Origin of the sequence: Streptomyces sp. AK08-02 (assembly GCF_033795085.1) — a bacterium.
GTDB classification, from domain to species: domain Bacteria; phylum Actinomycetota; class Actinomycetes; order Streptomycetales; family Streptomycetaceae; genus Streptomyces; species Streptomyces echiniscabiei.
Genome location: NZ_JARAZV010000012.1, coordinates 287,695 through 345,365, shown reverse-complemented (window position 1 = coordinate 345,365; position 57,671 = coordinate 287,695). Strand labels below are relative to the sequence as shown.

The following is a 57,671-nucleotide window of genomic DNA, read 5'->3' as shown; positions in this document are numbered from 1 at the left end:
CGACCGCGGAGCGCAGCACACCCTTGGCGCTCTCCAGGCCGGCTGCTGCCGCCGCCCGTTCCTCCTCGCCCCCGTACACCGTGTAGAAGACGGTCGCCTCCCGGAGGTCCCCGGTGACCCGGGTGTCCGTGATGGTGACCTGGGAGCCGAGCCGCGGGTCCTTGATCCCGCGCAGCAGCTTCTTGGCCACCACCTCTCGGATGAGGTCAGCCAACCTCTTCGCCCGCGCGTTGTCGGCCACTGGTCCGTCTCCCGTTCTTTTTGTTCTGCGTTCTTGCAGGTCGTTCATCGTCGGCTAGTCGTCGCCGTGGAGGCGCCGCCGAACGGACAGCAGTTCCACTTCGGGGCGACCGGCGACCAGTCGCTCGCACTGGTCCAGCACATCAGTGATGTGCTGGACGTCCCCGGCCACCACCGCCAGGCCGATGCCGGCTCTGCGATGCAGGTCCAGGTGTTCGACCTCGGCCGCGCTCACCGTGTACTTGCGCTGGAGCTCGGCGACGATCGGCCGGACGACGGAACGCTTCTCCTTCAGCGAGCGTACGTCGCCGAGCAGGAGGTCGAAGGACAGAGTCCCCACGTACATGTGTGTATCCGGATGACCCGCCGGTGCGGGATCGATGGCCCCGCCGGCGGTGTGGGCAGGGACATCAAGAACGGTACAGCGTGGAGGCCGGTGACTCGACGGGATTGTTCTCGCCCCCGCCGCCCCTACCCGTCCCATCCTCGGGGGCGCAGCCCCCGGCAGACGACCAGCTGGCCGACGGGAACTTTCCCCGCCGGCCAGCTCAGACACGCACCGACTGCTCAGCCGCGCGGCTTCTCCCGCATCTCGTACGTCGCGATGACGTCGTCGACCTTGATGTCGTTGAAGTTTCCGAGGTTGATACCACCCTCGAAGCCTTCGCGGATCTCGGTGACGTCGTCCTTGAAGCGACGCAGACCGGAGATGGTGAGGCTCTCCGCGATGACCTTGCCATCGCGCAGCAACCGCGCCTTGGTGTTGCGCTTGACCTCGCCGGAGCGGACCAGCACACCGGCGATGTTGCCCAGCTTGGACGAGCGGAAGACCTCGCGGATCTCCGCCGTACCGAGCTCGACCTCTTCGTACTCCGGCTTGAGCATGCCCTTGAGGGCCGCTTCGATCTCCTCGATGGCCTGGTAGATCACCGAGTAGTACCGGACGTCGACGCCTTCGCGCTCCGCCATCTGCGCCGCGCGGCCCGCAGCGCGGACGTTGAAGCCGATGACGATGGCGTCGGAGCCGGTCGCCAGGTCGATGTCCGACTCGGTGACCGCACCCACACCGCGGTGCAGGACGCGGATGTCGACCTCTTCGCCGACGTCGAGCTGGAGCAGCGAGGACTCGAGAGCCTCCACCGAACCGGACGCGTCGCCCTTGATGATGAGGTTGAGTTCCTGCACCAGACCGGCCTTGAGGGCCTCGTCCAGGTTCTCCAGGGAGAACCGGACACCCCGGCGGGCGAAGTTGGCGTTGCGCTCGCGCGCCGCCCGCTTCTCGGCGATCTGACGCGCCGTACGGTCCTCGTCGACGACCAGGAAGTTGTCGCCGGCGCCCGGGACGTTGGTGAGACCGAGGACGAGGACCGGGGTCGAGGGACCCGCCTCTTCCACGTTGTCGCCCTTGTCGTCGAGCATCGCGCGGACACGGCCGTACGCGTCGCCGACCACCATGGTGTCGCCGACCCGCAGGGTGCCTCGCTGGACCAGAACGGTCGCGACGGCGCCGCGGCCCTTGTCCAGGTGGGACTCGATCGCAATACCCTGCGCGTCCTGCTCCGGGTTGGCCCGCAGGTCGAGCGAGGCGTCCGCGGTGAGGACCACGGCCTCCAGCAGGCTCTCGATGTTGAGGCCCTGCTTGGCGGAGATGTCGACGAACATCGTGTCGCCGCCGTACTCCTCGGCCACCAGACCGAACTCGGTGAGCTGACCGCGCACCTTGGTCGGGTCGGCGCCCTCGACGTCGATCTTGTTGACCGCGACCACGATCGGCACACCGGCCGCCTTGGCGTGGTTCAACGCCTCGATCGTCTGGGGCATCACACCGTCGTTGGCCGCCACCACGAGGATCGCGATGTCGGTCGACTTGGCACCACGGGCACGCATGGCGGTGAACGCCTCGTGACCCGGGGTGTCGATGAAGGTGATGCGACGCTCTTCTTCGTTGACGACGGTCGCGACCTGGTAGGCACCGATGTGCTGGGTGATGCCACCGGCCTCGCCCGCGACGACGTTCGTCTTGCGGATGGTGTCGAGGAGGCGGGTCTTACCGTGGTCGACGTGACCCATGACGGTCACGACCGGCGGACGCGCGACGAGGAACTCCTCGCCACCCTCGTCCTCACCGAACTCGATGTCGAAGGACTCGAGCAGCTCGCGGTCCTCCTCCTCGGGGCTGACGATCTCGAGGACGAAGTTCATCTCGTCCGCGAGGAGCCGCAGCGTCTCGTCGGAGACGGACTGCGTGGCGGTGACCATCTCGCCGAGGTTCATCATCACGCCGACGAGCGACGCCGGGTTGGCACCGATCTTCTCGGCGAAGTCGGTCAGGGAAGCACCACGCGACAGGCGGACGGACTGTCCGTTGCCGCGAGGGAGCATGACGCCGCCGACCGACGGGGCCTGCATGGCCTCGTACTCCTGGCGCCTCTGCCGCTTCGACTTGCGACCACGACGCGCGGGACCACCGGGACGGCCGAAGGCGCCCTGCGTGCCACCACGGCCACCCGGACCACCGGGACGACCGCCGAAGCCGGGACGGCCACCGCCGCCACCACCGGGACCGCCCGGACGGCCGGCGAAACCGCCGCCACCGCCACCGGGACCACCGGGACGGCCGGCGAAACCGCCGCCGCCACCACCGGGACCGGCCGGACGGCCGGCGAAGCCGCCGCCACCACCGGGACGACCGCCACCGGCACCGGGACCGCCGGGACGACCGCCGCCGCCACCGGGACCGCGGCCACCGGGGCCACCACCGGGACGGGGGCTGCCCGCAGCGGGACGCTGCGGCATCATGCCGGGGTTGGGACGGTTACCTGCGGGGCCGCCGCCGGGACGCGGAGCGCCACCGGGACCACCCTGCGGACGGGGCATGCCGCCCGGGGACGGACGGCCGCCGCCCGCGCCCTGCGGACGCGGAGCACCCTGACCGCCACCGGCGCCCTGCGGACGCGGAGCGCCGCCGGGGGCACCAGGACCGCCCTGGCCACCGGGGCGCGGGGCGCCCTGCGGACGGGGCGACTGGGGACGCGCCATGCCGGTGGAACCACCGGACGTGAAGGGGTTGTTGCCCGGACGGGGACCGGCCGGACGGGCACCGCCGGGACGCGGAGCGCCCTGGCCGGCCGGACGCGGGGCGCCCGGACGCTCGCTACGGCCCTGACCACGGTCCTGACCGCGGTCCTGACCCTGGCCACGGTCCTGACCGGGACCGGCCGGACGGGCACCACTGGGACGCGGGGCACCGGGACGGGCACCGCTGGGACGCGGGGCCTGCGCGGCGGCCGGAGCGGCCGGGGCCGACGGCGGAGCGGTGAACTCCGGCGTGGTCGGCGCCGGGGTGACCGGCTTCGGCGCGGGCTTGGGACCCGGCGTCGGACGTGAGCCCTGGGGGGCCGGCGTGACCGGAGTGACCGGCGCGCTCGGCGCGGCGGGCGCCGCGGGGGCCTCGGCCACAGCGGGCTTGGGAGCCGGCGGCCGCGGGGCAGCCGGACGGGCCGACTGCGCCGGGGAGGGCGCGCCGGGCTTGGGGGCCGCCTTGCGCGGGGCGCCGGGCTTGGCGCTGCTCCCGCCCTGGAAGGCGTCTGTCAACTTGCGTACTACCGGCGCCTCGATCGTCGAGGACGCCGATCGGACGAATTCACCGAGTTCCTGGAGCTTGGCCATGACAGCCTTGCTCTCCACCCCGAACTCCTTGGCGAGTTCGTATACCCGGACCTTAGCCACTTCGCTCCTTTTAGGTCCGGGTTGCGGCCGGACCGTCGCTACTTCATGGGCGTACTCATCGCGTGCTCATCGAGTGCTCATCGCAATCTCGACCTACTTCCAACTCGCGGGGGTACCAGAGCCGCACGGGGTTCCGCGCGACGCGTCCTACGGTGTTGCCTCTTCGACGTACCGGCGCAACGCCACCACGTCGAGAGTTCCCGGGGCACGCAGTGCCCGTGGGAACGCCCGGCGGCGGACCGCCAGGTCGAGGCAGATCAGGGCGGGGTGCACGTACGCACCCCGGCCGGGCAGCGTACCGCGATGATCGGGGACGCATTCACCCTCGACCGCCACGATGCGCAGCAGATCCTTCTTGGCCGCTCGCTCCCGACACCCCACACAGGTGCGTTCAGGGCATACGCGGGCACGCGTCCGGCCAGACACTCCTAAGTCTACCTCCCCGAAACGACCTCACCCCTTTGGGGCAACAATCGAACGGTTGTTGTCGTGATCTCAGCCACCTGCGGCTTGGATCTATTCCCCTAGCGGTCGCGGGGCTGCTCAGCGGGCCGCTCGGACGGCTGCTCGATGTCCGGGCGGATGTCGATCCGCCAGCCGGTCAGCCGGGCCGCGAGCCGGGCGTTCTGGCCTTCCTTGCCGATCGCCAGCGACAGCTGGTAGTCGGGGACAGTCACGCGCGCGGAACGGGCGGCGAGGTCGACGACCTCGACCTTGTTGACCCGAGCGGGGGACAGCGCGTTCGCCACCATGTCGGCCGGGTCGTCCGACCAGTCGACGATGTCGATCTTCTCGCCGTTCAGCTCGGCCATGACGCTGCGCACCCGGGCGCCCATGGGACCGATGCAGGCTCCCTTGGCGTTCAGTCCGCTGCGCGTGGACCGGACGGCGATCTTCGTACGGTGACCGGCCTCGCGCGCGATGGCGGTGATCTCCACCGAACCGTCGGCGATCTCCGGGACCTCCAGCGCGAAGAGCTTCTTCACCAGGTTGGGGTGCGTGCGCGAGAGGGTGACGGACGGACCGCGCACGCCCTTCGCCACTCGCACGACGTACGACCGCAGCCGCAGCCCGTGCTGGTAGTCCTCCCCGGGAACCTGTTCCTGCACCGGCAGGATGGCCTCCAGCTTGCCGATGTCCACCAGCACGTTCTTCGGGTCGCGGCCCTGCTGGACGACACCGGTGACGATGTCGCCCTCACGGCCCGCGTACTCGCCGAGCGTCGCGTCGTCCTCGGCGTCCCGCAGGCGCTGCAGGATGACCTGCTTGGCGGTGGTGGCGGCGATCCGGCCGAAGTCCGACGGAGTGTCGTCGAACTCGCGTGCCTCCTGCCCCTCCTCCAGCTCCTGGGGGTCCTCCTTCGCCCACACGGTCACATGACCGGTCTCCCGGTCGAGCTTCACGCGCGCGTGGCGGCGGCTTCCGTCGGTGCGGTGGTAGGCGATGAGGAGGGCCGACTCGATCGCCTCGACCAGCAGGTCGAAGGAGATCTCCTTCTCCCGCACCAAGCCCCGCAGGGCACTCATGTCGATGTCCACGGCTACGCCTCCTCTTCTTCCGTCATGTCCTGCTCGTCCTGCATATCGTTCTTGCCGCTCTTGTCCTTGCGGTTGAACTCGACCTGGACGCGGGCCTTGTCGATGTCACCGAAGGCGAGCCTGCGGGCGGTGGCCTTTCGGCCCTTCACGCCCGGCACTTCGAGGTCCATGCCCTCGTCGTCCACGGTCAGGATCCTGGCGACCAGTTCCCCGCCCTCGGTGAGCTGGAAGCGCACCAGGCGTTCGACGGCACGTACGTAGTGCCGGTGTTCGGTGAGCTCGCGCTCGGCGCCGGGGGTACCGACCTCCAGGGTGTACTCCCCCGCACCCATCGCGTCGGTCTCGTCGAGCTTCGCCGAGAGCGCGCGGCTCACATCGGCGATCGCGTCCAGATCGGCGCCGTCGTCGGAATCGACGACGACCCGCAGCACTCTCTTGCGCCCGATTGACTCCACTGCGATCTCTTCGAGATCGAGACCCTGCGAGCTGACGAGCGGCTCCAGGAGCTCTCGAAGCCTCTCGCTCTGGGTGGTGCTCATCCGGGTGACTCCTCGGCCGCGTGTGCTGTTGTGGGTAGGTCGCGTGTCAGGTCAAAGGGTATCCGGTCCCAGGGGGTGTTGCCGTCCACCGGGACGCCGTCCGTCGCCCGGCTGCGCCGGTGGCGGCTGCCGGGCCGGGGCGCGGGTACGGTGATCACGGGCGCGCTGCCCTCCGTGACATTCCGCGGTCTCCCGTTCGTACGAGCCCTCCGAGGACGTCTGCCGTGCCGTTCCCCCCACTGTCGCGCACCCCGCTGGGAACCTCTCCGGGTCCGCGCCGAAGGACCCTGCTCGCCTCGGCCGCGGGCGCCGCCCTCCTCGTGGGCTGTACCGCCGAGCCCGACTCGACGGTCACGAGCGCCGGCAGTCCGTCGGTCGCCGAGCGCACGCGCGCGCGTGCCGCCCGCGACAGCACGGACCTCGTACAGCAGTACGACGCTGCGATCGCCGCGTTCCCGGTGCTGGCGGAGCGGCTGGCGGAGCTGCGGGCGGAGGCCGAACGGCACGCGAAGGCGTTCGGGGGCGGCGAACCGACCCCCACGCCCACGCCGACCCCTGCACCCACATCGACGCCCACATCGACATCGACGTCCGCGTCACCTTCGGCTCCCACGGGGCCGGCCGACGAGCAGGACGCCCTCGCCGGACTCGTCGCCGCCGAACGGACCCTCGTGGACCGGCGTACGAAGGCGCTGCTCGACGTGCCGGGTGAGCTGGCGCGGGTGCTGGCCTCGGTCGCGGCGGCCGGGGCCGCGCATGTGTATCTGCTGACGGAGGGCATGAAGTGAGCGGGGCGACTCCGATGAAGACGGAGAAGGCGGAGAAGGCCGACAAGGACTCCGCGGAGGTGACCGCGCTCCAGGCCGCCCTGGCCGCCGAGCACGCGGCGGTGTACGGGTACGGGGTGGTCGGCGGGCTGATCGGCGAGGCCCGCCGGACCGAGGCGAGGGCCGCGTACGACGCCCATCGGGCCCGGCGCGACGCGCTGGCGCGCATGGTGCGGGCTCTCGGGAGCAAGCCGGTGGCGGCGGCGGCCGGGTACGCCCTGCCGTTCCCCGTGCCGGACTCGGACGCCGCCGTCCGTCTCGCGGCGGAGCTGGAGGAGCGGGTCGCCGGGGTGTACTCCGACCTCGTCCGGGCGGCCGAGGGCGAGCGGCGCCGCACGGGGGCCGACGCGTTGCGGGAGGCCGCGGTGCGGGCGGTGCGCTGGCGGGGCGGGAGCGTACCCTTCCCAGGGCTCGCCGAGCGGGCCGGCTCCGCGTCGGCACCGGCCACGGCGCCGGTGACACCCTCGGCGTAGCCCGAACCGCATACCGCGTACCGCGCACCGGAAGGAACGACTCGCGCATGGCTTTCGAACCGCCGCCCCGTCTGGTGAGGGCGCTCGGCGAGACGGTACCGGACGGTGACGACTGGCTGGCGCGGCTGCCCGCGGCTGCTCAACAGGCCCTGGATCTACGCGTGTTGACCATGGAACGGGTGCAGGTTCCAGGCGGTCGGAGCAGTCTGGTGGTGCTGGTGCGGCGGGCTGACGATATGCCCGCCGTCCTGAAGCTCGCACCGCGCCGGGCCCGGCCGGAGAGCGAGCGGGCGGCGCTGGCCCATTGGGGCGGGGCGGGCGCGGTGCAGTTGCTGGAGCCGTCCGCCGACGCCGTTGGCTCCACCGGTGAGGGTGTGCTGTTGCTGGAGCGGCTGCATCCGGACGTGTCGGTGCGGTCGCTGCCCGAGGCGAAGGCCCTGCTGGAGGCGGCGGGGACGCTGCGGCGGCTGTGGGTCGAGCCGCCCGCCGGGTCGGACGCGACGTTCGAGACGGTGGCCACGCGGACCGGTCGCCAGGCGGAGGCGATGGCGGCGAGCGCCGGCGCGGACGCGCAGGTGGCGCCACTGGTCGAGACGGCTCTCGCCGCACGTACGGAGTTGCTGGTCGCGCCGCCGGAGGCGCGCTTGCTGCACGGGACGTTCCGGCAGAGCAAGGTGCTGGCCGCGGAGCGGGCGCCATGGCTGGCGGTGGGGCCGGATCCGGTGGTCGGTGAGTGCGCGTTCGATTTGGCGCGGCTGGTCCGGGACCGGGTGGAGGATCTCATCGCGTCCCCCTCGGGAGCGGCGATCACTCGGCGTCGGGTGAAGCGGCTCGCCGAGTCGTTGGATGTGGATCAGGAGCGGTTGCGGGGGTGGACGTTGTTCAGGGCGGTGGAGTCCGGTGTGCGGGCTCTGCGTGTGGGGCGGCCCAAGGATGCGGAGTTGCTGTTGGAGTTTGCCGGGTGGCTTTGAGGTACTCGGTCTCGTTGTCGGGCGTGGGTTCGTCGTGGCTTGTCGCGCGGTTCCCCGCGCCCCTGGGTGGATCACCCAACCGCGAGTTTGAGGGCCAGGACAGGGCAGTCGGTCGCCGCCCTGCGGGCTCGTTTCACTGTGCGGGCGGGGATCGGGGTGCCGCTTACGAGTGGGTAGCCCCATTCGTCCAACGTGATGTGTTCCGGGAGGAGTTCCGCGCACAGGCCGTGGCCCTTGCAGGACGTCCAGTCGATGTCGATCGTCGTCGTTTCCTGGCTCTGGGGCATGTCAGCTCCTCTCGTTGGGGACGGGCAGCAGCGGGGTCGCGTCCGTCGCCGTGCAGTGGCCGGTCGCGTGGGCGTCGAGTTCGGTGGCGAAGGTGGTCAGGGCCGAGCGGACCAGGCGGACCGTGCCGTCGGGGTGGTGGCAGGCGCCGCGCCCCTCGACGAGGCCGGCCCAGCGGGCGATGTCGGCGCGAACCGTGCCCTGGGGGCCGGGGGCGGCCAGGGTCTGGAAGGCGGTGGCGATCCGGGGCAGGCCGTTGAGGCAGGGGCCGCACTGGCCTGCCGACTCCAGGGCCAGGTACCTGAGGACGCGGGCGGTTTCGGCGAGGCCGCAGTGGTCGGCGGGCAGGGCGGCGAGCACACCTGCCCCCAAGTGGATGGTGTTGAGCGGGAGTTGGGCCGCCTCGGCAGCCGGGATCCAGCTGCCGTGGTAGCCGCCGACGAGGACCGCTCCGGTGGGACCCAGGGGCAGCAGTCTGCCGATCGGCATCCCGAACGGGGCCTCGACGACCCGTACTTCACGCCCGGGCACATGCACCGTGCACAACGCGCTACCGGGTTCCGACGGCGTCCCGGCGGCCCGGAACCAGTCGGCGCCGTAGCGGGCGATCAGCGCGAGGTGGGCCAGGGTCTCGACGTTCTGGACGAGGGTCGGGGCCCGGTGCACTCCGCGCTCCCGCACCGGTGGGCGCTGGTATCGCGGGAGGGCGGTGCCACCGGAGACGTACGAGGCGAGGGCGGAGGACTGGCCGGACAGGAACCGCCTGGGGACGCGGACGACCTGAACGGACAGCGGGTCGTGGCGGCGCTCGGCAAGGGCCGCCTCCAGGTGGCTCGCGCCCGCCTCCACCGCGAGGTACGCCTCGCCGGCGCCGACCGCCGCCGCCGCCAACTGCAGCCCGTCCAGGACGAGATGGGGCGAGAGGCGCAGCAGCGTCTTGTCCTTGTGGCTCGCGGGCTCCCCCTCGGCACCGTTGGCGACGACCACCGGGACTCGGCCGGTCCGGCGTCCGGCGTCGGCCACGGAGACGAGTTTGCGGTAGGTGGCGAAGGCGGCGCCGCCCCGGCCCGTGAGTCCCGACTCGCCGACTGCCCGCAGGAGTTGGGCCGGATCGCCGTAGGAGACGGGACCGTACCGCTGCTCGTGCGTGGTGAGGTCGGCCGGGGCGCCGCCAGGGGCCAGGAGGCGGGGTGGCATGAGGATGTCGGCGTACGTGGTGGTCATGAGCGGGCCCCTTCGAGCGGGCGTTCCGGTGTGTGGAGCAGGGCGGCCGGGGTCCGGCGGGAGGCTCGTACGGCGCGGGCCGTGCGGATGCCGAAGGCGGCGAGGACGGCGGCGACGCAGGACACGGTCAGCCAGGTCATCCAGTCGGCACCGGTGTCCGTGCCGATGCCGATGCCGTGGACGAGGGCGATCGGCCAGGAGACGTACGCCAGCCAGTGCACGGCACGCCAGGTGCGGTGGCCGAGGCGGGTGCGCAGCAGGCTGGTGATCAGCACTGCGAGCATCAGGTCCAGGGCGACCGTGCCGAGGCCGAGCCAGAGGGGCTGGTAGTCGGAGACGAACGGGACGAGGGCGTCGAGGGGGGTGATGTCGACGTAGCCGTCGACCACCGCGGCGGCTACGTGGAGGGCGAGGAAGGCCGTGGCGGAGAGGGAGAGGGTGCGGTGCAGGGCCACGGTGCCGAATCCGGGCAGACCGGGGAGTCTGGTGCGTAGTCTCACGGCGATGCCGAGCAGGACGACGACGGTGAAGAGGACCAGGCATACGGCGCCCGTCGCCCGGTTGGCGTACCAGAGGGTTTCGGAGGTCATGCGGCTGCCTCCGGGTCCGTGGGAGCGCGGGTGTAGCTGGGAAGTGCCGAAGTCCCCTCCGCGAAAGGTGAACTGGGCCAGCCCGGCGTCGTCACGACCGTTCCGTCGTGCGCCACGAGTCTCGCCGGGAGGCCGAGGGCCGTCAGCCAGCGTTCCGCGCCCGCGCCTTTGACCAGGGCCGCCGTGGTAGCCGCGTTGGCGTCGGCGCAGTCGGCCGCCGCCACGGAGACCGTCCGCCAGGGGGTCCGGGCGGGCAGGCCGGTGCTCGGGTCGATGATGTGGTGGAGGGTGTGCTCACCCCGGCGCCAGTGGCGGGCGGCCGTGCCGGAGGTGGCGAGGCCGCCGCTGTGGAGGCCGATCGTGGTGTACGGGCCCTGTGCGGGCGGCTCCTCCGCCGGGCCGGTGACGTCCTGGACGCGGATGCGCCAGCCGCCCGTCGGAGGCTCGCCCGCGACAGCCGTGTCACCGCCGAGGCTCACGAGGACTCCGCACCCGGCGGCCCGGGCGAGCGTGCGCGCGGCCCGGTCGGCGGCCCAGGCCTTGGCTGTGGCGCCCAGGTCCAGGCGGATGCCGGCCGGGACGGTGACGGTGCCGGTCGCGCGGTCCAGCTGTATCCGGCGCCAGCCGGGGACTCGCCGCACGGTGAGCCGTACCGGACGGTCGTCCTCCTGGACGAGGGAGAAGTCGCGGTCGTAGCCGAGGGCGTCCATCGCCGAGCCGACCGTCGGATCCACGGCTCCGTCGGTCGCCTCTGCCGCGCGGAGGGCCACTGCAAGGGCCTCGGCGAGCAGGGGACTGACCCGGGTCGGGCGGCCGTCGGTGCCGTCCAGCGCGAAGAGTTCGGAGTCTTCGCGGAAGCGGCTGCAGGTGGCGTCGACCTCTGCCAGATGACGGGCCAGCAGGAGGTTGCAGGAGTCCAGCAGGGCCGGGTCGGTGGTGACGAGCCGGACGCTGGTGCCGAGGGCACGCCAGTCGGCGGCGGCCGTGGGGCGGACGGCGGTGGTCGTCACGACGCCCCCGAGGTGGAGTCGGCGGAGCCGCCGGAGTCCGAGGAGGAGGTCAGGCCGTCCGAGGAGGACTGGAGGCCGCTGGAGTCCGAGGACGCTGTGTCCGTGCTGGTGCCGGTACTCGTATCGGCACTCGTGCCGCTGTCCGCACTACTCGAACTGGAGGTCGAGTCCGAGGGGCTGCTCGCGGTCGTCGCCGCGTCCGACTCCATCGTGCCGACGAGGGCGAACACCCCGGCCGCCGCCGCCAGTGAGACCGCCGCCGCCACGGCCGCCGTCCGCCGCATCCCTCTGCGCACCGCCGCGGCGGCTCCCCGCTCCCGCTCCCTGACCGTCATGGCCGTTCCCCTCCGTAGGACGTGACTCTGTGTCACGTCCTACGTTCGGGGACCGGCCTGAGAGAAATCTGTGAGGCGCCCATACGCCTCCCGAGAACTCTCTGAGAGGCGGCTTTAAATCATGGCCGCCATCAGACGGTGGCGGTCAGGCGGGCGATCGCTTCCTCGACCGTCAGTTCCTCGCGCTCGCCCGTCCGGCGGTCCTTCAGTTCGAGGACGCCCTCGGCGGAACGGCGGCCCGCCACCAGGATCTTCGGTACGCCGATCAGCTCGGCGTCCGTGAACTTGACGCCCGGGGAGACGCCGGCGCGGTCGTCGACCAGGACACGGGCGCCGGCCGCGGCCAGCTTGTCGGAGACGTCGAGGGCCAGTTCGGTCTGGAGTGCCTTGCCGGCGGCGACCACGTGGACGTCGGCCGGGGCGATCTCCTTGGGCCAGCACAGGCCCTGCTCGTCGGCGTGCTGCTCGGCGAGGGCCGCGACCGCGCGGGAGACACCGATGCCGTACGAGCCCATGGTCACGCGGACCGGCTTGCCCTGCCGGCCGAGGACGTCGAGGCTGAGGGCGTCGGCGTACTTGCGGCCGAGCTGGAAGATGTGGCCGATCTCGATGGCTCGGTCCAGCTTGAGGCCGGTACCGCAGAGCGGGCAGGGGTCGCCTTCCTGGACGACCACGGAGTCGATGTACTCGTCGACCTCGAAGTCACGGCCGGCGACGACGTTCTTCGCGTGCAGACCGTCCTTGTTGGCGCCGGTGATCCAGGCGGTGCCGGGGGCGATGCGCGGGTCGGCGAAGTATCGGACCTTCTCCAGGCCCTGCGGGCCGACGTAGCCGCGTACGAGGTCGTCGCGGCCCGTGAAGTCCTCGGCGGTGACGAGTTCGACGGCGGCGGGCGCGAAGTGCGCCTCGACCTTGCCCAGGTCGACCTCACGGTCACCGGGGACACCGATCGCGACGATCTCGCCGTCCACCTTGATCAGGAGGTTCTTGAGGGTGGCCGACGCCGCCACGTTCAGGTACGCGGCGAGCGTCTCGATGGTCGGGGTCTCGGGGGTGGGGATCTCCTCCAGGGCGGGGACGGCCGACCCGTCCACCGGCTGGAGCGCGTACGTGATCGCCTCGGTGTTGGCGGCGTAGTCGCAGTTGGGGCAGTCGGCGAAGGTGTCCTCGCCGGCGGCGGCCGGGGCGAGGAACTCCTCGGACTTGGAACCGCCCATGGCGCCCGCGGTGGCGGCGCAGATGCGGTAGTCGAGGCCGAGGCGCGCGAAGATCTTCTGGTACGCCTCGCGGTGCAGGGCGTACGACTGGGCGAGGCCCTCGTCCTCCGTGTCGAAGGAGTAGGAGTCCTTCATCAGGAACTCGCGGCCCCGCAGGATGCCGGCGCGCGGACGAGCCTCGTCGCGGTACTTGTTCTGGATCTGGTAGAGGATCACGGGCAGGTCTTTGTAGGACGAGCACTGGTCCTTGACCAGGAGGGTGAAGATCTCCTCGTGGGTCGGGCCGAGGAGGTAGTCGCCGCCCTTGCGGTCGTTGAGACGGAACAGCTCGGGGCCGTACTCGTCCCAGCGGCCGGTCGCCTCGTACGGCTCCCTCGGCAGCAGGGCGGGGAGGGTGACCTCCTGGGCGCCGATGGCGTCCATCTCCTCGCGGACGACCCGCTCCACGTTGGCGAGAACCTTCTTGCCGAGCGGCAGCCAGGACCACAGACCAGCGGCGGTGCGACGTACATAACCGGCCCTGACCAGCAGCTTGTGGCTGAGCACCTCGGCGTCGGCCGGGTCGTCACGCAGTGTCTTGACCATCAAACGGGACATGCGCTGGACCTGGGCCTGGGCCATGATTCTCGACTCCTGCTGCGTAAGGGTGATGGCAGGAGGTTAGCCGGGGGGTGCGGCACGGTGGAAATCGGTAAACCGCCGGGGGGGGGACGCCCTAGCGGCGGCGCAGCGGCAGTGGGGCGCCCATCACGGCGTACGGCTTCGGGGCGCTGGGGAAGAGGACCTGGCGGGCCAGGTCCTCGTACCCGAGGGAGTGGTAGAGGCCGCGGGCCGGGCTGTCGGTGTCGATCGCGGAGAGGATCGAGCGGGGTTCGGCGGCGCCGTCGGTGATGGCGGTGATGAGGGCACGGCCGACGCCGATGTTCTGGAAGGTCGGGTGGACGTGCAGTTCGGTGATCACGAAGGAGTCGTCGAGCCAGGCGTCGTGGCCCTGCCTGCGCAGATACGGCTCGACGACGGTGGACCACCAGTGCGTACGGTCGTTCGGCATGCCGTACACGAACCCGGCGAGCCGGCCCTCGGGAGTGGTCGCGCCGAGCGCGCGGGCGCCGGGGTAGCTCAGGTGCCGTAGGACGATCTGCCTGCGTACGGCGACCTCGTCGGCGCCGAGTCCGAACGCCACGGCCTGGACGGCAAGCGCCTCGTCGACCCGGGCGGCCAGGTCGAGGGAGCCTACGACCACGTCGTGGGGGCGGGGGTGGCGGTGGCCCTGACCGGGGAAGCGCGGCATGTCGGGAGACTACAGGGGGTGCGGGCGCCCTTCGGTGGGAGCGGGGCGGATGTGGCCGAGCCTCGTCCCCCGGGATCGGACGACGGCGGTCGGAACGACGGCGGTCGTTTCAGAACAGGACACTCATGAACGCTCCGACCTCCTGGAAGCCCACCCGCAGATAGGTCCGGCGGGCGGGGGTGTTGAAGTCGTTCACATACAGGCTGACCACGGGGGCCACGTCCGCGAGGGCGTAGCGCAGTACGGCCGCCATGCCGGGGGCCGCGAGGCCGTGACCCCGGTATTCGGGGGCCACCCACACGCCCTGGATCTGGCAGGCCTGCGAGGTCGCGGCGCCGATCTCGGCCTTGAAGGCGACCCTGCCGTGCTCGTCGAGGCGGGCGAAGGAACGGCCGGAGCCGACCAGTTCGGCGACCCGGGCCTGGTAGAGGAGGCCGCCGTCGCCCGCGAGTGGCGAGATGCCGACCTCCTCGGTGAACATCGCCACGCACGCCGGCATGATCGTCTCCATCTCGTCCTTGCGGATGCGGCGGACGTACGGATCCGGGGCGACGAGAGAGGGGTCCGGCAGCCGGTCGGTGACCATGAGGGGCTGGTGGCGGCGGACCTCACGGGCGGGGCCCCAGCTCGGTTCGAGCAGCCGCCACAGCTGGGTGGTGGCCTCGGCGGGGCCGACGATGGAGGAGCAGCGGCGGCCAGCTCGCCTGGCCCGGTCGGCGAAGGCGCGTACCGCGCGGGGGGTGGCGCAGATCGGGACGAGGTTGGCGCCCGCATAGCAGAGGCTGGTGAGCATGCCGTCCTCGTACCAGCCCCACATCTCGCCGCCGAGGCGCCAGGGGTCGAGGCCGGCGACCTGGACGCGGGAGGTCACGAAGGCGTTGGCGACCGGCTCGCGGCCGAGGACGGCGAGCGCGGCGTCCAGGTCGCCCGGGTCGAGCACCCGGGAGGTGGTCTGCGTCAACACGTACGGGGCCTCACCAATGCGGTCTGCTGATCCCCGCACTGTACCTGCGGAAGCTGGGCGGCGTCGTCCTGTGTTTGGGTACCGTTCGCCAGTTGGTGACCGTGGACTCCGGTTGCCGCACCTGGGGGCTGCGCCCCCAGACCCCCCCCTTTCGCGCTGAACGCGCTCGTCCTCAAACGCCGGACGGGCTGGGTATTCAGCCCGTCCGGCGTTTGAGGACGAGGCCCGTTCAGGGCCGTGGCAGGGGTTCGGGGGCGGCAGCCCCCGAGGATGGGACGGGTAGGGGCGGCGGGGGCGAGTATCAGCCCGCCACGGACACCGACGGCTCACCGGAGGCGATACCGTCCGCCTCCATCTGTTCGGCGATCTTCAGCGCCTCCTCGATCAGGGTCTCCACGATCTTCGACTCGGGGACCGTCTTGATGACCTCGCCCTTCACGAAGATCTGCCCCTTGCCGTTGCCGGAGGCGACGCCGAGGTCGGCCTCGCGGGCCTCGCCGGGGCCGTTCACCACGCAGCCCATGACCGCGACGCGCAGCGGGACCTCCATGCCCTCCAGGCCGGCGGTGACCTCTTCGGCCAGCTTGTAGACGTCGACCTGGGCGCGCCCGCACGACGGGCACGAGACGATCTCCAGGCCTCGCTGGCGGAGGTTGAGGGACTCCAGGATCTGGTTGCCGACCTTGATCTCCTCGACCGGCGGCGCCGACAGCGAGACGCGGATCGTGTCGCCGATGCCCTCGCTGAGCAGCGCGCCGAAGGCGACGGCCGACTTGATCGTGCCCTGGAAGGCGGGACCGGCCTCGGTGACACCCAGGTGGAGCGGGTAGTCGCAGGCCGCCGCCAGCTGGCGGTAGGCGTTGACCATGATCACCGGGTCGTTGTGCTTGACGGAGATCTTGATGTCCCGGAAGTCGTGCTCCTCGAAGAGCGACGCCTCCCACAACGCCGACTCGACGAGCGCCTCGGGGGTGGCCCTGCCGTACTTCTTCAGGAGCCGCTGGTCGAGGGAACCGGCGTTCACGCCGATGCGGATCGGCGTGCCGTGGTCCTTGGCGGCGCGCGCGATCTCCTTGACCTGGTCGTCGAACTGCTTGATGTTGCCCGGGTTGACCCGGACCGCCGCGCAGCCGGCCTCGATCGCGGCGAACACGTACTTCGGCTGGAAGTGGATGTCGGCGATCACCGGGATCTGCGACTTGCGCGCGATGGTCGCCAGCGCGTCCGCGTCGTCCTGCGTGGGGCACGCCACCCGCACGATCTGGCAGCCGGACGCCGTCAGCTCGGCGATCTGCTGGAGTGTGGCCCCGATGTCCGACGTACGCGTCGTCGTCATCGACTGCACCGACACCGGCGCGTCTCCGCCCACGGCCACCGAACCGACCTGGATCTGTCGGCTCTTCCGGCGTTCGGCGAGCTTGGTCGGAACGGTCGGCATGCCGAGAGAAATCGCAGTCATCTGCTGTGCAACCCCAAGTTGTGGTTCAAGGTCCGGTCCCGTGAAACAGCGGGCTCCAGGCTTCGAGATTACGGCACGCGCCCAGGCCCGAGCACTCCCCCGCCTCGAATGCACTCGGCGGGGGGACCCCACCGCGCCCAAACCCGCTCGGTGAGGAACGGCCGGGCACAGGAGGTTGTCCCCACTGTGCCCGGCCGCCACTGACGCCGAGGTGAACCCCGTGCGGCTAGGAGATGCGCACCGGGTTGACCACGTCCGCCACCAGGACCAGGAGCGTGAAGCAGATGAAGAGTCCCGCCACCACATAGGCGACCGGCATCAGCTTCGCCACGTCGAACGGACCCGGGTCCGGGCGCTTGAGCAGCTTCGCCGTGTTCCGTCGCAGCGACTCCCACACGGCGCCCGCGACATGGCCGCCGTCGAGCGGCAGCAGCGGGAGCATGTTGAAGAGGAACAGGGACAGGTTGAAGCCCGCCACCAGCATCAACGCCATCGCCAGCTGCTGGGTGGGCGGGATGTCCAGGGTGAAGATCTCACCGCCCACGCGGGCCGCGCCGACGACGCCCATCGGGGAGTCCGCGGCGCGTTCGCCACCGTCGAAGGCCGCGTTCCACAGGGCGGGGATCTTGCCGGGCAGGCTCGCGATGGAGTCGACGGCCTCGCCCATCCGGTCACCCATCCAGGTCACCGAGTCGCCGAAGTCCTGGCGGACGATGCCGGTGGCCGCGCCGAAGCCGAGGAAGCCGGCCGTGACGTACTGGCCCTGGACGATCTGGCCGCTGGAGTCCTTCTTCGCCACCTGGTTCGAGGCGATCTTCGCGTGCAGGGTGACCTGCTCGCCCTTGCGGTCGACGACGATGGCCACCTCCTTGCCGGGGTTGGCGCGGATCTCGTCCGAGAGCTTGTTCCAGGCGTCGACCTGGACCCCGCCGAAGGAGAGGATCTTGTCGCCCGCCTTGAGGCCGGCCGCCGCGGCCGGGGAGGCCTCGTCGGTCTTGCGGCACTTGTCGCGGCCCTCGCTCTGGGCGATGACGCACTGGGAGACGGAAGCGACCGTGGTGGTCTGCTGCGAGACGCCGAAGCCCATCAGGACCGTCAGGAACAGGGCCACCGCGAGGATCAGGTTCATGAACGGACCCGCGAACATCACGATGACGCGCTTCCACGGCTTGCGCGTGTAGAACAGGCGCTTCTCGTCGCCCGGCAGCAACTCCTCGAAGGACTGGGCGCGGGCGTCCTCGATCATTCCGCGCCAGGGGGAGGTCGAGCGGGCCTCGATGCGGCCGTCCGGGCCCGGCGGGAACATCCCGATCATGCGGATGTAGCCGCCGAACGGGATCGCCTTGAAGCCGTACTCGGTCTCACCCTTCTTGCGCGACCAGATCGTGGGGCCGAAGCCGACCATGTACTGCGGTACGCGGATGCCGAAGAGCTTCGCCGTGGAGAGGTGTCCCAGCTCGTGCCAGGCGATCGACACCAGTAGGCCGATCACGAAGACGACTATGCCGAGGATCATCATCAGTGCCGTCATGCACGGGCCTCCGCCGCTTGCTGTGTCTTCGTCTGTTGTGTCAGTTCCCGGGCCCTCGCCCGCGCCCAGGACTCCGCTTCAAGGACGTCCGCGACGGTCAGGGAAGTTCCCGTACGAGGGGTGCCGTGCTCCTCTACCACCCGGGTCACGGTCTCCATGATTCCGTTGAACGGTAGCCCGCCGCCGCGGAACGCCTCCACGCACTCCTCGTTGGCCGCATTGAACACCGCCGGGGCCGTGCCCGCGAGCTGCCCCACATGCCGGGCGAGGCCGACCGAGGGGAAGGCGTCGGTGTCGAGCGGGAAGAACTCCCACGTCGACGCCTTGCTCCAGTCGAACGCGGGCGCCGCGTCCGGTACGCGCTCCGGCCAGCCGAGGCCGATCGCGATGGGGCCCCGCATGTCGGGGGGCGTGGCCTGGGCCAGTGTCGATCCGTCCGTGAACTCAACCATCGAGTGGACATACGACTGCGGGTGCACGACCACCTCAATGCGGTCGAAGGGAATGTCGTAGAGGAGGTGTGCCTCGATCACCTCCAGGCCCTTGTTGACGAGCGTCGCGGAGTTGATCGTGATCACCGGGCCCATCGCCCAGGTGGGGTGCGCCAGCGCGTCCTCGACCGTCACATCGGCCAGCTGTGCCTTCGTACGGCCGCGGAAGGGGCCGCCGGACGCCGTCACCACGAGCTTGCGCACATCGGAACGGGTACCGGCCGCCAGGGCCTGGAACAGGGCCGCGTGCTCGGAGTCGACCGGGATGATCTGGCCCGGCCGGGCGAGCGCCTTGACCAGCGGGCCGCCGACGATGAGCGACTCCTTGTTGGCGAGCGCGAGGGTGCGGCCGGCCTTCAGCGCGGCGAGGGTGGGGGCGAGGCCGATGGAGCCGGTGATGCCGTTCAGCACGGTGTGGCAGGCGTCGGCGGCGAGGTGAGTGGCCGCCTCCGGTCCGGCGAGGATCTCGGGCAGCGGCTCCCCGGCGCCGTATCTGGCACCCAGCGCCTCGCGCAGGGCCGGTACGGCGTCCTCGCGGGCCACCGCGACCGTGCGTACGCGCAGCTGGCGGGCCTGCTCGGCGAGGAGCTCCACCCGACCGCCGGCGGCGGAGAGCCCGGTGACCCGGAAGCGGTTCGGGTTGCGCAGCACGAGGTCGATGGCCTGGGTGCCGATCGACCCGGTGGAACCGAGGATCACCACGTCCCGCGGACCGCCTTCGGCGACGGGGTCGAAGACGACGTGCGGGTCTGCGAGTGGGGCTGGACTGTCGGTCATCCCTCCATTGTGGCCGCTGCCACCGACAGTGAGGACAGGGCGTCCCTCGGGTGAGCGTCCATAAGTGAAACCCACATACAGATCATGTGATAACACTTCTTCCCTGACCGGTGGACGACCGGTCAGTCGTGGACGAAATCCTGGGGGGATCTCGATGCACATCCGACGTACCGTCCTGCCCGCGCTCGCGGGCGCCGTGGCCCTGACCGGCGCGGTTCTCAGCACTCCGGCCGAAGCGGCCGGCGGTGTGGTCATCCGGCACGTGTGGTTCGACAGTCCGGGCTCGGACACCGGTTCCAACGGCTCCCTCAACGGGGAGTGGGTGGAGATCAAGAACACCAGTTCGGCGTCCATATCGCTCAGGGGCTGGATCCTGAAGGACGTCGCCAATCACAAGTACACCTTCGCCAATCTGAGGATCGGCGCGGGCAAGACCATGAAGATCCGCACCGGCAAGGGCACGGACACCGCTGCGACCAAGTTCCAGAAGCGTTCCTGGTACGTCTGGAACAACACCAGCGACACTGCGATCCTGACGAGATCGAACGGGTCGAAGGTCGACGACTGCAAGTGGACGACCAGCGACCCGAGCGACAAGTGGTGTTAGTTCCGCCGGCTGCGCGGTTCCTTTCCTGCGGGTAGGCGGAGGGGCTTCTCGCGCGGTTCCCCGCGCCCCTGGACGGCTGCCCCTTCGGGAGCCGTCCAGGGGCGCCGGGTCAGCGGATCGGGCGGTGAAGGTTCTCCTGGTCCGACGGGCCGGGGGTCGCGTCCGCGATCCAGGGGCCGTCTCCCGAGAGATCCACGACACCCTCCTCCAGCCAGGTGTACGTGCCGGCGAGGACGCCTCTGACCACCGCGCGGTCGATGTCGTCGGTGTTGGTCCACAGGCGGCCGAAGAGTTCCTCGACGCGGACCCGGGCCTGGCGGCAGAAGGCGTCCGCCAGTTGGTAGGCCTCGTGGCCGTTCCGGCCCTGGGCCCGCAGGAGTTCGGCGCGTACGCAGGCCGCGCTCATCGCGAACAGTTCGGCACCGATGTCGACGATCCGGCCGAGGAAGCCCTGCTTGGTCTCCATCCGGCCCTGCCAGCGGGACATGGCGTAGAAGGTGGAGCGGGCCAGCTTGCGGGCGCCGCGCTCGACGTAGCGCAGATGCGGCGAGAGGTCGACGCCCTCACCCTTGAACTCGGCGTACGAGCCCGGGAGTTGACCCGCGCCCGTGACGAGCTTCGGTAGCCACTTGGCGTAGAAGACCCCGGCGTTCGCGCCCGCCCTCGCCTTGTCCGGCAGCGACTTCTCCGGGTCGATGAGGTCACCCGCGACCGTCAGATGGGCGTCGACCGCCTCGCGGGCGATCAGCAGGTGCATGATCTCCGTCGAGCCCTCGAAGATGCGGTTGATACGCAGGTCGCGCAGTATCTGTTCGGCGGGGACCGCCCGTTCACCCCGCGCGGCGAGCGACTCGGCGGTCTCGAAGCCGCGTCCGCCGCGGATCTGGACGAGTTCGTCGGCCATCAGCCAGGCCATCTCGGAGCCGTACAGCTTGGCGAGGGCGGCCTCGATGCGGATGTCGTTGCGGTTCTCGTCGGCCATCTGGGAGGAGAGGTCGAGGACCGCTTCGAGAGCGAAGGTGGTGGCCGCGATGAAGCTGATCTTCGCGCCGACCGCCTCGTGCAGCGCGACCGGCCTGCCCCACTGCTCCCGTACTCCCGACCACTCCCGGGCGATCTTCAGGCACCACTTGCCGGCGCCCACGCACATCGCGGGCAGCGAAAGCCGGCCCGTGTTCAGGGTCGTCAGGGCGATCTTGAGGCCCGCGCCCTCGGGGCCGATGCGGTTGGCGGCCGGGACACGCACCCGGTGGAGGCGGGTGACGCCGTTCTCCAGGCCGCGCAGGCCCATGAAGGCGTTGCGGTGCTCGACGGTGACACCCTCGGAGGCGGTCTCGACGACGAACGCGGTGATGCCGCCCTTGTGGCCCTCGGACTTCGGCACCCGAGCCATGACCACGAGGAGGTCGGCGACGACTCCGTTGGTCGTCCAGAGCTTCACCCCGTCGAGGACGTAGTCGTCGCCGTCCGGTACCGCGCTGGTGGCGAGCCGTGCCGGGTCGGAGCCGACGTCCGGTTCCGTCAGCAGGAACGCGGAGATGTCGGTGCGGGCGCAGCGCGGCAGGAACTCGTCCTTCTGTTCCTGGGTGCCGAAGAGCTTCAGCGGCTGCGGTACGCCGATCGACTGATGGGCGGAGAGCAGCGCGCCGAGCGCCGGGTTCGCCGAGCCGACCAGGGCGAGCGCCTTGTTGTAGTACACCTGGGTGAGGCCGAGGCCGCCGTACTTGGTGTCGATCTTCATACCGAGGGCGCCGAGCTCCTTCAGCCCGTTGACCACCTCGTCCGGGATCCGGGCCTCGCGCTCGATGCGGGCCGCGTCGATCTTCGTCTCGCAGAAGTCGTGCAGCCTGGCGAGGAACTCCTCACCGCGCCGCGCGTCCTCGGCTGCCGGGAGCGGGTGCGGGTGGATGAGGTCGAGCCGGAAGCGGCCGAGGAACAGTTCCTTGGCGAAGCTGGGCTTCTGCCAGCCCTGTTCCCGGGCGGCCTCCGCCACCTGACGGGCCTCCCGCTCGGTGACGGTGGGTTTTGCCGTGGCTTCGGCGCCGGGTTCGGCGGTGGGTTTGGCTGGGCTTGCGGACATGAGGCACACCTCGCCGCGAATCGGGATCTTGAGGACCGTACGTTACTGATCGGTGCTACTCGATCGTTGGTACCCGATTACGGGCGACCCCACCAGTCCTCGCGCGACCGTGGTCCGCACCCGGAGCCGACGGCCTTCTTCTGGCTCCAGGGGCTGTCGCCCGCGCCGCACTGGGGACGTCGTTTCGCGTAGGCACTCCCCAGCGGCCACTGTCGGGTGCGAAAGTGGCCCTCCTGGCCGAAAAAGCTCCGCGAATCGTTGTCGAAGCGCTTCGACAACATATGGACACCCACCCGTGGTGGGGTTACTGTCGTTCCACCCCTCACTCGCTGTTATCCGTTGCCCATATCCGTCATGCGCACTGTCGAAGCGCTTCACACAATGCTTGGAGAGCTGGATGGTCACCCTCGCCGAGGTCGCCCAGCACGCCGGAGTCTCGGCGAGCACGGTGAGCTATGTCCTCAGCGGCAAGCGGTCCATCTCCGTGGGTACCCGGCAGCGGGTGGAGCAGAGCATCCAACAGCTCGGCTACCACCCGAACGCGGGCGCCCGGGCGCTGGCGAGCAGCCGTTCCAACATCATCGCCCTGATGGTCCCGTTGCGTACGGACATGTATGTGCCGGTGATGATGGAGATCGCCATCGCGGTGGCGACCAGCGCCCGCACCCACGGGTACGACGTGCTGCTGCTCACCGGCGAGGAGGGCCCCGACGCCGTGCGCCGGGTGACCGGCAGCGGGCTGGCCGACGCGATGATCCTGATGGACGTCGAACTCGACGACGAGCGGCTGCCGTTGCTGCGCGGGACGGACCAGCCGTCCGTGCTCATCGGACTGCCGGCCGCCACCGAGGGTCTGACCTGCGTCGACCTCGACTTCGGCGCCACGGGCGCGCTGTGCGCCGAGCACCTCGCACGGCTCGGGCACCGCGACATCGCTGTCATCGGCGAGGCGCCCGCAGTGTACGAACGGCACACCGGTTTCGCCGAGCGCACGCTCGACGGACTGCGGGTCCGGGCACGGGAGTTGGGGGTGCGGGTGCTGCATCGGCCGTGCGAGGGCGGGTACGACGCGATGACCGTGACGCTGGCCCGGATCTTCGACGAACGGCCGGGCACCACGGGCTTCGTCGTGCAGAACGAGTCGGCGGTCGAACCACTGCTCGCGCTGCTGCGCCAGCAGGGGCGGGCGGTGCCGGAGGACGTGTCGGTCATCGCCGTCTGTCCGGACCAGGTCGCCACCCAGGCCTCGGTGCGGCTGACGTCCGTCGCCATTCCCGCCCAGGAGATGGGGCGCCGCGCCGTGGAACTGCTGATCGCCAAGCTCGAAGGGCACGGGAGTGACGAAGTCGCTCTGATCGCGCCCGAGTTGACGGTGCGGGCCAGCACGGGGCCGGCCCCGGCCACTTCCTGAGCCGGTCGTCTCCCGCACCGGTCACCTGCCGGACCGGTGTCACCTGCCGCCTCCCGCACCGGTTGGCTTCCGAACCGACCATCAAACCGATCCGACCAGCCTCACCGACTCCGACTCCGACTCCGCCCCCGACTCTCCATGCGTGATGCCCAACGCCCGCACGTCCGGCGGGCGTTGGTGAGTGCTGCCTGTCCCGGTCCGGCGCAGCCGTGCCGGATTCCCCTCCCCCACTCCTTTTCTCCACTCCTTCCTTCAGGAGCCGCCACGTGAACCAGCCCGCCGAAACCCTGTCTCCGTCAGGCGCGGTCAGCCTCGCGCAGTCCTCCCCCACAGTCGGTACGTTCCGTGAGCGGGACGGTGCGCTGGAGTGGAGCGGCCGTCAGGAGACCGTGCGGATAGAACCCTGGGGTCCGGACGCCGTCCGGGTCCGCACCCGGCTCGGCGGGCCGGTCCTGGAAGGGCTGCCGGGCGCCCTTCTGGACGAGCCGGAGTCGACGCCGTACACCGTCAAGATCGAGGACGGGCAGGGGCGGTTGACCGTCGGCGCGCTGACCGTCGAGGTGAGCGCCGAGGGCCTGATCCGTTTCCTGCGCAGCGACGACGCCGCCGAGCTGCTCGCCGAGGAGCGGGCGCACTTCTGGTGGCCGGGCTCGCGTCTCTACACGGCTGTCGGCAACGGCTACCACCGGCTTGAGCAGCGGTTCGCCGCCTACGAGGACGAGAAGCTGTACGGGCTCGGCCAGCACCAGCACGGCCGGTTCGACCAGAAGGGTGTCGTGCTGGATCTGGTGCAGCGCAACGCCGAGGTGTCCGTGCCGGTCCTCACCTCCAGTCGCGGTTACACCCTGTTGTGGAACAGCCCGGCGATCGGGCGGGTGGAGCTGGCGGGCAACGGGACGCGCTGGGTGGCGGATTCGGCCCGGCAGATCGACTACTGGATCACGGCCGGACAGCCGGCCGAGGCCCAGCGGCGCTACAGCGCGGTGACGGGACGTACGCCGATGCTGCCGGAGTGGGCGGCGGGCTTCTGGCAGTGCAAGCTGCGCTACCGGACGCAGGACGAACTCCTCGACGTGGCACGGGAGTACAAGCGGCGCGGGCTGCCGCTGCGGGCCATCGTGTGCGACTTCTTCCACTGGACACACCTGGGCGACTGGAAGTTCGACCCGGCCGAGTGGCCCGACCCGGCCGCCATGGTGCGGGAGTTGACGGAGATGGGCGTCAAGCTCGTCGTGTCCGTCTGGCCTTCGGTTTCGCCGCTCTCCGAGAACCATCAACTGATGGAGCAGCGCGGTTACCTCATCGGCACGCAGTACGGCCCGATGGCGCACGCCGACTGGCCGGACAAGGGTGTCGCTTCCACCGTCCAGGTCGCGTTCTACGACGCCACGAACCCGGAGGCCCGCGAGTTCCTCTGGTCGAGGGTCCGCGACAACTACCTTGCCCCGTACGGCATCACGGCCTTCTGGCTGGACGCCTGCGAACCGGAGCTGAAGCCCGGCTTCCCGGAGAACCTGCGGTACTGGGCGGGCCCCGGCCTGGAGGTCGGCAACCTGTACCCGCTGGAGAACGCCCGCACGTTCTACGAGGGCCTCGTCGCGTCCGGCGAGGACGAGGTGATCAGCCTCAACCGCTCGGCGTGGGCGGGCAGTCAGCGCTACGGCGCCGCCCTGTGGTCCGGTGACATCGGGGTCGACTTCCCGACCCTGCGCCGACAGATCGCGGCCGGTCTCAACACCGCCCTCTCCGGCATCCCCTGGTGGAACACCGACATCGGCGGCTTCCACGGAGGGGACCCGGACGATCCGGCGTACCAGGAGGTGATGGTCCGCTGGTTCCAGTTCGGCGCGCTGTCCCCGCTGATGCGGCTGCACGGCTTCCGCGACCCGGGTATGCCGCTGGGCCCCGACATGACCGGCGGACCCAACGAGGTGTGGTCGTACGGCGAGACGGCCGGCCCGATCCTGGAGCGGTACGTCCGGCTGCGTGAGCGCCTGAAGCCGTATGTGCTGCGGGTCATGCGGGAGGCGCACGAGGAGGGGCTGCCGGTGATGCGCCCGCTGTTCCTGGAGTTCCCGGACGACCCGGCGGCCTGGTCCGTCGACGACGCCTATCTCTTCGGCCCCGATCTGCTGGTCGCTCCGGTGCTGACGGCGGGTGCGACGACCCGTACGGCGTACCTTCCGGCGGGGGCGACCTGGACGGACGCGTGGACCGGTGAGACGTACGAGGGCGGTGCGCCTGTGACGGTCGACGCACCCCTGGACCGCATCCCGCTGTTCCTGCGGGACGGGGCGCGACTGCCTGTGGCGGAGTAGCGGCGCCCCGACGCGGCGGCGGTCGGTCCTTCGAGCGGGGGGCCGGCCGCCTGTTAATGCTGGGTTTCCTGCGAACTCCGATGCAGGAAAGGGTAGTTGGTTGGGTAAGGACCCTCCGTTCAACTCCACTCCACTCCCCGCCGAAGGGTCCCCCCACCCGTGTCCTCACCTCCGCTCGCGCTCCAGCTGGCCGACCTCCTGCTCCGGCCGGCCCACCGCTCCCGCCGGACCCCCGGCCACGCCTTCGACCGGCTGGTCGCCGACGTCGGGCAGGCGCCCGGCGACGAGGACTTCGTCGCCGGCTTCCGTTCCCTGCTGGGCCACTGGGCCCGGGACGAGAACCTCACCCCGGTCGGCTGGATGTCCGCGCAGGGGCACGTCCGCAGGCATCTCACCAACAGGGCGCGGGTCCTGCGGCTGATCGCCGAGCGGCCCGCGATCACCGAGGAGCCCATCGACAGACCGGTGTTCGTGGTGGGCCTGCCGCGCACCGCCACCACGCTCACCCACGGGGTGCTGTCCCTCTCGGACGAGCACCGATGTCCCAGGTTGTGGGAGTTACTGACACCCGATCTCGACGGCACCCCCGAGCAGCGGCGGAAGGCGATCCGTGCCGCGCGCATGATGGTCGGCGGCATCAACCTGTTCGCCCCGCGCTACCGCGACATCCACCCGATGACCGCCGAGGGCCCGGACGAGTGCACCTTCGCCCTCCCGCACACGATCATGCCGTTGTCCCAGGCCCGTATCCCCGAGTACCAAGTGGCCCTGCAGGAACGGGACTTCGTCCCCGACTACGCGTATCTCAAGCAGATCTACCAGGTGCTCCAGCACGGTCGGCCGCGTCGCCGCTGGGTTCTCAAGTCCCCTCTGCACACCGGCAACCTGGACGCCCTGCTCCGGGTGTTCCCGGACGCCACGATCGTGTGGACGCACCGTGATCCGGCCGCCGTGGTGGCCTCGTTCTGCAGTCTCATCGAGCACGGCATGGCGATCACCCTCCGCCCCCTGGACCTGCCCGGCCTCGGCGCCACCTGGCTCGAACTGCTCAGCGACTCCGTGCGCCGAGGTCTCGCCGCCCGTGCCGCCGTCCCGCGCGAGTCCCTGGTCGACGTGCCGTACTCCTGGCTCGGCTCCAACCCGGCGACGGGCGCCCCGAAGCTCTACGCCGCCGTCGGCGCCCGCTGGACCGACGCCGACGCCGCCCGGCTCGCCGCGGTCGCCGCCCGCCCCAAGGGCGCCCGCCCCCACAGCTACGACCTGGCCCGGTACGGGCTGACCGGCGCCGACGTCGACGCGGCCTTCGCCGACTACAACGCGCTGCGGGCCGAGGTCGACCGCGCCTGAACGGCGCGGCCGGCCCCGGCCCTTGTCGCCGGCTTCCTGTTCTTCCTGTCTTCGGCCCTGCCGCGTCAGCTGCTGCTGACCGTCAGGCTGTTGGTGGTGAAGTTCAGGCCGCCGGAGGACGAGGTGATCTCGAACCCGAACTGCACGTCACCGATCGTCTCGTTGCCGAACCAGCCCTTGGTGTCCTTGATCCACTTGAGGATCGGCAGGATGTTGACCGAGCCGGACGTCGAGTTCGAGGTGCGGACGAACGAGAAGACCTCGTTCGAGCCGTTGTTGCCCTTGTAGACGGTCCAGGTGTGGCCGCCCAGCGACACGTTGCCCTGCGAGGAGCCGAGCGGACCGACCGCTCCGGTCTTGTTGACCCAGAGCATGATCTCGTAGTCGTAGTCGGTGTCCCAGATGTCGTACGACGTGTTGTATGCGCCGGACGACGGGACCGTGACGTTGTAGTTGCTGGTGAGCGAACCGAGCGAGGTGATCGACTTGTTGATCACCTTCTTGGAGTTGGGGTAGGACTTGATGCCGCCGGTGTTGGGGTGGTTGGCGTTGACGCCCCAGTTGGTACCGGAGTTGGCCCAGAAGCACTGGCTGCCGGCGCCGGATCCCCAGATGTTGTTGTAGAGGGTGTAGCCGTTCAGGCTCGTGTTGCCGTACTGGGCGCAGGAGCTCCAGACGGCCGCCGAGGCGGGGGCGGAGGCGAGACCGACGGTGACGCCGAGCGCGAGTGCGGGGGCCAGCATGGCCTTGGTGATCCGGCTCAGCATGCGGGTGCGTGTTGCCATGGGGGTTCCTTCCAAGGGTGGGGGGAAATGCGGTGTGGGGGTTGTGTGCCGTTGTTCTGCTGCGGTGTTGCGCTGTTGTTCTGTCGCGCTGTTCCTCGGGGCGGTTACCGCGGTCCCAGGTCGAGGACGCGGTCTTCTCCGGCGACGAGATCGAGCGTGTGTGCGCCGGAGGAAGTTCTGAGGTCGATACGGCGACTGCGGGTGGGGCGTACGACGGCCCGGCCCCGCCCCGGCTCCCAGTCGAGGTCCACCTCCGCGCCGAACCGAGTCCGTACGCCCCGGATCCGGCCGGTGGGGCAGGTCGCCGGGAGCGCGGGCAGGAGGACCAGCCGGTCGGGGGTGGACTGGACGAGCGCCTCGATCAGCACCGCCGGCAGGGCGTGGGCGGCGTCCGCGTTGTAGACGTCCCGCCCCGGGTAGTGGGCGCTCATCAGGGAGGCGTGGAAGAAGTCGCCGTCCAGCACCTGGCCGAGGGCGCGGGTGACGCGTTCGCCGTCGCGGAGGCGGGCGGCGATCAGCGCGTGGTGCAGGTGGCCGTGGGCCGAGTCGTTCTCGGCGCCCCGGAGTTGGAGGGCGCGGTGAGCGGCCGCAGCGAGGTCCGGGGTGTCGTACGGGTTGATCTCGTCGAGGGGCCAGACACCGTAGAGGTGGCTGAGGTGACGGTGGTCGTAGGTGTCGTCGAGGCTTGGCCACGCCCATTCGGCGAGGGCGCCGTCGGCGTTGACGCGGTGCGGTGGGAGCCGGTCGGCCAACGCCCGCCAGCGAGCCGCCCGTTCGGGGTCGTCGGGGTGGTCGTCGGCAGCGGTGAGCAGTGCGTGGCGGGCCGCCGAGAGGTCCATGGCGGCGTTGAGGGCGCCCCAGCTCGCGTTGGCCGGACGGTTCTCCGGGGAGTAGGAGGGGACGACGACGAGGTGTCCGTCGGCGTCGGTACGGGTGAGGAAGTCCTCGTAGAACTCGGCGACTTCGGCGAGCAGGGCGGACGTGCGCGGGTCTCGGACGCCCGTGGTGTCGTCGTGGTCGACGAGCGGCTTGAGCAGCCAGTCGGCGCCGGCCGTCCACAGGTGGAGCGGGTACTCCCGGGAGAAGTGGTACGTCAGCCCGGACTCGCCGTCGGTGTGCGAGGGCGCGACCACGCCCCGGGCGCCGAAGATCGTACGGGCGTTCTCCCGCCAGTCGTCGAGCTGACGATGGATCAGGGAGGCGTGCGCCTCGGTGACTTCGGGGAGGGCGCCGGCCGCCGCCGACGCGGTCTGGAGGTTGAGGTTGGCGTTGGTGGTGAACGCCCCGGACCATGCGGTGTTCCAGTCGCCGGTCCACAGGCCGACCAGCCGGGGCGGGAACATTCCGGCGGCCGACAGCAGGTGGTAGCGGCCGGCGGCGAAGAGCCGCTCCAGCAGGGCGGGGCTCTTCGTCCGGGTCAGCAACTCCGCGCCGGGCAGGGCACGTTCGGCTTCGTCGGCGGCGAGGTCGAGGGTGACGCGGTCGTAGGCGGTGCGGTGGAGCGAGATGTGCCGGGCGAGGAGACGCTCGTACGTCCGCTCCTGGGACCCCGACTCGCCGTCCTGGTCCGGCAGCAGGTCCCGCAGGGCCCGGGCCTGGTCCGCCGTGTCCAGTTCACCGACGTGCCGGACGACGCGGGTCAGCAGCAGCACGGACTCCGCGCCCTCGACGCGGACGCCGGGCGGGGTCAGGGTCGTCTCCCCGCCCGTGGGCACCACGAGGGTCACCCCGGTGTACGCGCGGTCGCTGCCGGGGTAGCGGGCCCGGAGCGTGAGCAGGGCGCCCTCGGAGGTCCGCACCACACTCTGGCCGACGCCCAACTCCGTGGGGGCGCCCGGGAGTCGGTGGTCGAGGTCGATGTCGAGGGCGAGAGCGGCTCCGCCGGTGGGACCGGGGCCACGCGTGCCGCCGGTGGGACCGGGGCTGCGGGTGACGCCGGTGGGACCGGGGCTGCGGGTGACGCCGGTGGTGCCGGCGCTGCGGGTGACGCCGGTACGGCCAGGGCCACGGGTACCGCCAGGGCTCCCGGTGTCACCCGGGACGCGGGAGCCCCAGGCCCCGCCGGTCACACCCGCCGCAGCGGAGACACCGGTACCGCCAGGACCACCGGTACCGCCGGGAGCCCCGGTGTCACCCAGGACGCGAGAGCCCCAGGCCCCGCCGGTCACACCCGCCGCAGCGGAGACACCGGTACCGCCAGGACCACCGGTACCGCCAGGAGCCCCGGTGTCACCCAGGACGCGAGAGCCCCAGGCCCCGCCGGTCACACCCGCCGCGGCGGAGACACCGGTACCGCCGGGAGCCCCGGTGTCACCCAGGACGCGGGAGCCCCAGGCCCCGCCCGTGACACCCGCCGCAGCGGAGACGCCGGCGCCGTCAGGACCGCCGGCGACACCGGTGCCGCAGGTGACGTACTGGACGATGACGTCGTCCGCGCGGGACACGAAGACCCGGCTGTGCCAGTCCTCGGAGCGGGCGTCAGTCACTCCGGTGGTGAAGTCCACGGAACGCCGGTAGTCGTGTCCCGGCCCCGCCGGTGGGCCGCCGCCGCGCAGCCGTACCTGGAACGCCGGGTGGAAAGGCTGTACCCAGCGCAGCTCCCGTCCGTCGGTGAAGCTCTCGGCGGCCGTGGTGTCGCCGGTCAGCAACCGGTCCTGGAGGTCGGCCAGTCGGTCCGCCAGTCGCGGCGGGCGGGCGTACTCGCTGCCGTTCGGGCGTACGAGGGTGTGGTGCGTGACGACGACCCGGTCGCTCTCCGGGTCGCCGAACACCAGCGCGCCGTGGCGGCCGTTGCCGCTCAGGTAGCCGTCCTCCCAGCGGGTCGCGGGGTGTGGCTCCCAGGTTCCGTGGACGGGCCCCTTGGTCATGGCTTCAGCACCGCCACTCCGTACCGGCCCAGCGACACCGAGTCCATGACGACGTCGCCGGTCAGCAGGTCCCGGTGGACACCCGGCACCTGGACGGTGACCGGGTCGCAGCCGTGGTTGAGCACGAAGAGCAGCTCACCGCGCCGGACCGCCTCGACCCCGGCGGGCAGCCCGTCCAGCACCGGCCGGACGCCCGCGTCGGCGCCGATCCGCGCGAGGAGGTCACGCAGCGCGTCGGGCTCGGGGAGCGTGGAGAGGTACCAGGCGGTCCCCTTGCGCAGCACCGCCGGCAGCCCGTCGAGTTCGCCGCCCTTGTACGGGGTGATCTCGTCGGCGCCGTCCGCCTCCAGTTCCTCGGACCACAGGTGGCCCCGGAATCCGTCCGCTTCGACGGTCTCGCCCGCGTCCAGCGGCCACCACTCGTGCAGGGTGCCCAGCCCGAACAGCTCGCGCAGCCGCGCGTCCATACCGCCGGGCCGTACCCGGTCGTCCTCGTCGGCGACTCCGGTCAGGAAACCGCAGACGAGGGTGCCGCCGCCTCGTACGTACGCCAGGAGGTTGTCGATCGCCGCGTCCGTGAGCAGGTACAGCTGCGGTACGACGACGAGCCGGTAGGCCGACAGGTCGTGCTCGGGATGGGCGAAGTCCGTCGCGAGGTGCGCCTCCCACAGGGCGCGGTGCCAGGCCCGTACGACCTGCGGGTAGTCCACCTCCGAGGAGAGCCGGCCGTCCTGGGCGCCGGCCCACCAGGCGTGCCAGTCATGGAGGACGGCGATGTCGTTGACAGTGTGACTGTCCGTCACCTCACCGCCGATGGCGGAGAGTTCGGCGCCGAGCCGCTTGATCTCCTGGTAGGTGCGGCCTTGTTCGCCGGCGTGGCTGACCATGCCGGAGTGGAACTTCTCGGCGCCCTGCCGGGACTGGCGCCACTGGAAGTAGCAGACGGCGTCGGCGCCGCGCGCCACCGCCTGGAGGGACCACAGGCGGTTGAGGCCGCGCGGCTTGGGGTGGTTGACGCCACGCCAGTTGACCGGACCGGCCGCCTGCTCCATCAGCATCCACGGGCCGCGCGCCTGCGAGCGGGTCATGTCCTGGACGAGCGCGCCCTGTTGGGCACCGAACGGGTCGCGCGGGTCGGGGTAGAGGTCGACGGAGACGACGTCCTCCTCCTGGACCCAGCGCCAGGCGTCCTGGCCCACCCACATCGGCATGAAGTTGGTGGTGACCGGGAGGTGCGGGGTGTGGCGGCGGACGATGTCACGTTCCGCGAGGTAGCACTCCAGGAGCGCGTCGGAGGTGAAGCGTTTGAAGTCGAGGACCTGGGTGGGGTTGCGCATGTAGTGCGGGAGGCGCGGCGGCAGGATCTCCTCCCAGTCGTCGTACCCCTGGCTCCAGAACGCGGTTCCCCAGGCTTCGTTGAGGGCGTCCAGCGTGCTGTACCGGTCCTGGAGCCAGCGGCGGAAGGCGGTGGCCGACTCGTCGCCCCAGTCGTAGGTGCAGTACTCGTTGTTGATGTGCCACATCGTGAGTGCGGGGTGGCCGCCGTAGCGGGCGGCCAGGTCCTCGGTGATGGCGGCGGCGTAGCGGCGGTACACGGCGCTGGAGTGCGCGAAGTGCTGGCGTCCGCCCCACCACTCGATGCGGCCGTCCTCGGCGACGGGCAGGCTCTCCGGGTGCAGCCGGCCCATCCAGGGCGGCGGCGAGGAGGTGGGCGTGGCGAGGACGACGCCGATGCCATTGTCGTGCATCAGGTCCATCAGCCGGTCCAGCCAGCCGAACTCCCTTGCCCCCGGGCGGGGTTCGAGCTTCGCCCAGGAGAAGACTCCGAGGGTGACGGAGTTGACGCCCGCGTCCTTCATCAGTCGGACGTCCTCGGACCAGGTCTCCTCGGGCCACTGCTCGGGGTTGTAGTCACCGCCGAAGAGGACGCGCCCCCGGGTGGCGTCGCCGAGCCCCGGCATCAGACGGGCTCCCCGTACTGGATGCCCCGTCCGTTGGTGGCGACGTAGACACGGCCGTGGATCCGCGGGTCGCCGGTGATCGTCGCGCCGGTCCACCCCCACTGATGGGCGTCGTCGTTGATCCGCGTCCAGGTCTTCGCCTCGTCGTCGGAGCGGTAGACGGCGGTGATGGTCTCGGTGGATCCGACCAGGTAGACCGCCGGGTAGTCGCCGCTCTTGGCCGCGCGGCCGAACCCGAGCGTGTACGACGCCCAGCAACTGGCCACCTTGACGAAGGTCCCGCCCCCGTCGGTGGACCGGTAGAGCCCGTTCCACTTGACGCTCAGCCACAGGTCACCGGATCTTCCCGGCGCCGCGACCAGGGCGAACTGGCTGTCACCGGAGGGCAGTCCGCCGGCCCGGGCGGTGAACGTGAGGCCGCTGTCGGTGCTGGCGTACAGCGTTCCGGTGTCGGTGTCGTAGGCGTAGAAGCGCGTCGGGTCGGCCGGGTCGGCGACCGGCGTGGCGCCCTTCGGGACGGTGGCGACCTCGGACCAGGTCGCGCCGTTGTCCGTGGAGCGCTGGGCCGGGTACTTCGTGCCGTCCCAGTGCACGAAGGTCCACAGCAGCACACTGCCGTCGGCGTTGGTGGCGATCGGGCCCGGTGCGTCCTTGGCGATGCCGGGCTGGGCGGCGAAGGGTGCCCAGGTCCGCCCGCCGTCGTTCGAGAAGGCCCCGTTGCCGTTGTCGCCCCACCCGGTCCGGACGACGTACGACGGTTTGGCGGCGGCCTGGGCGAGTCCCGTCGCCGTCCCGAACACGGGGTTCGACGCCATGCCGCGCGACGGGGACGCCGTGAGCCGCTCGTGGTACATCACGCCGATGTCCCCGAGCCCGCTGAGCAGGTGCGCCTCCCCGACCGGGGGCGAGATCAGCTGGCGTACGGACGTCTCCTCCAGGCCGCGGATCTGCGGGGCCCAGTGCTTGAGGTCGCGGGTGCCGTAGAGGGTCGCGCCGGTCCCGTACACGATGTGCCGGGAGTCGTGGGGGTCGAGGGCGAGCGCCTGGATCCACCAGCCGAACTTCGGCTTGTCCTTGCCGAACTTGAGGAAGGGCGTCTCGGACACGTCGAGTACGGCGCTGTCCTTGAGGGACGTCCAGGTACGGCCGCCGTTCGTGGAGCGGAACACCGTGTCGATGTCGGCCCAGCGGTTGTTGGTGGAGACGACGAGCGTGCCGGGCCGGCAGGCGTCGACGGCCACTCCGCCGTAGGCGAAGGTGTCGGCGGAACCGTCGGCGGTCGTCCCACCCGGCTCGACCGGGCTGACGTCCGTCCAACTCCCGGTGGTGGTACGCAGCTTGTGCACGCTGCCGTCCGACTGGCCGTTGGGGCCAGGTGCGTTGGCGTACGTCACGTACAGGTCGCGGGTGTGCCTGTCGTAGGCGGCGCGGATCGGCACCTTGGCCGAGGTGGCGCCGACGGGCTGCCCGGGAACGGCTTCCCAGGTCGTGCCGTCGGTGGTGCGGTACAGGTTGGCCGTACCGGCGGTGCCCCTGCCGTCGCCGTCGCCCCAGCCGGCGTAGACGGTACGGCCTGCCGCGACCAGGAGGGTGACGCCCTGGCCGCTCGCGCTCGGGGTGGCCGGGAAGGTGCTCGCGGGTTTCCAAGTGGCGCCCCGGTCGGTGGACTTGAGGAGTCCGTCGTGCCGGGTGCCCAGCCAGAGGGTGTCGCTGTCACGCGGGTCGACGAGCAGCCGCTCGCCGGTGCCGCGCCCGTCCTCGTTGGCCCCGAGCTTCACGGTCAGATCGGTGCGCTTCCAGGTGGCACCCCGGTCCTCGGACCGCAGGACGGCACCGTTGCCGGCCCACGACTGGGCGTAGGTGCCGAGGGAGAGGTAGACGCGGTCGGGGTGCGCGGGGTCGACGGCGATCGCCTCCACGCCGAGGAGGTTCCAGTCGTCCCAGCCGAGGTGATCGGTGAGCGCGGTCCAGCGGGCGGCCCGGTCGTCCCAGCGGTAGGCGCCGCCGATGTCGGTACGGGCGTAGGCGAGACCGCGGACGGCCGGGTGGAACAGCACTCCGGTGACGAACCCGGTGCCACCGATGACGGCGGTGCGCCAGCGGTAGGCGGGGGCCGCCGCTGCGGCGGAGGCCGCCTGGGCCGCCGTACCGGAGACGGAAACGGCGGAGACCGCGGCAACGGCGGCGGTCGCGGCAAGAACGGCACGTCTACTCGGACGGGACGCAGGCATGACTTACCTCGATCTGAAAAGAGAGGGGGGAGGAGAGGCGCCCCGACAGGGGCGCGGGGAACCGCGCGATCAACCACGACGCACCCGCAGCCACCACCGGACTGCAAGAGGCACCCCAGGCCGTGGAATGGGAGGAAACCGACCGTCAGCCCTTGACCGCGCCGGTCAGCATGCCCTTCTTGAAGTGCCGCTGCACGAACGGCGAAAGAACCGCGACCGGCACAAGTGCCAGGACCATCACCGCCATCTGAACGGCGAGCGGCGAGAGCTGACCCGTGTTGATCTGGGTGGCCAGACCGACCGGCCGTTCCTGCTTCTGGACGAGCTGGATCATGATGTTCTGCAGCGGCATCATGTCCTGGTCGGTCAGATAGATCGACGCGTTGAACCAGGCGCTCCAGTACCCGACCGCGTAGAAGAGCGCGATCACCGCGAGCACCGCCCGCGACAACGGCATCACGATCTTCCAGAGGATCCGCCAGTCCCCGGCCCCGTCGATGCGGGCGCTGTCGATGAGTTCCGGCGATATGCCCATGAAGAACGCGCGCAGGACCAGGATGTTGAAGACGCTCACCGCGCTGGGCAGGATCAGCGCGAGGTAGCTGTCGGTCAGCCCCAGGCCCTGCACCAGCAGGTACGTCGGGATGAGGCCGGCGCCGAAGAACATGGTGGCGAGCAGCAGCATCAGGAACCAGCGGTGCCCGAGGGACCCGGTGCGCGAGAGGCCGTACGCGGACAGGACCGACACCGTCATGCTGAACAGCGTGCCGATCAGGGTCACGCCCACACTTACCAGGGCGGCGCGCTGGACCTGTCCGCCGCTGAGGAGTTCCTGGTAGGCGACGAAGGTGATGTCCTTGGGGATCATCACCAGGCCGCCGGTCGCGTCGATGGTCTTCTTCGACGAGAGGCTGGTGACGATGACGATCCACAGCGGGAAGAGGATCGCGAAGCAGGCCAGGGTCAGGACGATTCCCTTGCCGGCGACGCCGGCCTTGGAGGGTTCCTCCTCCCAGGCCGGCCGCTCCGGGGCCGCCCACCGGCTCGGCCCGGACGCGGTCGGGCCGGTCGCCGCGGGGCTGTCGGTCCTGGAGGTCTGGTCGGTGAAGACGCTCATTTCTTGTACACCCCCTGCTCACCCATGAGATGGGCGACTTTGTTGGCGGTCAGCACGAGCGCCAGACCGACCACGCCCTTGATCAGACCGGCGGCCGCGGCGTAACTGAAGTCCTGGTTGCGGATGCCGTTCCACCAGACGTAGGTGTCGAGGACCTCGGAGGCGCCTGGACCGACCGAGTCGCGTTGGAGCAGGAGTTGCTCGAACCCGACGGTGAGGGCGTCGCCGACGCGCAGTACGAGCAGCAGGGCGATCACCGGACGCAGCGCGGGAAGCGTGATGTGCCACATGCGCCGCCAGCGTCCGGCGCCGTCCATCGCGGCGGCCTCGTACAGGTCGTTGGAGACGGCGGAGAGCGCGGCGAGGAAGACGATGATGCCCCAGCCCGCGTCCTTCCAGACGCCCTCGGCGGTGACCAGGAACTTGAAGATCCCCGGGTCGGTCATCAGGTCGAAGCCGTTGTGGCCGTGCTGGCGCAGGGTCTGCGCGATGATGCCGGCGCCGCCGAAGATCTGCTGGAAAACGGTGACGACCAGTACCCACGAGAAGAAGTGGGGCAGGTACATGATCGCCTGGGCGACGGCCCGGACCCGGGGCCTGATCACGCTGTTGATGACCAGCGCGAGCAGGATCGGGATCGGGAAGAACAGCACGAGCTGGAGGGAGAACAGCACGAACGTGTTCTGCAGCGCGTGCCAGAAACCGGAGTCCTGGAAGATCCGCTCGAACTGCTCGAAGCCGACCCAGGGACTCTGGAACATGGCGACGAAGCCGTTGTCGCTGAGATACGGGTCGTAGTCCTGGAACGCGACCACATTGCCGAAGATCGGTACGTAGTTGAAGACCAGGAGCAGCACGATCGCGGGCAGGCTCATCAGGATCAGCGTGCGGTCGCGTCTGAATCTGAGCCGGAGGCTCAGCTGTCCTGGACGCCGCTTGCCCCGGGGGCCGGCGGCGCCGGACGCCGAAGTCTTCCTGCCGGTCTCTTCGTCGGTCTTTTCGTCGGTCTTCGCCTCGGCCCTGCTCCGAGGCACCGTGCTGTGGGACACGGCGTTCTCCTTGCCTCGACCCTGAGTCAGTTGGCCGCGGAGCCGTTGTCGTCGAGCAGCTTCTTGTACCAGGCCCGCAGCCCGTCGCCGCCCTTGCTCTTCCAGTCGGACACGGCCTGCTGGACATCGCTGATCTTCTTGCGGCCGCGGACGACGTCGTCCTCCAGCTGCTCGAAGTCGTTGGCGAGGTTGGTCCACCGGTTGGGCTCGGTGATGGTGAGGCCGTAGAAGGAGGACTTCTTGGTGAAGGCGCCCATCCGCTGCTGCCACTCGACCTGAAGCTTGGCGATCTCGGGGAGATCGGGGTGGGCGAGGTAGGAGGCCGGGTCGCCGGTGTAGTCGTAGGCGCCGAAGACCTCGTTGTTGCCCTTGGCGGTCTTGACGGGCATGCCGTCCTTCAGCGTGTAGTCGGTGCCCTCGACGCCGTAGACGTTGAGCATGTACTCCTTGGTGCCGTACGGCGCGGCGCAGAAGTTGGCGAGTGCCAGGAAGTCCTTGATCTGCTGCGGGGACGCCTTCTTGCTGACGAAGGTGAAGATGCCCGCGGGCTGGGTCGCCCACAGCGTGGGGGCGCCGCCGTCGGGGCCGAAGACGTCGAACGCGCCCATCTCGAAGCTGGTCTTCTGGATGCGCTGTTCGGCCGTCGAGGCGTACCAGTAGGAGATGTCACCGTTGAAGACGAGGGACTGACCGGAGGTGAACCGGTTGGACGCGTCGCCCTGGACCGCCTTGGCGTCCGGGTGGACGACACCGGCCGCGTACAGCTTGCGCGTCCACTCCAGAGCTTCGAGGTACTCGTCGGTCTCGATGCGGTTGACGAGTTTGCCGTTCCTCAGGTCCCACCACAGCGCCTTGTCACTGCCGTTGAGGACGCCGTAGATGTTGAAGGCGGTCCACTTCATGTCGTCGCAGGCCCACACCTTCGCCTTGGCGTCGGTGGCCTCCTTCGCCCAGGCCAGGAACTCGTCGGCCGTCTTGGGGAGTTCGTAGCCCTTCGCCTCGAAGATGTCCTTGCGGTAGAAGGGCACGATGTTCGTGACGTACGAGGCCGGCATCGGGATGGCCCGCAACTGGCCACCGAAGATGGAGCGCTGCCAGGCGTCGGTCGGTACGGCCGCGAGGTTGGGGTAGGCCTTGACCTTGTCGCCGGACAGATAGGGGCCGAGGTCGGCGAACTTGGCGGTGATGGCGCTGGGTATCTTGCCGTTCAGGTTCCACCCCGGAACGACGACCGCGTCCGGGATCTCGCTGGAGGCGAGGACGGCGCCCAGCTTCTCGTCGTAGGTGTTGCCGTCCTGGTTCTGCCAGGTGACCTTGACGCCGGCGGCGGCGTTCACGGCCGCGTAGTACGGGTTGTCGTTGGACGGCGGGCTGCCCCACATCGGCGCCATGATCTTCAACGGGCCGCCGCTGCCGAGCTTCGTCGGCACCGAGGTCTTCAGCTGGTCGAGGGCGATCGCCTTGGTGAAACCGGCCGACGAGCCGTTCTTCGAGGGAAGATCCGGCACGACGACGTTCGACGCCACGAACGCCGGGAGGATCTTCTCGGCCTCCTTCCCCGAGGTCGTGCCCTCCTTGTTCTTCTCCTGCGTGCCGCCGCAAGCGGCGAGCAGCGGCATCCCGCCGACCACCGCGGCGGCGACCGCCGTGGAGGCGAGGAAGCTTCTCCGGCTCGGTACGGAGGAGGCGGAGGAGGCGTTCGGCGTCATTGCGTCAACCCTTCATGGCGCACCAGGACACCCGGCGGTGGAGCCGTCGGCTGCGGTGTCTTGAGTGTCTTGAGTGAGACTGGCTGAGCTGAAGCGTTCCTTCAACCAGTGCATCGGCTATCCGTAGTCGAAGCGCTTCGATGTTGCTGCGAGGTTAAGTGAACACCTGAGGGTGCACAAGGGTCGGTTCCAAGATTCCTCCGAGGTGCGAACCCCTGCTGGGCGGGCCAAACCACCCCCGGACGCCGCCTGACATCACGGGCTGGAGACGGATTTGTTGCGTCTGGGTCTCTTGACACCCACCCCCACGTCGAATGAGCATCGAAGCGCTTCGAATGCGTCGAGCCACTCCACTGCAAAGGGAACCCCACGTGACCGCACAAACGCCGCCTGCGCCGCCATTCCGCGATCCGCGGGTGCCGACCGCGAAGCGCATCGACGATCTGCTGTCGCGCCTTACCCTCGACGAACGGGTGGCGTTCCTGCACCAGTTCGCGCCCGCCGTCGAGCGGCTCGGCGTCGCCGCCTTCCGCACCGGCCAGGAGGCGCTGCACGGGGTGGCGTGGATGGGCCCGGCGACCGTGTTCCCGCAGGCGGTCGGTCTCGGCGCGACCTGGAACGAGGAGCTCGTGCAGCGTGTCGGCGAGGCGGTGTCCAGGGAGGTCCGGGCGATGCGCGCCCACGACGACCGCGTAGGCCTCAACGTCTGGGCGCCCACGGTCAACCTGCTGCGCCACCCCCTGTGGGGCCGTAATGAGGAGGGCTACTCGGAGGACCCGAAGCTGACCTCGGCGATCGCCACCGCCTACACCCGCGGTCTGCGCGGCGACCACCCCGCGTACTGGCGCACGGCCCCGGTCCTCAAGCACTGGCTGGCCCACAACAACGAGACGGACCGGTCCACCACGTCGAGCTCGGTCCGCCCACGCGTCCTGCACGAGTACGACCTGCGCGCCTTCCGCGAGACGGTCGAGGCGGGCTCGGTCGCGGGAGTGATGCCCGCGTACAACCTGGTCAACGGCCGCCCCAACCACGTCTCGCCGCTCCTCGGCGAACACCTGCGCACCTGGACGGACGAGGACCTGCTGGTCTGCTCGGACGCCGCCGCGCCCTCCAACCTGGTCGACTCCGAGCACTACTTCGACACCCACGAGGAGGCGACGGCCGCCGCGCTGATCGCCGGCGTGGACAGCTTCACCGATCACGGCACGGACAGCTCGAAGATCATCGCCCGCGTTCGGGGTGCCCTGTCCCAGGGCCTGCTGTCGGAGGAGGACATCGACAGGGCGGTCCGTCGCCAGCTCTCGGTGCGCTTCCGTCTGGGCGAGTTCGACCCGCAGTACGACCCGTACGCCGACTCCTCGGACTTCGACACCCCGGCCCACCGCGCTCTGGCCCAGGAGGCCGCCGAACAGGCGATCGTCCTGCTGAAGAACGACGACGTCCTCCCCCTGTCCCCCGGCTCGCGCGTGGCGGTCGTCGGTCTGCTCGCCGACGAGTGCAAGGCCGACTGGTACAGCGGCACCCTCATCCACCGCTCTACACCGCTGGAGGCGCTGTACGAGCGCTTCGGCGCCGAGCACGTCGAGTTCGCCGAGGGCGTGGACCGCGTACGGCTGCGCACATCGGCCGGTACGTTCCTGCACGTACCGCCCGCCGAGGACGCGCCCGACGTCGCCCGGGGCGCCGAGGGCGCGCTGGACCCGGCCCTCCTCGCGGGCCGCACCGACCTGCCCGCGCTCACCGCCGACGCCGACGGCACCGAGTTCGCGCTGATCGACTGGGGCGAGGGGATCCTGACGCTGCGGGCGCCCGACGGCCGGTACCTCTCGGTCGCGGAGGACGGCTTCGTACGCGCGTCGGCCGACCAGCCGGGCGGCTGGATCGTCCAGGAGACGTTCCGCCTGGAGCCCGCCGGGTCCGGTGAGTCCCACCAGAACCGTCACCTCCTCAGGCACGTCGGTACGGGTCGCCACGTCTCCGTCGCCGCCGACGGCGTGAAGGTTGCCGACGCGGAGGAGACCCCTCCGGAGATCTTCGAACTGATCGTCGCCGAACGTGGTGAGGAATCGGTGAAGAGAGTGGCCGCCCGGGCGGACGTGGTCGTGGTGGTCGCGGGCAACGATCCGCACATCAACGGCCGCGAGACCGAGGACCGCACGACGCTCCTCCTCCCCGCCCACCAGCGGCGCCTGCTGGACGCGGCCCGTGCCGCGAACCCCCGGACGGTCCTGGCCCTGGTCTCGGCGTACCCGTACGCGGTCGACGCCACGGACCTCCCGGCGGCCCTGTGGACCGCGCACGGCGGCCAGGCTGCGGGCACGGCGCTGGCCCGCGTCCTGGCGGGCGACGTCTCTCCGGCGGGCCGCCTCCCGCAGACCTGGTACGCCGACGACGCGGACCTTCCCGACCTGCTGGACTACGACATCATCGGCTCCCGGCAGACGTACCTCTACTTCGAGGGCGCCCCGCTGTTCCCCTTCGGCCACGGCCTGTCGTACGCGTCGTTCGGGTACACCGACCTGACGGCCGAGGCGGCGGACGACGAGACGCTGCGGGTGTCGTTCACCGTCACCAACACCGGGGACGTCACGGCGGACGAGGTGGCCCAGCTGTACACGAGGGCGCCCGAGTCACCGGTCGCCCGTCCGCGCAGGGAGCTGCTGGCCCACCGCCGGATCACCCTGGCCCCGGGAGCGTCGGCCCCGGTCTCCTTCGAACTCCCGCTCAGCTGCCTGGAGTTCTGGGACGTGGCGACCGGCGGCCGACGCCTCGCGCCGGGCGCGTACGAGGTCCTGGTGGGAGCGTCGAGCGAGGACATCCGCGTGCGTACGACGGTCCAGCTGACCGGCACCCCGTCGGCGCCCCGTCCGGTCCGTCGACTCGGCCTCTCCGCGGCCGACTTCGACGAGCAGCACGGCGCCGAGATCGTCGACCGTACGAAGGTGTCCGGCGACGCGGTGACTGCGGCGGGCGGCAAGGAGGCAGAACTGCTCTACCGGGACTGCGACTTCGGTGCGGGTGTCGCCGGTGTCACGGTCGAGGTGGCGGGCGAGGGGGTGGTGGAGGTCGTACTCGACGGCGACCCGGAAGCCGCGGCCGTCCTGACACCGACGCCGACCGAAGGCCCGTACGACTACACGACGGTCCGGGCCACGCTCACCGTCGAAGACGGCGTGCACGACGTGCGCCTCAGACTGCGCGGCCCGTTGCGGCTGGCGCACGTCGGCTTCTCCGGCTGAGGGTCCGGAGCGGTCGGCACATGGAAGGGGTCCGGCACCGGAAGGCATCGGTGCCGGACCCTTTCGTGACGGCGCGTTCGCGTCATCGGTGAGCTTATATGGAAACGGTTCCCATTATCTAGAGGGCGAGGCCCGTCAGTACGAGGACGCGCTCGTACGTGTAGTCGTCCATCGCGAACCTGACGCCCTCGCGGCCGACACCGGACTGCTTGGCGCCGCCGTACGGCATCTGGTCGGCGCGGTAGGACGGCACGTCGCCGATGACGACACCGCCGACCTCCAGGGCGCGGTGGGCACGGAAGGCGGCCTGCAGGTCATGGGTGAACACACCCGCCTGGAGGCCGTACTTGGAGTCGTTGGCGGCGGCGAAGGCCTCGGCCTCACCGTCCACCCTGCGCACAGTGAGAACAGGCCCGAAGACCTCCTCGCAGGAGATCGTCACATCGTCGGGTACGTCGGTGAGGACGGTCGGCGCGTACGAGGCACCGTCCCGCTTGCCGCCGGCGAGGAGGTTCGCACCGGCCCCTACGGCCTCGTCGACCCACGCCTCGACCCGCCTGGCCGCGTCCTCACTGACCAGCGGTCCGACGTCGGTGGCGCCGTCGGCCGGGTCACCGGTGACCTGGGCCTCGACGGCGGCGACGATGCGGGGCAGCAGCCGGTCGTACACGGAGGCGTCCGCGATGACCCGCTGCACGGAGATGCAGGACTGGCCGCCCTGGTAGTTGGAGAAGGTGGCGATACGGGTCGCCGCCCAGTCGAGGTCGGCGTCGGAGGCGTAGTCGCCGAGGACGACCGCCGCGCCGTTGCCGCCGAGTTCGAGAGTGCAGTGCTTGCGCGGCACGGAGTCCATGATCGCGTAGCCGACCTTCTCCGACCCGGTGAACGAGATCACCGGGAGCCGCGGGTCCTGCACGAGGGCGGGCATGCGGTCGTTGGCGACCGGGAGGACGCTCCAGGATCCGGCGGGCAGGTCGGTCTCGGCGAGGAGTTCACCGATGACGAGGCCGGAGAGGGGGGTGGCCGGGGCCGGCTTCAGGATGATGGGGGCGCCTGCCGCGATCGCCGGGGCGATCTTGTGGGCGCAGAGGTTCAGCGGGAAGTTGAAGGGCGCGACGCCGAGGACGACGCCCTTCGGGAAGCGCCGGGTGAGGGCGAGGCGGCCCTGACCGCCGAGGTCGGTGTCGAGGCGCTGCGCCTCGCCGCCGTTGAAACGCCGGGCCTCCTCGGCCGCGAACCGGAACACGGAGACGGCTCGGCCGACCTCGCCGCGGGCCCACTTGATCGGCTTGCCGTTCTCGGCGGAGATGAGCTGGGCGATCTCCTCCGTGCGCTCGACGAGACGCCGGCTGACGTGGTCGAGGGCGGCGGCGCGGACGTGGGCCGGGGTGGCGGCGAACTCGTCGCGGACGGCGTGGGCGGCGGCGACAGCTTCCTCGACCTGGGCCTCGGTCGGCACGCCGACCTTGCCGACGAGGCGTCCGTCCCAGGGGGAGGTGACGTCGAAGGTGGTCTCGCCGGTGGCCTGGCGGCCGGCGAGCCAGAAGGCATGGGTGACGGGCGGCGTGGAGGTCATGGGTACACGGTAGGGCGGGGCGGGCGAGGGGTTGTTTGTCCGGGGTGGAGTGGTGGGAGGTAGGGGGTGGGACGGTTTGGCGTAGAGGGCCCGCGCCCTCAGCCTGTCCGGCACCGGCCCGCCTTTCCAGCCCGTCCAGCGCTTGAGGACGAGGCCCGCCCCCTCAGCCTGTCCAGCACCGGCCCGCCTCTCCAGCCCGTCCGGCGCTTGAGGACGAGGCCCCTTCAGGGCCGAAGGGGGGTCTGGGGGCGCAGCCCCCAGTGGGGGTCCCCCCTCTGGGGGAGGGATGGGACGGGTAGGGGCGGCGGGGGCGAAACAAACCTCACCGCACCCCACCTCACTCCCCCACGGCCGCCGTCGTCTTCAGCGCCAGCCACAGCTCCATCCGCACATCCGGATCATCCAGGGACCGCCCGAGAATCTCCTCCACCCGCCGCATCCGGTATCGCAGGGTATGCCGGTGCACACCAAGCTCCGCCGCGGCCGCGTCCCACTGCCCGTGCCGGGACAGCCACGCCCGCAGCGACGCCACCAGGTCCCCCCGGCCCGTCGTGTCGTGCTCGTACAGCGGGCGCAGCAACCCGTCGGCGAACGCCCGCACCGCGTCATCGGCGAGCAACGGCACGACCGACCCGGCGGCCAACTGCTCGTGCCCGACCAGCACCCGCCCCCGCCGCCGGGCCACCGACAACGCCTGCTCGGCCTGTTTGTAGGCCGCCGCCGCGGCGATGGGCCCGGCCGGCCCGGACATCCCCACCACAAGCTCGTCCTCGTCACCGGAAGAACCGGAATGACTGGAATGACTGGAATGACTGGAGGATCCGGAGGAAGAAGCCGACGCCTCTCCCCGCCCCCGTGTCTCCGCCCGCGCCCCCTCCAGCGCCGCGGCGAACTCCTCGCAGGCCCCCACCGCCGCACCCCCGTCCACCGCGAGCACGACCAGTCGTTCGCCCTCCGGTACCACCAGCACCGCTTCCCCGGCCCGTGCGGCGGCCGACTCCAGGCACTCGGCGAGCCCGCCCAGCGGATCGCCGTTCGTGTCGGCGGCCACCAGCGCACCGGCCGTCGGCCTGGTCACCGCACCGCTCCCGGCCTCCCGTACCGCTCCCACCGGGCCCATCGGCGCGGTGGCCGACTCGGCGACGACGATCCGGAACGGCGCGTCGAGCAGCTCGCCGTACAGTCCCCCGGCGACGGCGCGCGCGTGGTCGGGTTCGCCGGCCAGCAGCATGCGCAGCACCGCCGCCCCGATGCGCTGTTCGGCGGCCTGGAGGGAACGGGACCGCTCGGTGGTGAGGGTCAGCAGGGCGATGGCCGAGTGGAGGGCGTACCGCTCCGCCGTACCGAGCGCGGCGGCCGTACCCACGGCCAGCGCGGCGCGCGGCCGGCGCCCGGTGCCGAGGGAGTGCAGCTCGACCCGGTCGCGCTCCCCCTCCTCGCCTCCGCCGCCCGCGCCCACCACCGCGCTCGCCGGGGCGGGCCGCTCCCGCAGCCGTTCCACGTCCGCCGTGAGCAGGGCCGCTCGCCGCCCGGCCCACTCGGGCGCGGTGGCGACGACGGCGCCCGAGGCGTCGTACAGCGCCGCCCAGCCGTCGACCTGCGAGGCGAGCGAGGCGAGCAGGCCCTCCGGACCGTCGCTCAGCGCCTGCCGGGTCAGTTCCCGCTGCGCGGCGAAGCCGGCGGTCACCGCCCGGTACTGGTCGGCGGCGATCGCCGCCGACACCGCCTTGCTGATGGCGAGGAACGGTGTGCGGCGCGGGACTTCCAGGAGGGGGAGCCCCTCGTGCTCAGCCGCTTCGACGAGCGCCTTCGGGATGTCCGCGTAGTTGACCCCGACGGCGAAGCCGAGTCCGACGACCCCCGCCGCGGCCAGGCGCTTCACATAGCGCCGCATGGCCTCGGCGTCCTCGGCGTCCAGCTTGAGGGCGGTGATCAGGAGAAGCTCCCCGCCCTCCATGTAGGGGACGGGGTCGGCCAGCTCGCTGGCGTGCGCCCAGCGCACGGGCACGTCCAGGCGGTCTCCGCCGGCCCGCACGGTCAGCTTGAGCGTGGAGTGGTGGACGAGCGAGGCGAGCGTCGGGGGCATGAGGCCTTCAGATCTGTGTGAGCTCCGTGGACTTTTGGCCGCCGTGTATGAACAGCCTGTGGCGATTCTGCCTCACCGTACGTACCGCATGCCCACACGGGCGGCTGTCCGGCGACCGTCCCTCGTCAGCCCCGCAGATTCACCAGCAGCGGAGGCGCGTGCTGGCCCTCCACCGTGGTCAGGGACAGCACCGCGTGCCCCGGCGGCACCTCGTGCGCGAGTTCGGACGCCGACCACCGCTCCCGTTCGACCGTCCGTACGGTCACCGCGTCGGTGGTGACCGCCTTGCCGGTGACCAGTTTGCGCAGGGCGTGGATGGCGCGGGTCATCGGCTGGTCCGCGAAGACGGTGTGCTTGGCCACGTCCCGGGTCTCCACCCAGGCCGTGCCCCAGGCCTGGGCGAACCGGCTGCCGTCCCAGGTGGTCACGCCGGAGAACGCCATCCGGCAGCCGACCGCGCCGTACAGCGGCCCGTGCAGTGCCTCCGGGACATCACCGATCGTCCGCAGGGCCAGGACGACACCCGCGTTCTGGGTGCGCATCCGCTGGATACGGCGTACCGAACCGGCGGTGACCGTCCCGGTGGCGTCGTCGAGGACCAGGCAGGCGAAGTGCGGGCGCCGTCCGTCGCGTACGACGGCGCTGAACTGGGCGAGGACGAGCCTCGTGATCAGCCGGGCGGCCTCCTCGTGGCCGTGTTCGGGCAGGTCGACGCGGACCCGCAGCGGGTACTGGGCGAGGGAGCGCAGCGAGAAGGGCCTCGCCGTACCGCCCCCGCCGAAGAAGCCGTCGAAGACCGGCCGGTTGAGCAGCGCGAGCCGGTCGGCGAGGGTCCGGCCGACGTCCGTCGGGCTCGCCGACTGCCGGATGCGTACGTCGAGTTCGCGCCGCATGACGGCGTGCTCGTCCCCGGCGAGGGCCTCGCGCAGGGCGGACAGCGCGGCCGGGTCGCTCTCCAGCAGTTCCCGCAGTACCGGCAGGGGCGGGAAGTGTCCGTGGGCCGCCCGGTAGGGGCCGAGCACCTGGGCGAGCGCGGTGGCCGCGCCCTCGGTGCCGACGGTGTCGAGGTCGCCGACCAGCGCCTCGGCGAGGAAGGAGGCCGCCTCGTCGGGGTCTTCGGAGTCGGCGTACGGATCGAGGTCGTGGACGGAGGAACGGTCACCGATCCGTACGACGACGTCGAAAGCCGTGTCCGCGACGAGCGTCGTCCCGGGCGCGGAGACCGTGACGAACGCGCACTGCCCGGTGAGCGCCCGCAGGGCCAGCGCCTCGGTCACCGGTTCGACTAGATGCCGTGTCTTGCCCGCCCCCGACGGTCCGACCGCGAGCAGGGAGGTGCCCAGCACCTCCGCCCCGAGAGCCGCGCCTGCGCCGTGGTAGACGAGCGGGGCCCGCTCGGCCGCCGCCCACCGGCCGATCCGCACCTGCCCGGCGGCCAGGTCGTGACGCGCGGTACGCCGGGTCAGGTCCCGGGCTCCGGAGGGGTGGACCCAGGCCGCCGCGCCCTGCCGCAGCACGGTGTCCCGGAAGCCCGCGAGCGACCCGTCCCGCCTGGCGAGCGCCCACGCGTGCTCGACCCGGGCGCAGTCCACGTCGTTCATACGACCAGCGGCCACCTCGGCGGTGAGCAGCTCGGCGGCCTCGTACTGACCTGCCTCCCGGAGGTCGGGCCACTGCTCGCGCGGCCGGTCGGCGGGCGCGGGCCCGGTCGGCCCGGCAGCCGCCCTGCGCGCGGCAAGGCGCTCCTTCGCGTACGCCCACCAGCCGCCGATCCGCGCGAACGGCCACACGACGAGCAGAGTGAGGACTGCGTAGACGCTGATGGTGAGCGATTCGGGCGGCGCGACATCGTCCAAGATCAACTGGACGAGGGAAAAGACCGCATCGGCGAACGGCAGAGCATCCCAGCCGACCCCCGGAAAGGCGTTCGGAAACACGAAACTGAGCGTGAGGAGGGCTCCCAGAGCGGCGAGCAGAGCCCGCGACGGCTGTGCCCTGCGCCCAACGAAATGCCGGGCGATGTCGGGCCAACTACCAAGCCGCCCCATCGCATAGAGCAACACAAGGAAAAAGGCCCCGTTGTAGACAAGGCCAGCCGATTGGCCCTCCCACCCCTTGGGCGAGACGGTCCCGCCCCACCACCAGTCCTCCGGCGTGAACAGCTTCAGCAGCACCGACTCGTACGGCATCGCGCCCCGCCGCCAGAGCGACCACAGGAACAGCCCGACGACCAGCGGCACCAACAAGCCGACCACGGTGACCGGGGAGAGACGTTCCGCCGTCCGCGCCCCCTTGGGCAGCCGGTACCCGTACCGCCAGATCCCGGGCTCGGCGTCGGGCCGCGGCTCGTTGAGCCACTCGGCGACGGACGCCGGCCCGGGCGCACTCCGCGATGCCCCCTGCTCGACGGGCCGAGGGGCCCGCCCCGGCCGAGGCGGCACCGAGGGCCCGTCCGGCGGCCCCGCCGGACGCGGCACAGGATTCGCATGCGTACCCCGCGCGTCCTGGGTCCCGTCGCTGTCCATCGCCCTGCCCCCTGACCAGCCTGACCAGCTGCTTAGGCCACCGTCACTCGACAGCGGCCAATCTAACGCTCCCACAAGGGGAGTTCACCGCTTACACGGCCGACCTCGCGGACCGGACCCGGCCGCGCACCCGCCCGTAGAGGCCCTAGGAAGGGGTACCCGTCTGTCCACCAAGGACAACGACACACCCCCACCACTCCCAAACGGTGCATGCCCGCCCCCACCCCCCAGGCCTAGCCTGCGAAGAGAGTCGGGGCGAAATCCCCGCGTCAGCCGCACATCAGCCCCCGCGTCCGTCACGCCCCCAGGAGCCCCTCATGACCTCCCTCCCCCAGGAGCGCCGCGTAGTCACCGCCATCCCCGGCCCGAAGTCACAGGAGCTGCAGGCCCGGAGGCTGGCCGCCGTCGCGGCAGGTGTCGGCTCGGTGCTGCCCGTGTTCACGGCTCGGGCGAGCGGCGGGATCATCGAGGACGTCGACGGGAACCGGCTGATCGACTTCGGGTCCGGCATCGCCGTGACATCGGTCGGGGCCAGCGCCGAGGCGGTCGTGCGCCGGGCCTCCGCCCAGCTCGCCGACTTCACGCACACCTGTTTCATGGTCACGCCGTACGAGGGGTACGTCGAGGTCGCCGAGGCGCTCGCCGAGCTGACGCCGGGCGACCACGCCAAGAAGAGCGCCCTCTTCAACAGCGGTGCCGAGGCCGTCGAGAACGCCGTCAAGATCGCGCGGGCGTACACCAAGCGGCAGGCCGTGGTCGTGTTCGACCACGGTTACCACGGGCGGACGAACCTCACCATGGCTCTCACCGCGAAGAACATGCCGTACAAGCACGGCTTCGGGCCGTTCGCGCCCGAGGTGTACCGCGTACCGGTCGCCTACGGCTACCGCTGGCCCACCGGCCCCGAGAACGCCGGTCCCGAGGCCGCCGCGCAGGCGGTCGACCAGATCAGCAAGCAGGTCGGGGCGGAGAACGTCGCCGCGATCATCATCGAGCCCCTGCTCGGCGAGGGCGGCTTCATCGAGCCCGCGAAGGGCTTCCTGCCGGCGATCCGGAAGTTCGCCGCCGACAACGGCATCGTCTTCGTCGCCGACGAGATCCAGTCCGGGTTCTGCCGGACCGGCCAGTGGTTCGCCTGCGAGGACGAGGGCATCGTGCCCGACCTGATCACCACCGCCAAGGGCATCGCGGGCGGGCTGCCGCTCGCCGCCGTCACCGGGCGCGCCGAGATCATGGACGCCGCGCACGCGGGCGGGCTGGGCGGCACCTACGGCGGCAACCCGGTCGCCTGTGCGGGCGCGCTCGGCTCGATCGAGACGATGAAGGAGCTCGACCTCAACGCCAGGGCCAGGCACATCGAGGCCGTCATGAAGGCGCGGCTGACCGCCATGGCGGAGAAGCACGAGGTCATCGGTGACATCCGGGGCCGGGGCGCCATGATCGCCGTCGAACTGGTCAAGGACCGCGTCACCAAGGAGCCCCACCCGGAGGCGACCGCGGCTCTGGCCAAGGCCTGCCACCAGGAGGGTCTGGTGGTCCTCACCTGTGGCACCTACGGCAACGTCCTCCGCTTCCTGCCGCCGCTCGTGATCGGCGAGGACCTCCTCAACGAGGGTCTCGACATCATCGAGCAGGCCTTCACCAGCGTCTGACGCGTCATCGGCTCCCGCCGTCCGTCCGCGCCACCCGCTCATACCGGCCGACCGGCCCGGATTCCGCTTGTTTCCGGGCCCGTGACGGCACCGTCAGAGCGTGTGAAGAAGGTGTGCGAGGAGGATGGCGGGATGTCATTCTGTCTGTCCGAGACCCATCCCCTGACGTAGGTTCTATCCAGATGAGAGATACACCCCGCCCGCAGGAAACTGTGGGTGGCGCCTGGTCGGGGCCTCCCCAGCTTCGATCCGGTCGTGCCCTCGCGCACACCACCGGAGCTTCCGGCTCCGGGTCTCCTCACCGATCGGACAGTCGCCCGCCCCAAACCCCCCGGGGCGTGCGACGACCCGATCTGATCGTCCGCCCTGGAGCTACCCCCCCTGCTCCAGGGCGGACGACCTCTCGGAGCCTTCTGGCCCTCCTGACCCTCGCGGTCCTCCTCTTCGCGCTGATCACCTGGCAGGTCGCCGTCCACGGCCCCCTCGCGCGCGCGGACGAACGTCTCAGTGGCTCGCTGGTCCACCCCTCCCGCGCCTGGGCGCTCCTCGCCGACCTCGGCAGCATCGTGGTCGCCGTTCCCGTTCTCGTCGCCGCCCTGGTCTACGTCGGTCTGCGCGCACGTCGGGCGGGTACGGAGCGCTGGTGGCGGGAACCGGTCGGCGCGGGCGTGCTGATGGCGGCCGTTCCGGCGATCGTCGTACCCATGAAGGAGCTGGTCGCCCGGTCCGGGCCACCGGTCATGGGCCCCGGCACCGGGTTCTATCCCTCCGGTCACACCGCGACCGCCGTCGTGGCCTACGGCTCCGCCACGCTGCTTCTGCTGCCGTGGCTGCGCGGTACGCTCGCCCGTCGGCTGGTCCTGGCCGGCTGCCTCGGTCTCAACGGCGCCGTCGCCGTCGGGCTGGTCGTGCGGGGATTCCACTGGCCGCTGGACGTGCTGGCGAGCTGGTGTCTGTGCGGCGCGCTGCTGATCCTGCTGCGGCTCTTCGTCCGAAGTCCCACGCCCCCACTCGCACCCCCGCCCCCACCCTCCTCCTCGTCCCCGCCCTCACGGTGATCCCTTCGGGGGCCGGGCCACCCTCCAGTGGGGTGCGATCACGTGCACCGGGGTGAATTCGGGTGCGGTGCCGCCCGGTCGGAAGGCCCGCATGGTGGTCTCCGCGGTCACCTTGAGCTCCCAGTCCACCGCTCCCCGGAAATCGCCGCAGGTGACGTCGGCGAACAGTCGCCACTCGACACGTCCGCGGTCCTCCGTGTGCGGGGCGAGCACGATCCGCCAGGCCGTGCCGGCCGGGATCCGCAGCGGCAGTCCGAAGTCCGGCACCACGGGTATGCCCTGCCCGTCGAGCGCGGGCCGCACCAGCGGCGGGGTCTCGTCGAGGAACACCTCCGCGTCAGGTACCTGCATGGGCTGGTAGTTCGCCAGGGCACGCCGGCGCGCCTCCGACAGGTCCTCGGCGTACGAGAGGGCGGGGCCCGGCTGGGGTACGAGGCTCACCCCGCTCGGCTTCATCGGAGCCCGGCCGGTCACCTCGGCGCGCAGGCCGAGCAGTACGAGGTCGTGATCGCCGGTCGCCGCCAGGTCGAGGTACACGTTGTGGCCGGTGAGGGGGATGTGCACGGGGTCAGGACCGATGGTGGTGCTGGGGTCGAGCACGGCGAAGGCATGGCTCAGTCCGCCCAGCCGCAGGTCGAAGTCCTCGGAGTGCTCAGGCTGCGGATCTTGAGGGGGCTGCGGAGGTCGCGCATGCTGCCGTGGATTCTCGTTCGCCGGCTTTCTCTCCCGTCCCCGCCACCACTTCACGCCTCGTCCTCCCAGCTCAGGCCGTGCGGCGGCCGGGCCGCCGTCCGGAACGGGTGGCCCGCGAGATCCACCCTGGTGGTGCCGGCGCGTCGGCCGCAGACCCAGTCGAGTTCCAGCTCCCAGGCCACCTGCCAGCGTTCGGTCTCCGGGCGCAGTTCGAAGGTCTCCGGCTCGTCCGGGCCGACCGTGTACGAGAACGTGGCCGGGGTGTCCGCGCCGCGCGGTTCCAGCCGGGGCGGGTCCTCGTCGAGCAGCACTGTGTAGGCGCGCACCGGCAGTATCCCGGCGTGCGGTGACAACTCCCCGCGTGGCGGCCGCCGTTCGATCACGACGACCCGAAGTCCCGCCAGCACGACGGTACGTTCCGGTGCCGTGACGTACAGCCGTACGGTGTGCCCGCTCGCCGGTACGACGCGCCGGGGCTCACCGGCGCCCGCGGGCACGTGGAGGTAGCTGACGTCGGAGAGGGCGACGTGGAAGTCCACCGGGTCCCCGCCGGGTGTCCGGCGGCGCAGAAAGGCAGCCGTTCTTTCGGCCAGGGCGGCGGTGACCACCGCGCCCGGGAGGGGGGCGAGCCAGTCCGGGACCAGGTCGGAGACCCACAGGACGGCCGTCCCCACGGCGGTGAGCGCGAGGGCCACGACGGTCGCGCGGCCCAGGACACGCGCACGCCTCGCCCTGCCTCCGAACGCCACGGCGGCTCCTGTTTTCGTCAATTACCCGGCTTTACCCACCTGTCAGTCGTTCGACACACTGTTCGACATGCCGGTGCGCCACCCGCGCCCGCGCCGCCCACGGTTCGCGTCGACCGCACGGACGGCCGACGAGAGCGTGGTCACGCGGGAATCAGGCAGCCGCGAAAGCCTCGGAAATCACCAGCTCCTCCCTTCGCTCCTCACCTGTCGTCGTCCGTCGCCAGATTCGCCGCCGCCTCGTGCATGGCCAGTTCGAGGAGTGCCGGGTCGGTGAGGGTGCCCGAGCCGTCCGGTGGGATCAGCCAGCGGACGCCTCCGGTCACGCGGCCCGGGTACGGGACGACGATCCAGGTGCCACGTCCCGCCGTACGAACCCCCGTGCCCAGCCAGCGGGCCGCGGTGCCCGGCGGCACGAAGAACCCCATCCGGGAGTCGCCGAAGTCGACGAGCACCGGACCGGGTTGGTCGATGACACGGGTGAGGACGTCCAGGGTGGGGTAGCCGAGTTCACCCCGCAGGATCAGTACGTCCCAGGCCTTGCCGGCGGGCAGCAGCGCGATCCCCAGGGGATTGCGCTCCCATTCCCAGCGGCAGGCCTCGGGATCCGGAGCAACGGACGCCAGCCACTCGACCGCCGTTTTCGCCCCAGTCATGGGGACCTCCCTCTCTCTGTGAACGCTGGTCGCGTCACGAGAGAGAGGGGGGTTTCCCCGGACCATTACGCGGGTTCCGCCTGGTTTTGTGAGTGAACCAGGTCATAGCTACTGAGCTGGGCGCACGCGCCCTCTAAAGGGCGCGAGGAACTGCGCGACAAGCCCCACCGACCCGCAGCAGACGAACGAGCCGCTAACTGTCGAATCCCAACCCGAACCGATCCATCGCCTTCAGCCACAGATTTCGCCGCCCCCCACGCTCATCCGCCCGCGCCAACGACCACTTCGTCAACGCGATCCCCGTCCACGCGAACGGCTCCGGCGGAAAGGGCAACGGCTTCTTGCGAACCATCTCCAACGACGTACGCTCCGTCCGCTCCCCCGCCAGCAGGTCCAGCATCACGTCCGCCCCGAAGCGCGTCGCACCGACACCGAGGCCGGTGAACCCCGCCGCATACGCCACGCGCCCCCCGTGCGCGGTGCCGAAGAACGCCGAGAAGCGCGAGCAGGTGTCGATCGCCCCGCCCCACGCGTGGGTGAAGCGGACGCCCTCCAGTTGCGGGAAGCAGGTGAAGAAGTGGTCGGCCAGCTTGGCGTAGGTCTCCGGACGGTCGTCGTACTCGGCGCGGACCCGGCCGCCGTAGGGATAGATCGCGTCGTAACCGCCCCACAGGATCCGGTTGTCGGCGCTCAGCCGGAAGTAGTGGAACTGGTTGGCGCTGTCACCGAGGCCCTGTCTGCCGCGCCAGCCGATGTCGGCGAGCTGCGCCTCGCTCAGCGGTTCGGTCATCAGCGCGTAGTCGTAGACCGGCACGGTGTAGGCCCGGACACGCTTCACCAGGCTCGGGAAGATGTTCGTGCCGAGCGCGATCCGGCGAGCGCGGATCGACCCGTACGGCGTGCGTACGGCCATGCCGGCGCCGTACGGCCGCAGGCCGAGGGCGGGGGTGTGCTCGTAGACGCGGACGCCGAGTCGGAGGCAGGCGCGCTTGAGGCCCCAGGCCAGTTTCGCCGGGTTGAGCAGCGCGACGCCGGTGCGGTCGTGCAGGCCGGCCAGGAAGGTGGGGGACGCGACCTGCTCCCGTACCGCTTCCGCGTCCAGGAACTCGGTGCCGGTCGCGAGGCCCTTGTCCGTCAACTCCTGGTGCCACGCGCGGAGTTCGTCGGCCTGGTGGGGTTCGGTGGCGACGTCGATCTCGCCGGTGCGTTCGAAGTCGCAGTCGAGGGAGTGGCGGGCGACCGACTTCTCGATCTCGTCCAGGTTGCGGGCACCGAGTTCCTGGAGCCGGTGCATCTCGTCCGGCCAGCGGGCCAGGCCGTTCGCGAGGCCGTGGGTGAGCGAGGCGGCGCAGAAGCCGCCGTTGCGGCCCGAGGCGGCCCAGCCCACCTCGCGGCCCTCGACGAGCACGACGTCCCGCCGCGGGTCGCGCTCCTTGGCGATCAGGGCGGTCCACAGCCCGCTGTACCCGCCGCCCACCACCAGCAGGTCGCAGCTCTCGGCGCCGGTGAGGGCGGGCTCGGGGCGGGGCCTGCCGGGATCGTCCAGCCAGTACGCGACCGGCTGGGCGTCCGAAAGGGATTTCGTCCAGCGATTTACGTTTCCATGGGTCATGGCGCTTGGGGCCATGATTCCAACTCCCTACGATAACTGCTAGTTCTTCTGCCTGTTCCGGCGGTTGCCGATGACCATTCCGGTAAGCACGAACAGTACGGCGATCAGGAACATGGCCGTACCAATGACATTGATCTGAACGGGCGTTCCGCGCTGTGCCGATCCCCAGACGAACATGGGGAAGGTGACGGTCGAGCCCGCGTTGAAATTGGTGATGATGAAATCGTCGAAGGAGAGCGCGAAGGCGAGCAGCGCGCCCGCCGCGATCCCGGGAGCCACGATCGGCAGGGTGACGCGCAGGAAGGTCTGCACCGGCCCCGCGTAGAGGTCCCGGGCGGCTTCCTCCAGCCGGGGGTCCATCGACATCACGCGGGCCTTCACGGCGACGACGACGAAGCTGAGGCAGAACATGATGTGGGCGATCAGGATCGTCCAGAAGCCCAGCTGGGCGCCCAGGTTGAGGAACAGGGTGAGCAGCGAGGCCGCCATGACGACCTCGGGCATCGCCATCGGGAGGAAGATGAGCGAGTTGACGGCGCCCCGCGCGCGGAAGCGGTACCGCACCAGCGCGAAGGCGATCATCGTGCCGAGGACGGTCGCCCCGATGGTCGCCCAGAAGGCGATCCGCAGGCTGAGCGAGAGCGAGCCGCACATGCCGGCGACGCCGCAGGGATCACGCCAGGCGTCCGTCGAGAACTGCTGCCACTCGTAGTTGAAGCGGCCGTTCGGTTTATTGAAGGAGAACACCGTGACGACGACGTTCGGCAGCAACAGATAGCCGAGGGTGATGAGTCCCGCGATGACGACGAAACGGCTTTTGAGCCAGCGCCCGATCGAATTCACGAAGGCCATTTAAACCAGGTCCTCCGTTCCGGACTTGCGGATGTAGAGGGTGACCATGACGAGGATCGCGGCCATGAGGAGGAAGGAGAGAGCGGCGGCCGTCGGATAGTCGAGGATGCGCAGGAACTGCGTCTGGATGACGTTGCCGATCATGCGGGTGTCGGTGGAGCCGAGGAGGTCCGCGTTGACGTAGTCGCCGCTCGCCGGGATGAAGGTGAGCAGCGTCCCCGAGACGACTCCCGGCATCGACAGCGGGAAGGTGACCTTGCGGAAGGTCGTGAACGGCCTGGCGTAGAGGTCACCGGCGGCTTCGTGCAGCCGTCCGTCGATGCGTTCGAGGGAGGTGTAGAGCGGCAGGATCATGAACGGCAGGAAGTTGTACGTCAGACCGCACACCACCGCGAGCGGCGTGGCCAGCACCCGGTCGCCGGCCGTGATGCCGAGCCAGCTGGTGACGTCCAGGACGTGCAGCGAGTTGAGGGCGCCGACAACGGGGCCGCCGTCCGCGAGGATCGTCTTCCAGGCGAGCGTGCGGATCAGGAAGCTGGTGAAGAACGGCGCGATGACCAGGATCATGATCAGGTTGCGCCAGCGTCCCGCGCGGAACGCGATCAGGTACGCGAGCGGATACCCCAGCACCAGGCAGAGGATCGTCGCGGAACCGGCGTACAGCACCGAGCGCAGGAACTGCGGCCAGTAGTCGACCAGCGCGTCCCAGTAGGTCGCGAAGTGCCAGGTGACCTTGTAGCCCTCCTCCAGGGAGCCCGTCTGCACGGACGTGGAGGCCTGGTAGACCATCGGCAGCGCGAAGAACACGAACAGCCAGAGCAGACCGGGCAGGAGCAGCCAGTACGGCGTCCAGCGGCCTCTTCTGCGTGGGGGCTTCTTCGCCGGGGCGGGCGCCAGGGGTGGCGCGGCCGGGGTCGCGGTGGCCATCAGACGGCCGCCTCGTCGTCGACCGTCCCGACGCCGGCGTCTATGTCCTGGTCGGCGTCGAGGCCGAAGGTGTGGGCCGGGTTCCAGTGCAGGACGACCTCCGCACCCGGGGCCAGCCGGGCGTCGCGGTCGATGTTCTGGACGTACACCTCGAACTCCGGGCAGACGGGGCTGTCGATGACGTACTGCGTGGAGACGCCGATGAAACTGGTGGCGGCGATCGTGCCGGTGATGCGGTTGCGGCCGGCGGGGATGTCTCCGGCGTCGTCCGCGTGCGTGAGGGAGATCTTCTCGGGGCGGACCCCGACCAGCACCTTGCCGCCGGTCCTGGTCGGCGCCGAACATCGGGCCTCGGGAAGCAGGAGCTTGCCGCCGCCCGCCTTGAGGACGATCTCGTCGCCGCTCTTGGCGTCGACCTCGGCCTCGATGAGGTTGGAGGTGCCGAGGAAGTTGGCGACGAACGTGGTGTGCGGGTTCTCGTAGAGATCGGCGGGCGAGCCGAGCTGCTCGACCCTGCCCCCGTTCATCACGGCGACCGTGTCGGCCATCGTCATGGCCTCCTCCTGGTCGTGCGTGACATGGACGAAGGTGATGCCGACCTCGGTCTGGATGCGCTTCAGCTCCAGCTGCATCTGACGGCGCAGCTTGAGGTCGAGGGCGCCGAGCGGTTCGTCGAGGAGCAGCACCTTGGGGGTGTTGATCAGCGCGCGGGCCACGGCGACGCGCTGCTGCTGGCCGCCGGAGAGCTGGTGCGGCTTCTTGCGCGCCTGCTCACCGAGCTGGACGAGCTCCAGCATGTCGTCGACCTGCTTCTTCACCGACTTGATGCCGCGCCGGCGCAGACCGAAGGCGACGTTCTCGAAGATGTCGAGGTGCGGGAAGAGGGCGTACGACTGGAAGACGGTGTTCACCGGCCGCTTGTACGGCGGCAGGTGCGTGACCTCCTGCTCGCCGAGGAAGACGGTCCCGGAGGAAGGTTCCTCCAGGCCCGCGATCATCCGCAGGGTGGTCGTCTTGCCGCAGCCGGAGGCGCCGAGCAGGGCGAAGAAGGAGCCCTGCGGGACGGTGAGGTC

45 protein-coding genes (2 of these 45 only partly in view) are annotated in these 57,671 nt (G+C 70.7%); 11 read left to right on the top strand and 34 right to left on the bottom strand.

Annotation, left to right across the window (positions count from 1 at the left end; translation table 11 throughout):
* From rbfA to rimP, 6 genes are all read right to left on the bottom strand, one after another.
* On the bottom strand, positions 1–241 hold the 5' portion of the coding sequence (gene rbfA, locus PV734_RS26245; protein ID WP_319095214.1) for a 30S ribosome-binding factor RbfA. It extends 203 nt beyond the left edge of the window; the window shows 241 of its 444 coding nt (coding positions 1–241); the start codon lies at positions 239–241; the stop codon falls past the left edge of the window.
* A 54-nt stretch (positions 242–295) separates the two neighbouring features.
* Positions 296–586 (bottom strand): DUF503 domain-containing protein, encoded by a 291-nt coding sequence (locus PV734_RS26240; RefSeq protein WP_319292189.1) that lies wholly within the window; start codon positions 584–586, stop codon positions 296–298.
* Between the two features lie 221 nt (positions 587–807).
* Positions 808–3,969: a translation initiation factor IF-2 gene (gene infB, locus PV734_RS26235; RefSeq protein WP_319095211.1), complete on the bottom strand. Its 3,162-nt coding sequence runs from the start codon at positions 3,967–3,969 to the stop codon at positions 808–810.
* 147 nt (positions 3,970–4,116) lie between these two features.
* Entirely contained in the window at positions 4,117–4,395 is a 279-nt protein-coding gene (locus PV734_RS26230; RefSeq protein WP_319095210.1) for a YlxR family protein, read from the bottom strand.
* A 98-nt stretch (positions 4,396–4,493) separates the two neighbouring features.
* Complete coding sequence (nusA, locus tag PV734_RS26225; RefSeq protein WP_319095209.1) at positions 4,494–5,507, bottom strand: transcription termination factor NusA; 1,014 nt, start codon at positions 5,505–5,507, stop codon at positions 4,494–4,496.
* A gap of 2 nt (positions 5,508–5,509) precedes the next feature.
* Entirely contained in the window at positions 5,510–6,046 is a 537-nt protein-coding gene (gene rimP / locus PV734_RS26220) for a ribosome maturation factor RimP (RefSeq protein WP_319095207.1), read from the bottom strand.
* Positions 6,047–6,270: 224 nt separating this feature from the next.
* On the opposite strand from rimP, the gene PV734_RS26215 reads away from it, so the two are divergent.
* Genes PV734_RS26215 through PV734_RS26205 form a run of 3 tightly spaced genes read left to right on the top strand, consistent with a single transcriptional unit; the run spans position 6,271 to position 8,317 of the window.
* On the top strand, positions 6,271–6,834 hold the full coding sequence (locus PV734_RS26215; protein WP_319292185.1) for a hypothetical protein: 564 nt from the start codon (positions 6,271–6,273) through the stop codon (positions 6,832–6,834).
* Between the two features lie 14 nt (positions 6,835–6,848).
* Positions 6,849–7,346: a ferritin-like domain-containing protein gene (locus tag PV734_RS26210; protein ID WP_319095244.1), complete on the top strand. Its 498-nt coding sequence runs from the start codon at positions 6,849–6,851 to the stop codon at positions 7,344–7,346.
* Positions 7,347–7,393: 47 nt separating this feature from the next.
* On the top strand, positions 7,394–8,317 hold the full coding sequence (locus PV734_RS26205) for an aminoglycoside phosphotransferase family protein (RefSeq protein WP_319292182.1): 924 nt from the start codon (positions 7,394–7,396) through the stop codon (positions 8,315–8,317).
* Between the two features lie 71 nt (positions 8,318–8,388).
* On the opposite strand, the gene PV734_RS26200 is transcribed toward PV734_RS26205, so the two are convergent.
* The 4 genes from PV734_RS26200 to PV734_RS26185 are packed head-to-tail and all read right to left on the bottom strand — an operon-like array spanning position 8,389 to position 11,426.
* The gene (locus tag PV734_RS26200; protein WP_319095204.1) at positions 8,389–8,604 is read right to left on the bottom strand and encodes a ferredoxin; all 216 of its coding nucleotides are present in this window, start codon (positions 8,602–8,604) and stop codon (positions 8,389–8,391) included.
* Position 8,605: 1 nt separating this feature from the next.
* Complete coding sequence (locus PV734_RS26195; RefSeq protein ID WP_319292179.1) at positions 8,606–9,826, bottom strand: NADH-ubiquinone oxidoreductase-F iron-sulfur binding region domain-containing protein; 1,221 nt, start codon at positions 9,824–9,826, stop codon at positions 8,606–8,608.
* On the bottom strand, positions 9,823–10,416 hold the full coding sequence (locus PV734_RS26190; protein WP_319095201.1) for a ferric reductase-like transmembrane domain-containing protein: 594 nt from the start codon (positions 10,414–10,416) through the stop codon (positions 9,823–9,825). Before PV734_RS26190 ends, PV734_RS26195 begins: the two co-directional genes overlap by 4 nt.
* Positions 10,413–11,426, bottom strand: a complete 1,014-nt coding sequence (locus PV734_RS26185; protein ID WP_319095200.1) for an FAD:protein FMN transferase — start codon at positions 11,424–11,426, stop codon at positions 10,413–10,415. Before PV734_RS26185 ends, PV734_RS26190 begins: the two co-directional genes overlap by 4 nt.
* 12 nt (positions 11,427–11,438) lie before the next feature.
* On the opposite strand from PV734_RS26185, the gene PV734_RS26180 reads away from it, so the two are divergent.
* Entirely contained in the window at positions 11,439–11,786 is a 348-nt protein-coding gene (locus PV734_RS26180) for a hypothetical protein (RefSeq protein WP_319292176.1), read from the top strand.
* A gap of 106 nt (positions 11,787–11,892) precedes the next feature.
* Here the strand turns inward: PV734_RS26180 and PV734_RS26175 are convergent, their stop codons facing one another.
* From PV734_RS26175 to dxr, 6 genes are all read right to left on the bottom strand, one after another.
* Positions 11,893–13,599, bottom strand: coding sequence for a proline--tRNA ligase (locus PV734_RS26175; RefSeq protein ID WP_319095198.1), 1,707 nt, complete (start codon positions 13,597–13,599; stop codon positions 11,893–11,895).
* Positions 13,600–13,693: 94 nt separating this feature from the next.
* The gene (locus tag PV734_RS26170) at positions 13,694–14,269 is read right to left on the bottom strand and encodes a GNAT family N-acetyltransferase (protein ID WP_319095197.1); all 576 of its coding nucleotides are present in this window, start codon (positions 14,267–14,269) and stop codon (positions 13,694–13,696) included.
* 109 nt (positions 14,270–14,378) lie between these two features.
* The gene (locus tag PV734_RS26165; protein ID WP_319095195.1) at positions 14,379–15,233 is read right to left on the bottom strand and encodes a GNAT family N-acetyltransferase; all 855 of its coding nucleotides are present in this window, start codon (positions 15,231–15,233) and stop codon (positions 14,379–14,381) included.
* Between the two features lie 301 nt (positions 15,234–15,534).
* The gene (gene ispG / locus PV734_RS26160; RefSeq protein ID WP_319095194.1) at positions 15,535–16,692 is read right to left on the bottom strand and encodes a flavodoxin-dependent (E)-4-hydroxy-3-methylbut-2-enyl-diphosphate synthase; all 1,158 of its coding nucleotides are present in this window, start codon (positions 16,690–16,692) and stop codon (positions 15,535–15,537) included.
* A gap of 226 nt (positions 16,693–16,918) precedes the next feature.
* Positions 16,919–18,211, bottom strand: a complete 1,293-nt coding sequence (locus PV734_RS26155; RefSeq protein WP_319095243.1) for a site-2 protease family protein — start codon at positions 18,209–18,211, stop codon at positions 16,919–16,921.
* A gap of 8 nt (positions 18,212–18,219) precedes the next feature.
* Positions 18,220–19,491 carry a 1-deoxy-D-xylulose-5-phosphate reductoisomerase gene (gene dxr, locus PV734_RS26150; RefSeq protein WP_319095193.1) on the bottom strand — a complete coding sequence of 424 codons (1,272 nt, stop codon included), beginning with the start codon at positions 19,489–19,491 and terminating at the stop codon, positions 18,220–18,222.
* Between the two features lie 154 nt (positions 19,492–19,645).
* Between dxr and PV734_RS26145 the strand changes: the two genes are divergently transcribed.
* Positions 19,646–20,098, top strand: a complete 453-nt coding sequence (locus tag PV734_RS26145; protein ID WP_319095191.1) for a lamin tail domain-containing protein — start codon at positions 19,646–19,648, stop codon at positions 20,096–20,098.
* Between the two features lie 109 nt (positions 20,099–20,207).
* On the opposite strand, the gene PV734_RS26140 is transcribed toward PV734_RS26145, so the two are convergent.
* Entirely contained in the window at positions 20,208–22,178 is a 1,971-nt protein-coding gene (locus tag PV734_RS26140) for an acyl-CoA dehydrogenase family protein (RefSeq protein ID WP_319292172.1), read from the bottom strand.
* A 397-nt stretch (positions 22,179–22,575) separates the two neighbouring features.
* Between PV734_RS26140 and PV734_RS26135 the strand changes: the two genes are divergently transcribed.
* The 3 genes from PV734_RS26135 (at position 22,576) to PV734_RS26125 (ending at position 27,254) form a co-directional block, all read left to right on the top strand.
* The gene (locus tag PV734_RS26135; protein WP_319095189.1) at positions 22,576–23,589 is read left to right on the top strand and encodes a LacI family DNA-binding transcriptional regulator; all 1,014 of its coding nucleotides are present in this window, start codon (positions 22,576–22,578) and stop codon (positions 23,587–23,589) included.
* Positions 23,590–23,855: 266 nt separating this feature from the next.
* The gene (locus PV734_RS26130) at positions 23,856–25,907 is read left to right on the top strand and encodes a glycoside hydrolase family 31 protein (protein ID WP_319095188.1); all 2,052 of its coding nucleotides are present in this window, start codon (positions 23,856–23,858) and stop codon (positions 25,905–25,907) included.
* A gap of 159 nt (positions 25,908–26,066) precedes the next feature.
* Positions 26,067–27,254, top strand: coding sequence for a sulfotransferase (locus tag PV734_RS26125; protein ID WP_319095187.1), 1,188 nt, complete (start codon positions 26,067–26,069; stop codon positions 27,252–27,254).
* 65 nt (positions 27,255–27,319) lie between these two features.
* Here the strand turns inward: PV734_RS26125 and PV734_RS26120 are convergent, their stop codons facing one another.
* The 7 genes from PV734_RS26120 to PV734_RS26090 form a co-directional block, all read right to left on the bottom strand.
* Complete coding sequence (locus PV734_RS26120; protein ID WP_319095186.1) at positions 27,320–28,039, bottom strand: GH12 family glycosyl hydrolase domain-containing protein; 720 nt, start codon at positions 28,037–28,039, stop codon at positions 27,320–27,322.
* A gap of 104 nt (positions 28,040–28,143) precedes the next feature.
* Positions 28,144–30,906, bottom strand: a complete 2,763-nt coding sequence (locus tag PV734_RS26115) for a glycosyl hydrolase family 95 catalytic domain-containing protein (protein ID WP_319292169.1) — start codon at positions 30,904–30,906, stop codon at positions 28,144–28,146.
* Positions 30,903–32,867, bottom strand: coding sequence for a beta-galactosidase (locus tag PV734_RS26110; protein WP_319292167.1), 1,965 nt, complete (start codon positions 32,865–32,867; stop codon positions 30,903–30,905). Before PV734_RS26110 ends, PV734_RS26115 begins: the two co-directional genes overlap by 4 nt.
* Positions 32,867–35,098 (bottom strand): 1,4-beta-glucanase, encoded by a 2,232-nt coding sequence (locus tag PV734_RS26105; protein ID WP_319292164.1) that lies wholly within the window; start codon positions 35,096–35,098, stop codon positions 32,867–32,869. Before PV734_RS26105 ends, PV734_RS26110 begins: the two co-directional genes overlap by 1 nt.
* 145 nt (positions 35,099–35,243) lie before the next feature.
* Positions 35,244–36,215, bottom strand: a complete 972-nt coding sequence (locus PV734_RS26100; RefSeq protein WP_319095181.1) for a carbohydrate ABC transporter permease — start codon at positions 36,213–36,215, stop codon at positions 35,244–35,246.
* Positions 36,212–37,264, bottom strand: coding sequence for an ABC transporter permease (locus PV734_RS26095; RefSeq protein WP_319095180.1), 1,053 nt, complete (start codon positions 37,262–37,264; stop codon positions 36,212–36,214). The genes PV734_RS26100 and PV734_RS26095 overlap by 4 nt, the downstream gene beginning before the upstream one ends.
* Positions 37,265–37,290: 26 nt before the next feature.
* Positions 37,291–38,973 carry an extracellular solute-binding protein gene (locus tag PV734_RS26090; RefSeq protein WP_319095179.1) on the bottom strand — a complete coding sequence of 561 codons (1,683 nt, stop codon included), beginning with the start codon at positions 38,971–38,973 and terminating at the stop codon, positions 37,291–37,293.
* A gap of 371 nt (positions 38,974–39,344) precedes the next feature.
* On the opposite strand from PV734_RS26090, the gene PV734_RS26085 reads away from it, so the two are divergent.
* A complete protein-coding gene (locus PV734_RS26085) occupies positions 39,345–42,215 on the top strand; it encodes a glycoside hydrolase family 3 C-terminal domain-containing protein (RefSeq protein WP_319292161.1) in 2,871 nt (956 codons plus the stop codon).
* 118 nt (positions 42,216–42,333) lie between these two features.
* Here PV734_RS26085 and PV734_RS26080 read toward each other — a convergent pair whose 3' ends face one another.
* The 3 genes from PV734_RS26080 to PV734_RS26070 all read right to left on the bottom strand — a co-directional run bounded on the left by PV734_RS26080 (position 42,334) and on the right by PV734_RS26070 (position 48,402).
* Entirely contained in the window at positions 42,334–43,791 is a 1,458-nt protein-coding gene (locus PV734_RS26080; protein WP_319292159.1) for an aldehyde dehydrogenase family protein, read from the bottom strand.
* 337 nt (positions 43,792–44,128) lie between these two features.
* The gene (locus tag PV734_RS26075; RefSeq protein ID WP_319292157.1) at positions 44,129–45,877 is read right to left on the bottom strand and encodes a PucR family transcriptional regulator ligand-binding domain-containing protein; all 1,749 of its coding nucleotides are present in this window, start codon (positions 45,875–45,877) and stop codon (positions 44,129–44,131) included.
* Between the two features lie 125 nt (positions 45,878–46,002).
* Positions 46,003–48,402 carry an ATP/GTP-binding protein gene (locus PV734_RS26070; protein WP_319292154.1) on the bottom strand — a complete coding sequence of 800 codons (2,400 nt, stop codon included), beginning with the start codon at positions 48,400–48,402 and terminating at the stop codon, positions 46,003–46,005.
* A 317-nt stretch (positions 48,403–48,719) separates the two neighbouring features.
* On the opposite strand from PV734_RS26070, the gene gabT reads away from it, so the two are divergent.
* Positions 48,720–50,054 carry a 4-aminobutyrate--2-oxoglutarate transaminase gene (gene gabT, locus PV734_RS26065; protein ID WP_319095174.1) on the top strand — a complete coding sequence of 445 codons (1,335 nt, stop codon included), beginning with the start codon at positions 48,720–48,722 and terminating at the stop codon, positions 50,052–50,054.
* Positions 50,055–50,392: 338 nt separating this feature from the next.
* On the top strand, positions 50,393–51,112 hold the full coding sequence (locus PV734_RS26060; RefSeq protein ID WP_319292151.1) for a phosphatase PAP2 family protein: 720 nt from the start codon (positions 50,393–50,395) through the stop codon (positions 51,110–51,112).
* Here the strand turns inward: PV734_RS26060 and PV734_RS26055 are convergent.
* The 7 genes from PV734_RS26055 to PV734_RS26025 all read right to left on the bottom strand — a co-directional run.
* Positions 51,104–51,712 carry a hypothetical protein gene (locus tag PV734_RS26055; protein ID WP_319292148.1) on the bottom strand — a complete coding sequence of 203 codons (609 nt, stop codon included), beginning with the start codon at positions 51,710–51,712 and terminating at the stop codon, positions 51,104–51,106. The two genes, PV734_RS26060 and PV734_RS26055, sit on opposite strands and share 9 nt — an antisense overlap.
* 143 nt (positions 51,713–51,855) lie before the next feature.
* Positions 51,856–52,554: a hypothetical protein gene (locus tag PV734_RS26050; RefSeq protein WP_319292145.1), complete on the bottom strand. Its 699-nt coding sequence runs from the start codon at positions 52,552–52,554 to the stop codon at positions 51,856–51,858.
* Between the two features lie 200 nt (positions 52,555–52,754).
* Positions 52,755–53,207 (bottom strand): hypothetical protein, encoded by a 453-nt coding sequence (locus tag PV734_RS26045; RefSeq protein WP_319095170.1) that lies wholly within the window; start codon positions 53,205–53,207, stop codon positions 52,755–52,757.
* A gap of 193 nt (positions 53,208–53,400) precedes the next feature.
* Entirely contained in the window at positions 53,401–54,834 is a 1,434-nt protein-coding gene (locus tag PV734_RS26040; protein ID WP_319292142.1) for an FAD-dependent oxidoreductase, read from the bottom strand.
* 24 nt (positions 54,835–54,858) lie between these two features.
* Positions 54,859–55,671 carry an ABC transporter permease gene (locus PV734_RS26035; RefSeq protein WP_319095167.1) on the bottom strand — a complete coding sequence of 271 codons (813 nt, stop codon included), beginning with the start codon at positions 55,669–55,671 and terminating at the stop codon, positions 54,859–54,861.
* Positions 55,672–56,598, bottom strand: a complete 927-nt coding sequence (locus PV734_RS26030; protein ID WP_319095166.1) for an ABC transporter permease — start codon at positions 56,596–56,598, stop codon at positions 55,672–55,674.
* Positions 56,598–57,671 carry the 3' portion of an ABC transporter ATP-binding protein gene (locus PV734_RS26025; protein ID WP_319292139.1) on the bottom strand. It continues 90 nt past the right edge of the window, so 1,074 of the gene's 1,164 nt are visible here — the last part of the coding sequence; its start codon lies off the right edge, out of view; its stop codon occupies positions 56,598–56,600. Before PV734_RS26025 ends, PV734_RS26030 begins: the two co-directional genes overlap by 1 nt.

What these genes read in the sequence shown, in the direction of transcription:
- PV734_RS26100 (WP_319095181.1), bottom strand. Translation starts at nt 36,215, where the DNA reads ATGAGCGTCTTCACCGACCAGACCTCCAGGACCGACAGCCCCGCGGCG.
- PV734_RS26145 (WP_319095191.1), top strand. Translation starts at nt 19,646, where the DNA reads ATGCACATCCGACGTACCGTCCTGCCCGCGCTCGCGGGCGCCGTGGCC.
- PV734_RS26140 (WP_319292172.1), bottom strand. Translation starts at nt 22,178, where the DNA reads ATGTCCGCAAGCCCAGCCAAACCCACCGCCGAACCCGGCGCCGAAGCC.
- rimP (WP_319095207.1), bottom strand. Translation starts at nt 6,046, where the DNA reads ATGAGCACCACCCAGAGCGAGAGGCTTCGAGAGCTCCTGGAGCCGCTC.
- PV734_RS26205 (WP_319292182.1), top strand. Translation starts at nt 7,394, where the DNA reads ATGGCTTTCGAACCGCCGCCCCGTCTGGTGAGGGCGCTCGGCGAGACG.
- PV734_RS26175 (WP_319095198.1), bottom strand. Translation starts at nt 13,599, where the DNA reads ATGGCCCAGGCCCAGGTCCAGCGCATGTCCCGTTTGATGGTCAAGACA.
- PV734_RS26040 (WP_319292142.1), bottom strand. Translation starts at nt 54,834, where the DNA reads ATGGCCCCAAGCGCCATGACCCATGGAAACGTAAATCGCTGGACGAAA.
- PV734_RS26105 (WP_319292164.1), bottom strand. Translation starts at nt 35,098, where the DNA reads ATGCCTGCGTCCCGTCCGAGTAGACGTGCCGTTCTTGCCGCGACCGCC.
- PV734_RS26170 (WP_319095197.1), bottom strand. Translation starts at nt 14,269, where the DNA reads ATGCCGCGCTTCCCCGGTCAGGGCCACCGCCACCCCCGCCCCCACGAC.
- PV734_RS26195 (WP_319292179.1), bottom strand. Translation starts at nt 9,826, where the DNA reads ATGACCACCACGTACGCCGACATCCTCATGCCACCCCGCCTCCTGGCC.
- PV734_RS26155 (WP_319095243.1), bottom strand. Translation starts at nt 18,211, where the DNA reads ATGATGATCCTCGGCATAGTCGTCTTCGTGATCGGCCTACTGGTGTCG.
- PV734_RS26210 (WP_319095244.1), top strand. Translation starts at nt 6,849, where the DNA reads ATGAAGACGGAGAAGGCGGAGAAGGCCGACAAGGACTCCGCGGAGGTG.
- ispG (WP_319095194.1), bottom strand. Translation starts at nt 16,692, where the DNA reads ATGACTGCGATTTCTCTCGGCATGCCGACCGTTCCGACCAAGCTCGCC.
- PV734_RS26075 (WP_319292157.1), bottom strand. Translation starts at nt 45,877, where the DNA reads ATGCCCCCGACGCTCGCCTCGCTCGTCCACCACTCCACGCTCAAGCTG.
- PV734_RS26080 (WP_319292159.1), bottom strand. Translation starts at nt 43,791, where the DNA reads ATGACCTCCACGCCGCCCGTCACCCATGCCTTCTGGCTCGCCGGCCGC.
- PV734_RS26110 (WP_319292167.1), bottom strand. Translation starts at nt 32,867, where the DNA reads ATGCCGGGGCTCGGCGACGCCACCCGGGGGCGCGTCCTCTTCGGCGGT.
- PV734_RS26030 (WP_319095166.1), bottom strand. Translation starts at nt 56,598, where the DNA reads ATGGCCACCGCGACCCCGGCCGCGCCACCCCTGGCGCCCGCCCCGGCG.
- PV734_RS26190 (WP_319095201.1), bottom strand. Translation starts at nt 10,416, where the DNA reads ATGACCTCCGAAACCCTCTGGTACGCCAACCGGGCGACGGGCGCCGTA.
- PV734_RS26045 (WP_319095170.1), bottom strand. Translation starts at nt 53,207, where the DNA reads ATGACTGGGGCGAAAACGGCGGTCGAGTGGCTGGCGTCCGTTGCTCCG.
- PV734_RS26135 (WP_319095189.1), top strand. Translation starts at nt 22,576, where the DNA reads ATGGTCACCCTCGCCGAGGTCGCCCAGCACGCCGGAGTCTCGGCGAGC.
- PV734_RS26120 (WP_319095186.1), bottom strand. Translation starts at nt 28,039, where the DNA reads ATGGCAACACGCACCCGCATGCTGAGCCGGATCACCAAGGCCATGCTG.
- gabT (WP_319095174.1), top strand. Translation starts at nt 48,720, where the DNA reads ATGACCTCCCTCCCCCAGGAGCGCCGCGTAGTCACCGCCATCCCCGGC.
- PV734_RS26090 (WP_319095179.1), bottom strand. Translation starts at nt 38,973, where the DNA reads ATGACGCCGAACGCCTCCTCCGCCTCCTCCGTACCGAGCCGGAGAAGC.
- PV734_RS26035 (WP_319095167.1), bottom strand. Translation starts at nt 55,671, where the DNA reads ATGGCCTTCGTGAATTCGATCGGGCGCTGGCTCAAAAGCCGTTTCGTC.
- PV734_RS26115 (WP_319292169.1), bottom strand. Translation starts at nt 30,906, where the DNA reads ATGACCAAGGGGCCCGTCCACGGAACCTGGGAGCCACACCCCGCGACC.
- PV734_RS26240 (WP_319292189.1), bottom strand. Translation starts at nt 586, where the DNA reads ATGTACGTGGGGACTCTGTCCTTCGACCTCCTGCTCGGCGACGTACGC.
- PV734_RS26070 (WP_319292154.1), bottom strand. Translation starts at nt 48,402, where the DNA reads ATGGACAGCGACGGGACCCAGGACGCGCGGGGTACGCATGCGAATCCT.
- dxr (WP_319095193.1), bottom strand. Translation starts at nt 19,491, where the DNA reads ATGACCGACAGTCCAGCCCCACTCGCAGACCCGCACGTCGTCTTCGAC.
- PV734_RS26200 (WP_319095204.1), bottom strand. Translation starts at nt 8,604, where the DNA reads ATGCCCCAGAGCCAGGAAACGACGACGATCGACATCGACTGGACGTCC.